Origin of the sequence: Rossellomorea marisflavi, assembly GCF_001274775.1 — a bacterium.
Lineage (GTDB): Bacteria > Bacillota > Bacilli > Bacillales > Bacillaceae_B > Rossellomorea > Rossellomorea marisflavi.
In genome coordinates this window covers 1264239-1321909 of sequence record NZ_LGUE01000001.1, presented here as the reverse complement: position 1 = coordinate 1321909, position 57671 = coordinate 1264239, and the positions used below count along the sequence as shown (strand labels likewise).

Here is a 57671-nt window from a genome sequence, read left to right as displayed (position 1 = left end):
GAAATCTGTATTCTTCATATGTAAAGGTTTTTCACTTAACAAGGAGGGATGACCATGCTGGAGAAAACGACCAGGATGAACTATCTCTACGATTTCTACCAGTCACTACTGACTCCCAAGCAACGGAGTTACATGTCCCTTTACTACCTCGATGATTTCTCCCTTGGAGAGATTGCCGAAGAGTACAGCGTAAGCCGTCAGGCGGTCTATGATAATATCAAGCGTACTGAGGCCATGCTGGAAGAGTATGAAGAGAAACTTTTATTATTCAACAAGTTCCAAGAGCGGAATCTCATCCTTAATCGGTTGAGAAAAAGCCTTGAAGGGTCGGATATCGACTCTGCGGACTGTTTAAAACTGATTGACGACCTTGAAATTTTGGATTAGGAGGCGGCATGAATGGCATTTGAAGGATTAGCCGACCGACTGCAAGGCACAATACAGAAAATCCGCGGCAAGGGGAAGATCTCCGAAGCGGATGTTAAAGAAATGATGCGTGAGGTCCGTCTCGCCCTTTTGGAAGCAGACGTTAACTTTAAAGTGGTCAAGCAATTTGTCAAAAAAGTAAGCGAACGGGCTGTCGGGCAGGAAGTCATGAAGAGTCTGACACCCGGCCAGCAGGTCATCAAGGTGGTCAAGGAAGAACTGACCGAACTGATGGGCGGCGAACAGAGTCAGATTGCTGTCTCCAAACGCCCTCCGACCATCATCATGATGGTGGGACTACAGGGTGCCGGTAAGACGACGACCACCGGGAAGCTTGCGAACCTGCTTCGTAAGAAACACAATCGAAAACCTCTTCTTGTCGCGGCTGATATTTACCGTCCCGCTGCCATAAAGCAGCTTGAAACCGTCGGTAAACAGCTTGACCTGCCGGTATTCTCACTGGGAGATCAGGTCAGCCCTGTCGAAATTGCCAAGCAGGCAATCGAAAAGGCGAAAGAAGAACACCATGATTATGTGCTGATCGATACGGCCGGCCGTCTTCACATCGATGAAAACCTCATGGGGGAGCTCAAGGATATCAAAGAGCTCTCAAACCCGGATGAAATCTTCCTCGTTGTCGATGCCATGACCGGTCAGGATGCCGTCAACGTAGCTGAAAGCTTCAATGAAGCCCTTGGCATCAGCGGGGTGGTCCTGACGAAGCTGGACGGCGATACCCGTGGTGGAGCGGCCCTTTCGATTCGTTCCGTCACGGAAAAGCCGATCAAATTCGTCGGTATGGGTGAGAAGATGGATGCCCTCGAGGCGTTTCATCCCGAGCGCATGGCGTCAAGGATCCTCGGGATGGGTGACGTCCTATCCCTGATCGAGAAGGCACAGGCCAACGTCGATGAAGAGAAGGCGAAGGAACTGGAGCAAAAGATGCGTACCATGTCCTTTACGTTCGATGACTTCCTCGAGCAGCTCGGACAGGTGAAGCAGATGGGGCCATTGGATGAACTCCTGAAGATGATGCCCGGCGCCAACAAGATGAAAGGGCTCGATAAGCTTCAGGTAGATGACAAACAGATCGTCCATGTGGAAGCGATCATCCAGTCCATGAGCAAGAAAGAAAAGACCAATCCTGAAGTCATCAATGCGAGCAGGCGCAAACGGATTGCGAAAGGAAGCGGGACATCCATCCAGGAGGTCAATCGCTTGCTGAAGCAATTTGAAGACATGAAAAAAATGATGAAACAAATGAGCGGTATGCAGGGTAAAGGCAAGAAAAAGGGAATGAAATTCCCGTTCATGTAACCGATCTTAGCACTTTTTTTGAAGAAAAAAAGAACTGTTAAGAAAAAACCCTTTACAAACAAATTAGGTTTTTGATATCATACTATCTTGTGTGAAACTATTCGGAGGTGCTTTAATAATGGCAGTTAAAATCAGATTAAAACGTATGGGAGCAAAAAAATCTCCTTTCTATCGTATCGTAGTTGCAGACTCTCGTTCACCACGTGACGGTCGTCAAATCGAAACAGTTGGAACATACAACCCGGTTGTTCAACCAGCTGAAGTTAAAATCGACGAAGAATTGGCTCTTAAATGGCTTTCAAATGGTGCGAAACCATCTGATACAGTCCGTAACCTATTCTCAAAACAAGGCATCATGGAAAAATTCCACAATGCCAAAAACAGCAAGTAATCGACTGATTTGATGAAAGATCTTATTCTGACGATTGTGAAACCCCTGGTCGACCATCCTGACGCTGTCTCGATCGAGATGGAGGAAGGACCTAATGGAATGACATACAAACTTTCGGTCCATCCGGAGGATATGGGTAAAGTCATCGGCAAGCAAGGGCGCGTAGCAAAATCGATTCGAACTGTGGTATACGCTGCAGCAGGATCTTCACAACAGAAGAAAATCTTCCTGGAGATTGTGGAATGACCCGGTGATGATCGGGTCCCGCTTCCGGGAACAAAGGACTGACCAGCGAAGGAGTGAAAGCTTGCCCCTACTTTGTCAGTCCTTTTTTTATCATTCGCCGATGTTCTTGGTGATGCGGCGGAATCAATGAGGAGGAGTGGCCGATTGGATATCATACATAAGGTGACGGTTAAACAAATCCTGACTGAAACAAGCAAGGGGCGTCTTGTGACGCGCTATCAAGAACAGGCAGCGCAACTAGCGAAAGAATGCGATCAGCTGAGGTTCGAGATGAAAAAGATCGAACGGGCAAAGAAGTATCCGTCAGAAAAGCTCAGACAGCATTTCGATAAAGAGTTGGAAGATCGAGCCGAAAAGATCAAGCTGCTTGATTTCCAGCTCGATCAGCTGGACCTCCTGCCTCTGGGGAGCGAACTGAAAGAGAAGGAAGTTCAGGGTATATCGAGGGTGCAGGTGGGTGACAATTGGAATGACGAGATTCAAAGGACGATCATCATTGAAGATGGGATTATCAAAGAAATACGCTGAATGCAAGAGGTGAATGGATATGGAAAAATGGTTCAATGTCGGCAAGATTGTAAATACTCACGGGATAAAAGGGGAGCTGAAAGTCCTCTCCATGACCGATTTTCCTGAAGAGCGGTACCAAAAAGGAAATGAACTGACCCTCTTCATCGAAGGAAAGGAACCGATACCACTGACGATCGCTTCTTATCGTAAACACAAGAATTTCGACTTGTTGATGTTTGAAGGCTACAGCGATATCAATGAAGTGGAAGGGTTCAAGCAAGGGATCCTGAAAGTCGATGAAAGTCAGCTTCAAGACCTCGATGAAGGAGAGTTCTATTTTCATGAAATCATTGGTTGTGTGGTCAGGACGACGTCGGGCGACGAGCTCGGTGTCGTGAAGGAAATCCTCAGCCCGGGTGCAAACGATGTTTGGGTGGTCAAAGCCCCCCGGGGGAAAGAGCATCTCATCCCTTATATTGAGGATATCGTAAAAAAGGTCGATATTGCTCAAAAGGAGATCATCATTGAACCGATGGAAGGGCTACTGTCATGATGAAGATCGATGTACTGTCCCTTTTCCCTGCCATGTTTGAAGGGGTATTCGGAGAATCAATTCTGAAGAAAGCAGCTGAAAAGGAAGCTGTGAATTATCAGGTCGTCAATTTCCGGGAATTCTCGGACAACAAGCATAAACAGGTGGACGACTATCCTTACGGAGGTGGGGCAGGAATGGTTTTGAAGCCGCAGCCTGTCTTCGATGCCGTCGATTCCCTGAAGGGGGATGCTAAACCCCGTGTGATCCTCATGTGCCCTCAGGGTGAACGATATACCCAGGCTAAGGCCGAGGAGCTTGCAAAGGAAGAGCATCTCATCTTCATCTGCGGCCACTATGAAGGGTACGATGAACGCATCAGGGAGCATGTGGTGACGGATGAGATATCCATCGGCGATTATGTCCTGACCGGGGGCGAATTGGGGGCCATGGTGGTCATCGATTCTGTGGTGCGGCTGATCCCGGGGGTACTCGGGAATGAAGATTCACCTGTCCTCGATTCCTTCTCTTCGGGTCTCCTCGAGCATCCGCATTATACGAGACCGTCTGATTTCAGGGGGATGGAAGTCCCGCAGCCGCTGTTATCCGGCAATCATAAGCTGATTGAAGAATGGCGGGAGAAGGAAAGCTTCCGAAGGACCCTTGAGAGGCGTCCGGATCTACTTGAAAACTATCCTCTCACTGAAAAGCAGGCAGCCTTGGTGGAAGAGTTGAAAAAGTCGAAGTGACCTATTGCAACGCCCATTGGTTTATGCTATTATATTCTTTGTGGCTTGAGCGAAGGCTTGACCACTGATCCCGATGTTCCGCTGCAATACATCGCTTTTGTATGAGCATCTGTTGGAAGGAGTTGAATAAGATGCACAAATTAATCGAAGATATTACGAAAGAACAACTTCGCTCTGATCTACCATCTTTCCGTCCTGGTGATACAGTACGCGTACACGTTAACATCGTGGAGGGTACTCGTGAACGTGTCCAGGTTTATGAAGGTGTCGTAATCAAACGCCGCGGTGGCGGTATCAGCGAAACATTCACAGTTCGTAAAATTTCTTACGGTGTAGGTGTTGAACGTACATTCCCTGTACACACACCAAAAATCGCTAAACTAGAAGTCATTCGTCGCGGTAAAGTCCGTCGTGCGAAACTTTACTACTTGCGTAACCTACGTGGTAAAAAGGCTCGGATTAAAGAAATTCGATAATGAACGAAGAAGAAGGAGCTTGGAGACAAGCTCCTTTTCTTTAGGGTTTTTTTGGTCTTACTGACGTTCAAATGGACCGGTGAGCATGTTCCTGTTGCCGGCTTTCTGTGTATTTCGAACTAAACCTCTCTTTTTTGATGAGAACAGGGTGGTTTTCTAGTAGAATGAACAAAAGATGGTATCCATACATAAGGCGGTGGGAATATGGAAAAGGAGAAAAGTGAATGGCGGGAGTGGACGAAAGCCTTGGGCATTGCATTGATACTGGTCATCGTGATCAGGTATTTCTTGTTCGCGCCCATCGTTGTGGACGGCCTTTCAATGACTCCTACACTCCATAATGGAGATCGTATGATCGTCAGCAAGTTCGGCACGCCCGATCGATTCGACATCGTGGTGTTCCATGCACCGGAGCGTAAAGACTATATCAAGCGCGTGATCGGCTTGCCCGGTGATAAAATCGAATACAAAGATGATACCCTATATATAAACGGGAAAGCATATGAAGAACCTTATTTAAAAGATAGTAAAGTTGCGCTCCAAGAAGGCCTCCTGACAGATGATTTCACGTTGGACGAGATCATCGATCAAGAGACGGTTCCCGATGGAGAGATTTTCGTGATGGGTGATAACCGCAGATACAGTAAAGACAGCCGGCATATCGGCACAGTGCCCCTTGAAGAGGTGGTCGGCATTACAAGCGTGGTAGTATGGCCGATCAAAGACATGGGCATGGTGAAATAAGCAAAGAACGTTTGGAGGTGGTCATATGACCATTCAATGGTTTCCAGGCCATATGGCAAAAGCAAGAAGACAGGTAACGGAAAAGCTGAAACTCGTAGATATCGTCATTGAACTGGTGGACGCGCGCATCCCCCTGTCATCCCGAAATCCCATGATCGAAGAGATCATCGGTGAAAAGCCGAGGCTTGTCCTATTAAACAAAGCCGACATGGCGGATCCGGCTAAAACGAAGCAGTGGATCCACTATTTCGAAGAGCAAGGGATCATGGCCCTGGCAGTCAATGCCCAGGCTGGAAAAGGGCTGCAAGCGATCGTCAGTGGTGCAAAAGAGATCCTGAAGGCGAAATTCGACCGCATGAAGTCAAGAGGCATGCGCCCGAGGGCCATCAGGGCGATGATCGTCGGCATCCCCAATGTAGGGAAGTCGACCCTCATCAACCGTCTCGTCAAGAAGAACATAGCCAAAACCGGAAATACACCGGGAGTGACCAAAGCTCAACAGTGGATCAAAGTCGGCAAGGAACTGGAGCTCCTCGATACGCCGGGGATCCTGTGGCCGAAGTTCGAAGATCAGGAAGTAGGCTACAAGCTGGCCCTCACAGGAGCCATCAAAGATACAATCCTCAATCTGCAGGATATAGCGGTCTATGCCCTCAGGTTCCTGGAAGCAACCTATCCCGACCGATTGGAGTCTCGTTACGGGATCAAGGAAATCCCTGAAGATGTGGTGGAAAGCTTCAATCATATCGGTGCCAGAAGGGGATGCCTCATGGCCGGAGGAGAAATCAACTATGATAAGACGGCCGAAGTGATCGTCAGGGACATCCGGAACGTTCAACTCGGTCCCATTACGTTCGACCGTGTGGAAGTCAAGGTCGAAGATTGATAAACAGGCTGCAAAAGGGATGACCCTGCTGCAGCCTCTTTAATTTGCCGGGATCCAACCGATATAGAGAAGAGAGGTACAACCGATGGAACGAATTGATATGACAGTGTCCGAGATAAAAGAAACACTTAAACAACTGGCAGAAGATGATCCCCTCTGGGACCAACTGAAGCTCGACCCGCGCAAGGGTGTCCGTCAGTTGGTCAGAAGTGCGGAAGCCTCCCGTGAGAAAAAGGCGAAGGAGATTGCCGAGTTTACGCGCATGTCCATCCATGAAAACGAATTATGGAACGCCGGGTATGATCATATTGCCGGAATAGACGAAGTCGGCCGGGGACCACTTGCAGGGCCCGTAGTGGCCGCTGCTGTCATCCTTCCTCACGATTTCCACCTCCCGGGACTCACGGACAGCAAAAAGGTGCCTGAGCGGAAACGCGAAGCATTCTTCAACACGATCATGGAGCAGTCGATCGCGACCGGTATCAGTATCATCGGACCGGAAGTAATCGATGATATCAATATATATGAAGCGACAAAAAAAGCGATGAGTGCAGCGATCGGGGAACTTTCGGTACAGCCCGATCATCTATTGATCGATGCCATGCCGCTTACGACACCATACCCGAGCAGGTCCATCATCAAGGGAGATGCGACCAGCATCTCGATTGCCGCTGCTTCCATCATCGCGAAGGTGACAAGAGACCGTCTGATGAAGGAGTATGCCGTCACCTATCCTGGATATGGTTTTGAAAAAAATGCGGGGTACGGGACAGCGGATCACTTGAGCGGGTTGGATCAGTACGGAGTGACACCCATACATAGAGCCAGTTTTGCACCGGTTAGAGAGAGAATCACGTAAAGGGAGCTGATGTTATGGAACGGATCCACGGAAGGGCAGAACAAATACTGGGGCAAGAACCCAAACCCTTGACCTTTTCACCAGGACGGGTCCTGCTCATCCGCGTCAACCGCATGCTAGGAGACGGAACTGCAGAAGTCTCCGCAGGTGGGCATCGTTTCATCGCCAGCGTCCAGACCGGCTTAAAAGCAGGGGATAGCTACTGGGTGGAGACGAAGCAGACCGGAAATGGAATTGGTCTCTCGGTTCTTACGGACCGCTCCAAAGGAGAGGGAGGACACACCCTGGATTCCCTCCTATCTCACTATTCACTTAAACGAGAAGGGCCAATCAAGGAGCTGATCGGAGAGGCCCTGCGGCTCAATGTACCGATCTCAAGGGCCATGATTGAATTTGCAACGTCAGTCGGAGATCGCCTGAATCCCGACATTATCCTGAAGATGGAGAGACAGCATCTCCCATTTGTAGATCGAGTATATAGATCCCTAGAGGCTGGTGGGAAACAACCAACACTTTTGACCGGCATTGAAGGATTGAAGAATCAACTGATTGCCGTTGGCTCGACTTCAGAGGCAGAGAAGCTCATGAAGAACGTTCAAGCACCCCTTGAAACCCTGGTAGGGGGAAAGGTTGCTGACCGGGCACTGTGGATATTGGCAGACGATGCACAGCCTTTCCCGCAGCGGCTGGCTGCCCTTGACCTTTTAAGGGAGCTTGGTGTCCTGCACGATCACAGCAGGATGGGTCAATGGAAGGAAGAACTGGTGAAAACCATCCTGAAGTCTTTCCCTGATGCGGTAGCTGCTGAAGAAGGGTTGGCCAAACTGCAAGCCGGACTTACCGGAGATCGTGAAGTATCCAAGCAACCGTCAGTCCCCCGTTCGCCTGAGGACCTGAACGTTACTGCCCGCAGGGTGATAGATGCCCTCATCACGGCAAAAAGGGAACTCGTCTCATCTGTGCATTCACCTATAGTGGTTAGGACCGCTGTGGGACAACTTGAAGGGCATGATAGCACGACGAACAAAGATTCGCTCCATTCACAGCTCCGGACCATCGTGCTTGATGAACTGAAAGATGCCATTCATGGCCGGGACATTTCACAGCTGCTTAAAAGGGCAGTCTCATCCCTCGGGTTGAATTATGAAACCGATCCCTTCGTGGATTCAGCCAAGCGGCAGCTGATTCAGCTCAGTCAGGGGCATCCGGTGGCTGCCATTAGGGAAAGTGCCGATGAAATCGTCTTGAAAATGAATCATCCTGCCCTCATGTCACAGGATCAGTCCGGTTTTCTCACCATTGTCCATCAGATCCCCCTCTATCACGCAGCGGGCCAGACCGATGTGACCATCCAGTGGAGCGGGAAGAAAACCGATGATGGCATGATCGACAGCAGCCAATGCAGAGTGATGTTCTACCTTCATCTCGGTCATTTGGACGAGACCATTGTCGACCTGCAGATTCAGCAGGGGGTCCTGCAAATCGTCGTATGGAATGAGCATCCGAATATAAAGGATCTTGCCCGCGAATTCCTGCCTGCCCTTAAAAAAGGAATTGAAGAGAACGGTTATACATTCTCCTCCATACTCTTCAAAGTCCCGGAATCACGTCCGGGACCTGCAAGCGTGACCGATCAGCACCCAGGCGTGCACAAAGGAGTGGATATCCGCATATGAGCAGGGAACAAAAGCGTAAATCGGCAGTAGCGCTTGGATATGACCGTACTATGGATGGGTCTCCCCGTGTCATGGCCAAGGGGAAGGGCCTGATTGCTGAAGAGATCCTCAGGAGGGCTGAAGAGCATGACATCCCTGTCCAGGAGGATGAAACGCTGGTAGGTCTCTTGGGAGAGCTTGATATCAATGAGTCGATACCTGAGGAGCTTTACGGGGCGGTTGCCGAGGTGTTCGCCTTCATTTATCGCGTGGATAAATCATTCCGCGAAGAGAAGTAATTGGTTTTCAAGTATAATATATTCTTGAAGGACACTTCCTCGACAGGCGTCTCTGCCTAGCTTGAAATGTTGGAATTTTTAAATTAATATAATATTTTTAGTATAATGGTAGACATCTAATCTATCATTTTATACAATGAAAGCGCAGTCTATTTTTTGAAGAGTTCGATAGGAGGATGGAAAATGAATATCCATGAATATCAAGGTAAAGAAATCCTCAGAAATAACGGGGTATCCGTGCCAAACGGTAAAGTGGCCTTCACTGCCGATGAAGCGGTTGAAGCTGCAAAGACACTCGAATCAAGTGTGTATGTAGTAAAAGCTCAGATCCATGCAGGCGGCCGCGGAAAAGCGGGCGGAGTCAAAATAGCGAAAAGCTTGGATGATGTTCGTACATATGCCGATGAACTTCTAGGAAAAACGTTGGTGACACACCAAACAGGTCCTGAAGGGAAGGAAGTAAAGCGCTTACTTATCGAAGAAGGCTGCGACATCAAAAAAGAATATTATGTCGGTCTTGTTCTTGATCGTGCAACTTCTCAAGTCGTGCTCATGGCATCTGAAGAAGGCGGTACAGAAATCGAGGAAGTAGCGGAACAAACACCTGAGAAAATCTTCAAAGAGTACATCGATCCGGTAGTGGGTCTTACTGGTTTCCAGGCAAGACGCATTGCATTCAACATCAATATCCCGAAGGAACTGGTCGGTAAAGCAGCCAAGTTCATGCTCGGGCTTTATCAGGTGTACCTGGAAAAAGACGCTTCCATTGTAGAAATCAACCCTCTGGTTGTTACGGGTGATGGCAATGTGATGGCGCTAGATGCAAAATTCAACTTCGATTCCAATGCTCTATATCGTCATAAAGACGTCCTTGCACTTCGTGACCTGGAAGAAGAAGACGCAAAAGAAATCGAAGCATCAAAATATGATTTAAGCTATATCTCCCTTGATGGAAATATCGGCTGCATGGTCAATGGAGCTGGACTTGCCATGGCCACAATGGATATCGTCAAGCACTATGGTGGAGACCCCGCCAACTTCCTTGATGTTGGGGGCGGCGCAACGGCAGAGAAAGTAACCGAAGCCTTCAAAATCATCCTTTCCGATGAGAACGTAAAAGGGATTTTCGTCAATATCTTCGGAGGAATCATGAAGTGTGACGTCATCGCAACGGGTGTCGTGGAAGCGGCGAAACAAATCGGCCTGGACGTTCCACTTGTTGTACGTCTTGAAGGTACGAACGTAGACCTCGGTAAAGAAATCCTGAATCAATCAGGCTTGAATATCATTGCAGCCGAATCAATGGCTGACGGCGCACAAAAAATCGTTGAGCAAGTAGGCTGAGAAAGGCGGGAGAAAAATGAGCGTATTTATTAATAAAGATACAAAAGTAATCGTACAGGGAATTACCGGTTCAACAGCGCTTTTCCACACGAAGCAAATGCTTGAGTACGGTACTCAGATCGTAGCTGGTGTGACTCCTGGTAAAGGCGGAACAGAAGTAGAAGGCGTGCCTGTATTCAATACAGTCGAAGAAGCGAAAAAGGCAACCAACGCCAATGCTTCTGTCATTTATGTTCCTGCCCCGTTCGCGGCGGATGCGATCCTCGAAGCGGTCGATGCTGAACTGGATCTTGCCATCTGTATCACAGAGCATATCCCGGTACTTGATATGGTGAAGGTGAAACGTTATATGGAAGGCAAGAAGACCCGTCTTGTCGGCCCTAACTGTCCTGGTGTCATCACTCCGGATGAATGCAAGATCGGTATCATGCCTGGATATATCCATACAAAAGGTCACGTCGGTGTGGTTTCCCGCTCCGGTACATTGACGTATGAGGCGGTTCATCAGCTGTCACAGGCCGGAATCGGTCAGACGACGGCAGTCGGTATCGGAGGAGACCCCGTCAATGGAACGGACTTCATCGATGTGTTGAAAGCCTTCAATGAAGACGAAGAAACGTATGCTGTCATCATGATCGGTGAGATTGGTGGAACGGCAGAAGAAGAAGCGGCTGAGTGGGTCAAGGCGAATATGACCAAGCCGGTCGTCGGATTCATCGGTGGACGCACTGCACCTCCAGGAAAGCGTATGGGACATGCAGGGGCAATCATTTCAGGTGGTAAAGGGACAGCTGACGAAAAGATCCGCGTCATGAATGAGTGCGGGATTGAAGTGTCGCCGACTCCTTCCGAGATGGGTGAAACCCTCATATCCGTACTGAAGGACAAAGGCATTTACGATAAATGTAAAACTCATTAATCAAGGGAAAGGGCTGATGGACTCAGCCCTTTTTACCTTACCTATCAAAGGAGGTCCTTTCACTGGATATACGTGAAGCAATATTCCGCTTGTCTCATTGCCGAGAGATCGGCACCTCACGAAAATTGAAGCTGATTTCATCCCTGCAAGCCCATTCACCAGTCCTCCCCCACATTTCCGCACTCCAACTTATACTCTCCATCCCCATTGAAAAAGCATCTAAACTCCATAAAGAATTTCATTCCATCCCTTTTACCAGACTAAAACTGTACTATGCAGATAAAGGGATAAAGTGGTGCACGATTGCCGATGAAGGGTATCCTGATCTGCTCAAGGAAGTCTATGATCCGCCCCTGCTCCTATTCTGTAAGGGAAATACCGAACTCCTGCACACTCCTATGAAACTAGCTGTCATCGGGGCTAGAAAGTGCACACCCTACACTGGAAAAGTCCTCTCCCATCTCATCCCATCCCTTACTCAACACCGCGTGACGATCATATCCGGTCTTGCCCGGGGTGCCGATACGATTGCTCATGAAACATCAATCCGAAGCGGTGGAAAAACCATCGGAGTCATTGCAGGGGGGTTCGACCATATTTATCCGAAAGAAAATGTGCCCCTAGCGAATCATATGATGGATCACCATCTCATGATCAGTGAATTTCCTCCCCATACAAGACCTGAAAAATGGCAGTTCCCATTACGAAATCGGATCATCAGCGGCTTGAGCCATGCCGTATTGGTGACGGAGGCACAGCGGAAGAGTGGTACTTATATTACGGCAGACTATGCACTGAACGAAGGGAGAGATGTATTCTGCATCCCCGGTCCCCTATTCGCACCCATGTCGGAAGGGACGAACACCCTCATCCAGGAGGGTGCCAAAATGGTGGTTTCAGCTGAAGATATTCTTGTAGAAATGGCAAGTATGTGATGATGAGGGGACCCTTCGGTGCGATGATTTAACAGGTTTTTGTACAAAATGGTTGCATTTATGATGAAACTGTTATACATTTTGCATCAGGTATCAAAAACAATAGAAGAGAGACATAATGAAGAAATCGGATCCCCGTTCCAGCTTTGCAACAATTGCTGAAAACGTTTCCCTCACTTGTATGATGGAGGGAGATTAAGGGAATTAAGATTGAAAAAGGATCATTTTCCTCTTTAAGGAGGCCCATGAATGGCAGATTATTTGGTAATCGTAGAATCGCCAGCGAAGGCAAAAACAATTGAGCGTTACTTAGGAAAAAAATATAAAGTACGTGCATCCATGGGGCATATCAGGGATTTGCCGAAGTCCCAGATGGGTGTTGACGTTGAAAATGAATTCGAACCGAAATATATTACAATCCGCGGGAAAGGCCCCGTGTTGAAAGAACTGAAAACAGCCGCAAAAAAAGTGAAGAAAATCTATCTCGCGGCTGACCCCGACAGGGAGGGGGAAGCCATAGCTTGGCACCTCGCCCATAGTCTGGACCTTGATGTCGCATCAGATTGCCGGGTAGTATTCAATGAAATCACGAAGGATGCCATCAAGGAATCATTCAAGCACCCGAGAGCCATCAATATGGACCTGGTCGATGCGCAGCAAGCAAGGAGAATCCTCGACCGACTCGTCGGGTACAATATCAGCCCGCTCCTATGGAAAAAAGTGAAGAAGGGGCTGAGCGCAGGGCGCGTACAGTCAGTTGCGGTCCGATTGATCATCGACAGGGAAAATGAGATCAAAGAGTTTACTCCTGAAGAATACTGGTCCATCGATGCTCAGTTCAAAAAAGGGAAAGATATTTTCTCGGCAGCATTCTACGGAATCGATGGTAAGAAAGTGGAACTGAAGAATGAAGACGAAGTGAAAGAAGTCCTTTCACAGATGAAAGGGAAGTCGTTCTCTGTTGATAAGGTGACGAAGAAGGAACGAAAGCGTAATCCCGCTCCTCCATTCACTACTTCTTCCCTCCAACAGGAAGCAGCTCGTAAACTCAACTTCAGGGCAAAGAAGACCATGATGCTCGCCCAGCAGCTCTATGAAGGAATCGAGATGGGTGGCAAAGAAGGAACAGTCGGTTTCATCACCTATATGAGAACCGATTCGACCAGGATCTCTGAAGTTGCTCAAAAAGAGGCCGGTGAGTACATCACGGGTAAATATGGGGAAGAGTTCCTCAAAACCAGCCCTCGTAAGGATAAAAAGCAACAGAAAGCCCAAGATGCCCATGAAGCAATCCGTCCGACCAGCACCCTGAGGGACCCCTCATCGGTGAAGGAATTCCTCTCACGGGATCAGCACCGCCTTTACAAGCTGATCTGGGAGCGATTCATATCAAGCGAGATGGCACCTGCCGTCATGGATACAATGAGTGTAGACCTCGTCAATGGTGGAGTATTCTTCAGGGCGACGGGTTCCAAGGTAAAGTTCCCAGGATTCATGAAGGTTTACGTAGAAGGATCGGATGACCAGAAGGAAGAGAAAGATAATATCCTTCCCGCTCTTAAAGAAGGAGATAAAGTGACTTCTGAAGCCATCGACCCGAATCAGCATTTCACCCAGCCACCTCCAAGATACACAGAAGCAAGGCTCGTCAAGACCCTTGAAGAATTGGGGATCGGTCGTCCTTCCACGTATGCACCGACCTTGGATACCATCCAGAGAAGGGGATATGTATCCCTGGATAATAAGCGGTTCATCCCTACCGAACTTGGGGAGATCGTCCTTGAACTCGTGCGGGAATTCTTCCCCGATATCATCGATGTTGAATTTACCGCGAATATGGAAAAAAGCCTGGATAATATAGAAGAAGGCAATGAAAAATGGGAAAAAATCATCGAGCATTTCTATAAAGATTTTGAGAAGCATCTTGAAATCGCCGAGAATGAAATGGAAAAAGTCGAGATCCGGGATGAACCGGCCGGGGAAGACTGCGAAGAGTGCGGTCACCCGATGGTATTCAAGATGGGACGCTACGGGAAGTTCATGGCGTGCAGCAATTTCCCTGACTGCCGGAACACAAAGCCGATCGTCAAGGAAATCGGCGTGAAATGTCCAAAGTGTGAAAAAGGGAATATCATCGAGAGGAAGAGCAAGAAGAAGCGAATCTTCTACGGATGTGACCAATATCCTGAGTGTGACTTCCTTTCCTGGGATAAGCCGATTGAGCGGAAATGTCCGAAATGTTCCGAAATGCTCGTGGAGAAGAAGCTTAAAAAAGGAAATCAGATCCAATGTGTCAATTGTGATTACAAGGAAGAAGAACAAAAGTAATCAGAGGGTCATTCTTCCTATTGAAGAATGCATTCTAAAAGCATAGAATAAACAAGGGACTGTCCTGAAAGCTCAATGCCATTTCAGGTCAGTTCTTTTGTTGTTTCCACCTTATACATAAATTTACAAAATACTTAAAACTTTTTTATTTTACGCAATTGGTGTACAATTCTTCATGGTAGACGACCAGCCCGTTGACCCTGTTTAAAGGGGTTGGATGTGAAAAGGTGGCCCGTTGGGATAAACAATTCAGAACTTTGTGAAAAAAGGGTGAAATGAATTGCAAGCCCCATGGGGTTGTGTTACTATTTAGTAGCCCTTGTGAGGTGTTTAACGAATGAATGAAGAACATTCACTACAATCCTTTATCGATTATCTGAAAATAGAGAAGCATTATTCTTCTTATACATTTGAACATTATCGTCATGATATTGAAGAGTTTTACGTATTTATGAAAGAGCAGGGTATAGGTTCTTTGAAAGATGTCGAGTATTCTGATGCAAGGCTGTTTTTGACCAAACTCCATGATCAAGGTTTGAAGAGAGCTTCTGTCGCGAGGAAAGTATCGAGCATAAGAAGCTTTTATCGTTTCTTGAACAGGGAGGCCCGTATCCTGGAAAACCCATTTTCTTATGTGAACCTTCCAAAGCGGGAGCAAAGGCTGCCGAAGTTTTTTTATGAAGAAGAAATACAAGCACTCCTTGATGCCTGTGGGGATTCCACTCCCCTCGAGATCAGGAACAGGGCATTATTCGAGCTTCTGTACGCAACGGGCATGAGGGTAAGTGAATGCTCGGGTCTTACGCTGGATGATCTTGATTTCTCCCTGTCGATCCTCTTGGTCCGAGGGAAAGGGGGAAAGGAGAGGTATGTGCCGTTCGGTAGTTTTGCCCATGATGCACTGGAGGAATACATAAACCGTTCGAGGACGACTTTGACCAAACATGCGTCAGAGAAACATCTCTTCCTGAATCATCGGGGCGGTCCGCTGACTCAAAGGGGGATCAGACTGATCCTGACCAAGCTGATCGATAAAGCCTCCCTGACAAGGAAGATTCACCCTCATATGCTCAGGCACACATTCGCCACGCATTTATTGAACAACGGGGCGGACCTGAGGGCCGTGCAGGATCTCCTTGGGCACGCATCTCTTTCTTCCACCCAGGTGTATACGCATGTATCGAAGGACCAATTGAGGAAGTCATACCTCGCGCATCATCCGCGTGCATAATGGAGAAGGGAATGAGTAGGATGGAACAATTTCATGCAACAACGATATTCGCCGTTCAACATAACGGTCAATGTGCCATGAGCGGTGACGGTCAGGTGACATTCGGTAATGCAGTCGTCATGAAACATACGGCCAGGAAAGTAAGGAAGCTTTTCAATGGTAAGGTTCTTGCTGGATTCGCCGGATCGGTTGCCGATGCATTCACCCTTTCTGAAATGTTCGAAGGTAAGCTTCAGGAGTTTAACGGAAATCTCCCCAGGGCTGCCGTGGAACTTGCAAAGCAATGGAGGAGCGACAAAATCCTGAGAAAGCTAGAGGCCATGCTTATCGTGATGGATCAGGAACACCTCTTGTTGATTTCAGGAACGGGGGAAGTCATCGAACCGGATGATGGGATCCTTGCCATCGGCTCAGGGGGCAATTACGCCCTTTCCGCTGGACGCGCACTGAAGCAGTATGCCGGTGAGCACCTGACGGCAAAGGAAATTGCCCGGTCATCTCTGAATATTGCATCTGAAATTTGCGTTTATACGAATAGTCAAATCATTGTTGAAGAGCTTTGATATAGATTCCCGTATGGGGCAAAGGAGTGTGTAGAGAATGAAGAATTCGGAACATTTAACGCCGAGGCAAATCGTTGAGCGTCTCGATCAATTCATCATCGGTCAAAAAGATGCCAAGAGGGCTGTAGCAGTCGCCCTTCGCAACAGATACCGGAGAAGTCTTCTCTCAGATGAACTGAAGGACGAAGTGATCCCGAAGAATATCCTGATGATGGGTCCTACCGGAGTCGGGAAAACCGAGATTGCCAGAAGGATCGCCAAGCTGGTGCGTGCACCTTTTATCAAGGTGGAAGCAACAAAATTCACTGAAGTTGGGTATGTAGGACGAGATGTTGAATCCATGGTCAGGGACCTGGTGGAAACGTCGGTGCGTCTCGTGAAGGAAGAGAAGATGGCAGGTGTACAGGAGGCAGCGAGGAAAAACGCTGATCAACGCCTCGTCGAGCTGGTCGTTCCTTCAAAGAAAAAATCTTCATCCTATAAAAACCCCTTCGAAATGATTTTCGGGGGGAACCAAGCCCAGCCGTCTGATGATGATCAGGAAAAGCAGGAAGAAATGTCCCTCCAGGAAAAACGGAAGGTCATTGAGGAAAAGCTTCGCAACGGTGAACTCGAGGAAGAGTATGTCACTATTGAGGTGGAAGAACAGCAGGCATCCATGTTCGATATGCTGCAAGGTTCCGGAATGGAACAGATGGGGATGAACATGCAGGATGCCTTGAGCAATCTTGTTCCTAAAAAGAAGAAGAAGAGGAAGCTCAAGGTGAAGGAAGCACGTGCCGTATTGACGAGTGAAGAGGCACAGAAACTGATCGATATGGATGAGGTGACGCAGGATGCCGTCCTAAGGGCAGAGCAGTCGGGTATCATCTTCATCGATGAGATCGATAAGATCGCGAGCAAGAGTTCCGGTCAGTCTTCAGCAGATGTATCGAGAGAAGGCGTACAACGTGATATCCTGCCGATTGTCGAGGGCTCCACGATCGTTACCAAGTATGGCTCCGTGAAAACGGACCATGTCCTATTCATCGCAGCCGGTGCTTTCCATATGAGTAAGCCGTCTGATCTCATTCCCGAACTTCAGGGACGTTTCCCGATCAGGGTGGAACTTCAAAAGCTGTCCACGGATGACTTCGTGAAGATCCTGGTTGAACCTGATAATGCAATCATCAAGCAATATATTGCGTTGCTGGAAACAGAAGGTATACAAATCGAATTTTCTGACGATGCTATTCGTAGACTCGCCGAAATCGCCTATGACGTGAATCAGGAAACTGACAATATCGGTGCAAGGAGGCTTCATACCATCATGGAGAAACTTCTCGAAGATCTGTCGTTCGAAGCCCCTGATATTTCGATGGGAACCGTTTCGATCACTCCGGGCTACGTCGACGAAAAACTGAAAGCCATCGCAAAGGATAAAGACCTCAGCCAATTTATACTATAAGTTTTTTTTAGTGTGAATGTGGGTAAAGAAACATGAATTCATTCCATTATATATTGAAGAAGAAACACTTTAGCCGTAGTAGGAGGAAATAGTATGAATTTACTAGCGAAAACAAGAACCATTAATGCCATGTTGCAAAATGCAGCGGGTAAACCAGTTAACTTTAAAGAAATGTCCGAAACATTGAGCCAGGTCATCGAAGCAAATGTCTTCGTTGTAAGCAGAAGAGGGAAACTTCTTGGCTATGCAATCAACCAACAAATCGAAAATGAGCGCATGAAGCAGATGCTTGCAGACAGACAATTCCCTGAGGAGTATACTCAAAACCTCTTCAATGTCCAGGAAACATCTCCAAACTTAGATGTGAACAGTGAATATACTGCGTTCCCAGTAGAGAACAAAGAATTGTTCAATAGCGGTCTTACAACGATCGTCCCAATCATCGGTGGAGGAGAGCGTCTTGGGACACTGATCCTTGCCCGCTTGGAGGCTTCATTCGAAGACGATGACCTCATTCTCGGAGAATATGGTGCGACGGTCGTCGGGATGGAAATCCTTCGTGAGAAAGCAGATGAGATCGAAGTAGAAGCACGAAGCAAAGCGGTTGTTCAAATGGCCATCAGCTCCCTGTCCTACAGTGAGTTGGAAGCAATCGAGCATATCTTCGAAGAACTTGATGGCAACGAAGGATTGCTTGTAGCATCCAAAATTGCCGATCGTGTAGGGATCACCCGCTCAGTCATTGTCAACGCACTCCGTAAGCTTGAAAGTGCCGGTGTGATCGAGTCACGCTCCCTGGGTATGAAGGGAACGTACATCAAAGTGCTGAACAACAAATTCCTTGTGGAATTGGATAAGCTTCGCACCAACTAATATTTCCGCAATCACTAAACCCCCATCATCGTTATCCGGTGATGGGGGTTTTTTGCGTTGTGTACATCTTTTATATGCTTAAAAAACTATTTATGAGATTTATCAGGAATATGACTAATATGACAGCGTTCATTCAGGTTCTTTTTCGTAAAACCATGCGGAGAATCAAAAATCAATTCTCTAAAATAAAGCAAAAGTACTAGATGAGGTGAATCTTTAGCCCTTGTTAAACATTTGTTGAATAGTACAATTAAATTAATTCCATGTACGACGACATTCGACTGAGAAAGCTATGAAATTACAATTAATGGCATGACGTAGAGAGCGTTTACTAACATAAAACCACGTGTAATAAGGAGTGGGGGAACTTTTTTGATCCTGATAGGCTGATTTCCTTAGTGAAAAGGATGGGAACAAAAGGATTTTACATAGTCTATAAGTCATATTTTTTTCAATTATCGACAAAGTTCTATCATTTTTACGGAAATTTCATAGACACTACTCGAGTGAAACATTACAATAAATACTGTTGCATGATAAATATGTCAAACTAAGTAGTAATTTGTAAAATAACTAGTTAGAGGTGGATATAGTGAACATTTTTTCCAATACATTTTCAGTTCTTGAACGGGGCCTTGACTATGCTTCGCTTAATCAGCGGACCATATCGCAAAACATCGCCAACGTGGATACCCCGAATTATAAAGCGAAAAAAGCAGAGTTCAGTCAAGTGCTTCAGGATTCAATGAATGCCTTAGAAGCAACCAGGACGGACTCCAGGCACTTCGCCTTCCACTCACAGCCCTCTAGCAGTCGAATTTCGATCAAACAACCCAATGAATACAATCATAACGGCAACGGAGTCGATCTGGATCGGGAAATGTCAGACCTTGCTTCCAATCAAATCTATTATAATGCCGTGACAGATAGACTGAGCGGTAAATTCAACAGCCTCCAGTCAGTCATTAAAGGAGGGAAATGAGCATGACCATTTTTGCAGGAATGAACACCACGGCCTCGGCCCTTACCGCACAGAGGCTCAGGATGGATACGATCTCGTCCAATATGGCCAATGTTGATACTACGAGAGGGAAGATGGTAGACGGAGTCTGGCAACCCTACACACGAAAGAGCGTCGTGATGGAAAGTAAAGGTGGAGAGTTCACTTCATTCTTGAACCAGGCGATGGGCAAAACGGATTCTCCTGGAAGCGGTGTTCAGGTCTCGAGGATTGAAGAAGACACGCAAACGCCCTATAAGATGCAGTATGACCCGGAAAATCCGGATGCCGATGCTGAAGGATACGTAAGGCTGCCGAATGTCGACCCTTTGCGTGAAATGGTGGATCTCATCTCGGCTACTCGCTCCTATGAAGCGAATGTGACGGTGTTCAATGCCAATAAATCCATGCTGTCAAAAGCACTTGAAATAGGTAAATAAAGGAGGAGAAGCACTTGGCGATCTCAGGAGTCAATTCTGTACAAGGCGGTATGATGATACCGTCTGTCAAGATAAATGAAACGAAAACCGGAGAAGCGGGGTTCGGCAAGGTACTGAAGGATACGATCGATGAAGTGAACAAGAGCCAGCTTCAATCCGATGAAATGACCAAAAAATTGGTGATGGGGGAAAATGTGGATCTGCATTCAGTCATGATTGCATCCCAAAAAGCCAGCATCACCATGCAGACTACCATGGAAGTGAGAAACAAAGTGATTGAAGCCTATCAGGAAATCATGAGAATGCCAATGTAAGTCGATTGGCTATAGTACCGGAGGATTGTAATGAATGAATCGCTTACGAAATATAAAGATCAGATAAAAACGTTTTGGGTCAGTCGTTCCCGAAAACAAAAAGCCGGGATGGGGATCGGTCTACTGCTTATCCTCATCTTGATCGCCATCATCAGTTTCTTTGCCACCAGAACAGATCTGGTGCCTTTATACAGCAATCTCTCTGTGTCCGAAACGGGTACAATCAAGGAAAACCTGGACGGGCGGGGAATCACTTCGGAAATTTCAGACGGTGGAACGACGATCATGGTCCCGAAGGAACAGGTGGATACATTGAAGGTGGAGCTTGCCGCAGAGGGGATACCCAACTCAGGAAGCATCGATTATTCCTTCTTTAGTCAAAACGCCGGTTTCGGAATGACGGATAATGAATTCAATGTATTGAAACTGGATGCCATGCAGACCGAACTGGCGGATCTAATGAAAAGCATCGACGGGGTGAAAGATGCAAAGGTCATGATCAATATGCCGGCCGAGCAGGTATTCGTGAGCGATGAAAATCAGCAGGGCTCTGCATCCATCGTATTGAATACCAACCCGGGATTCACGATGGATCAGAGACAGATCAAATCCCTTTATCATTTGGTTTCAAAAAGCGTACCAAAACTTCCTACGGATAATATCGTGATCATGAATCAAAATTTCGAGTACTTTGATCTTGATTCACAAAATGCAGGTAGCAATGCAGTCGCCGGGCAGATGGAGATCAAAAAGGAAGTGGAGCGTGATCTTCAGCGCCAGGTCCAGAATATGCTTGGCACGATGATCGGCTTCAATAAGGTCGTCGTTTCCGTTACAACTGATATTGACTTTACCCAGGAAAATAGGGAAGAAAACCTCGTAACTCCGGTAGATGAAGAAAATATGGAAGGAATTGCAGTCAGTGCACAGCGGATCAATGAAACATACTCCGGTGAAGGCGCAGCCGACGGGGGCACACCTGGTGCGGGTGACGGCAATGAACCGACCAACAGCGGAGTTACATATGGATCGGGCAGCGAGTCAAATGGTGACTATGAGAAAATGGAAGAAACCATTAATAACGAAGTGAACAGAATCAAGAAAGAAATTACCGAGAGTCCTTATAAGGTAAGGGATATCGGAATCCAAGTCATGGTCGAACCACCCGAGCCCGATAACTTGAACTCACTTCCGCAATCACGGGTGGACGACATTCAGCAGGTTCTCTCAACGATCATCCGCACATCCATCGACAAAGATGAAGTTCCTGATCTGACGGATCAAGAGCTGAGTGACAAGGTCGTCGTTTCTGTCCAGCCCTTCAACGGAAAGGTGGAGATGGACGATGAGAAAAACACTGGCCTGCCTTGGTGGATTTATGCTGTCGGAGGAGTGCTTTTCTTAGTGATCATTCTCCTCGTCATCATGATCATTCGTTCAAGGAAAAAGGAAGAAGAAGTGGAAGATCTGATCGTAGAAGAGAAAGTGGAGCTCGCACCCATCCCTGATATAGAACCTAAACAGGAAACAGAGGCCACCATCAGGAGGAAACAACTTGAAAAGATGGCCAAGGATAAACCTGAAGAATTTGCAAAATTACTGCGCACGTGGCTAGCGGAAGAATAGGGGGATCGGTATGAGAAGAGAAAAAGGACTAACAGGTAAGCAAAAAGCAGCAATTCTCCTGATCTCCCTTGGGCCGGATGTATCGGCATCGGTCTACAAGCATCTGTCAGAAGAAGAAATTGAAAAGCTGACCCTTGAGATCTCCGGTGTGAAAAAGGTGGAGACCGAAGCAAAGGAAGGGATCATGGAAGAGTTCCATCATATCGCCATGGCACAGGATTATATCTCTCAGGGCGGTATAGGCTATGCGAAGACCGTTTTAGAAAAGGCGTTGGGGGCGGATCAAGCGACAGCCATCATCAATCGCCTAACGTCTTCACTACAAGTCAGGCCATTCGATTTTGCACGGAAGGCCGATGCTGCGCAAATACTGAATTTTATCCAGAATGAACATCCTCAGACGATTGCACTCATTCTTTCCTACCTTGATCCGCAGCAGGCAGGTCAGATCCTTTCTGAACTTCCTCAAGAGGTACAAGCGGATATTGCGCGCAGAATCGCCCTGATGGATGGGACCTCTCCTGAAGTGATCAGTGAAGTGGAAGCTATTCTCGAGAAGAAGCTATCGGCTACGGTCACACAGGATTATACGCAGACAGGCGGAGTCGAGGCAGTAGTGGAAGTGCTGAACGGAGTAGATCGTGCCACGGAAAAAACGATCCTCGATTCACTTGAAATACAAGATCCGGAGTTGGCTGAAGAAATCAAGAAGCGGATGTTCGTCTTTGAAGATATCGTCACCCTTGACAGCCGTTCCATCCAACGCGTCATACGGGATTGTGAAAATGAAGACCTTCTTCTTGCCCTTAAAGTCTCGGCTGATGATGTGAAGAATGTGGTGTTCAAGAATATGTCGAGTCGAATGGTCGAAACAATCAAAGAAGAGATGGAATTCATGGGACCGGTTCGCCTGAAAGATGTAGAAGAAGCTCAATCAAGGATCGTATCCATCATCAGACGACTCGAGGACTCGGGAGAAATCATCATCGCCAGAGGCGGGGGAGACGATATCATTGTCTAAGATCATCAAAAATGTCTCTGAGCGTGGCAGTAAGATCATTGAACCGAGAAGAATTCTCCTTTCACGGGTGGCTGATAGTCAAGATCACAGTGCTGATACCGATGCCATCCTGGAGAATGCGAGAATCGAAGCAGACCGTGTCCTTGAAGACGCACGGCGTGAACATCAACGCACCCAAGAATCGATTCAAACGGCTAGAAGCGAATGGGAAAAGGAAAGGGAACGACTGATGGAAGAAGCATACAACGAAGGCTACTTGCTGGGGGAGCAGGAAGGGAAACAGTCTGGTTACAGTGCTTACACTGGAATCATCGAAGAAGCGAACCGCATTGTCGAGGAAAACCGAGAACACTATTACTCTTACATCGAGCGTGCTGAGAAGGTCATCCTCTCCCTCGCTGTCCGTAGTGCAGAGACAATCCTCCATCAGGAACTGGAAGACGAAGAGCGTTTCATCCCTATCCTTCAGAGGGGACTGAAGGAAGTCAGGGATCTTCCAGAAGTGCGAATTCACATCCATCCGTCCAGGCACCACCTTATCATGGAACATAAAAGTGAACTGGAAGCGATGTTTCCGGCAGACGTGCAATTATTCGTTTATTCAAACGATGATCTCGATCCATTGGAGTGTTACATGGAAACCAAGCAGGGTAGAATCATTCTTTCCGTTGATTCCCAGCTTGAAGAGCTGAAAAGGAAGCTTCTAGAGCGGATGGAGGAGGAAGGATGAAAGCAAGTGAACTTCTCGATATCATCCCGAAGACGCCGACATTCAAAAAATACGGAAAAGTCCATCGTGTAGTAGGATTGATGATTGAATCACAAGGACCTGAAAGTTCCGTGGGAGAAGTATGCCATATCCATATGAAAAGCAGGGGGAAAGAGAAGATCATCCCGGCGGAAGTGGTTGGATTCAATGGGGAACTCGTCATCTTGATGCCGTACACGAGTATGCAGGATATTTCCCCGGGTAGCCTAGTGGAAGCCACCGAAAAACCACTTGAAATCAAGGTCGGCCCTTCCTTGATAGGGAAGGTGATCGACTCCCTTGGAAATCCCCTCGATGGCAGTACCCTACCGTATGGACTGAGTTCGGTCCATACGGAAAAAGATTCGCCTAATCCCCTGTCCCGTCCCCCGATCGATGAAGTAATGGAAGTCGGCGTCAAGGCGATCGACAGTATGCTTACGGTTGGGAAAGGACAAAGGATCGGTATATTTGCCGGGAGCGGGGTTGGGAAAAGCACCTTGCTAGGAATGATTGCCCGGAATACGAAAGCTGACCTGAACGTCATCGCCCTCGTCGGGGAGCGAGGCAGAGAGGTGAGGGAATTCATTGAAAGAGACCTTGGCGAGGAAGGTCTGAAGCGGACCATCGTCGTAGCAGCTACTTCGGATCAGCCCGCCCTTAAAAGGATCAAAGGTGCCTTTACGGCTACGGCCATCGCGGAATATTTCCGTGATAAGGGGATGAATGTGATGCTGATGATGGACTCCGTCACAAGGGTGGCGATGGCGCAGCGTGAAATCGGCCTTGCCGTGGGAGAACCACCCACCACGAAAGGATATACCCCTTCTGTATTCGCCATCCTCCCAAAACTTTTGGAACGGACCGGGACCAATACAAACGGAAGCATCACGGCTTTTTACACCGTACTGGTGGACGGAGATGACCTCAACGAGCCGATCTCCGACACGGTGAGGGGGATTTTGGACGGCCATATCGTCCTTGATCGGGACATTGCCAATAGGGGGCAGTACCCGGCCATCAATCTTCTGAAAAGCGTAAGCAGATTGATGAATCATCTTGCGGACCCCTCACACAAACAAGCTGCAACCCGTATTAGGGAACTTCTCAGTACGTATTTGAAATCGGAAGACCTCATTCAAATCGGAGCATACAAAAAAGGCTCGTCCAAAGAAGTGGATGAAGCGATCGACTATTATCCGAACATCATTTCTTATTTGAAACAGGATGTCATGGAGAAGCGCTCTTTCAAGGAAAGTGTGGAAGAGCTAATACAACTGGCGGAAACGGGTGAATGAAAGAATGACCTATGAATATCGATTCGAGCGGATCCTTACCTTAAAGGAGCAGGAAAAAGAAGATATGCAGGAGCAATACAAATCCAGTGTGTCAAAATTCCAAGAAGCTGCGGAACAATTATATGGGGCGTTGAAGAAGAAAGAAACCCTGGAGGCGATGCAGGTAGAGAAGCTTTCAACAGGGTTATCGATCCTCGACATCAGGCATCACCAGCAGTTCATCACGAATCTCGAGAAGACCATTTCTTACTTTCAGAACCTCGTGGTCCAGGCCAGGAACCGGATGAACTGGTATGAAGAAAAAATGATTGAGATGAATATGGAAGTCAAGAAGTATGAAAGATTGAAAGAAAAGGATTTCAAAGCCTTCTTGGTGCGTCTTCAGGCGGAAGAAAATAAACAGCTGGACGAAGTTTCCGTGACCCAGTACATGAAGCAGGAAGTCAGGTGACGAGAAAATGGCAAAATCAAAAGGAATAGACAACCCACAGCCTCACGGACGATTCCAAAAATTTGTATTCATCGTCCTGATCCCGATCCTGTTCATCATCGTCGTGACGCTGGTGGTCTTGACGGCAACGGGAACAAATGTATTCGAAAAAGCACAATCACTGGGAATTCATCTTCCGTTTACCGACGATAAGGAACCAGCATCCGCTGATACTGAGAAAGAAGATACGGATGCCCTCAAGGTGGTCATAGAAGATCAAAAAGCTGAAATCGCTCAGTTGAACTCTTCCCTGGAGCAGAAAACGAAAGAAGCGGACGGGCTGAATGCATCCTTGGAGCAACAAGCTTCTGAAATGGAGGAACTCCGTCAAACGGGAGAAGAAAGCAAGCGTTCCTTCAAAGAGATCATCTCCACCTATGAAGCAATGTCGGCAAAAAATGCGGCACCGGTCATCTTGAATTTAAAAGATGATGATGCCGTCAGGATCCTGTCGAGCGTCAAGCCGGCGACATTGGCATCCATCCTTGAAAAAATGCCCCCGGCTGATGCAGCAAAATATACGGGCTTGATCACTGCGGAAGAAGGAGGAAGCCAATGATGCAGATCACACCATTGATGAATCAGTTAGGTGCCCTATCCGCTTCCTCCGAAGCGCCTGAAGTAGAAGCAGGAGGGGATGCGCTCTTCACTTCTCAGCTTCTGGGCTTCCTGGGACAAGTGCAGGTTGGAGGAACTACGCCCGCCGAAGCTGAACAGCCTTCTCTCCTGCAGAACCTTCATCTTCTCCTTCAAACAGATAGCCTGTCGGGACTCGGAGTACCCGAAGGAGAGTTGGATGCACAGTCAGATGGTGAAGAGGTGACGATGGAAGACATGGCAGAGCTTCTTGGAATCGATGTGGAAGCTCTCCAGGCCTTTCATGCTGCACTGCTGAAAGAGATGCACATCACCTCAGGCAGTGTCGAGCCTCCTGATGATCTTCAAGAGCTTGTAGCAGGAATCCTGCAACTTTCGAAGGAGCTTCCCCCGGCAATCAAGTCTCAGCCACTCGAGGGGGCAGTCAAGCTGATCCGGGCAATGCAGCTTTTGAGCGCTTCGGGTAAATCCGAGTGGAATGACACGTTTGAATCGGCCCAGATCAAAGAGGCGCTCAAGGAGCTTCTGGTCAGGATGGAAGGAACAGGTCAAGCGGTAACACGGAAAGAACCCGACCTGAAGGCCGGGAACCAGGGAGACAAGGTATCACGAGAAGTGCCGGCCGGTGTGAATGCTTTTCAACCTGCCACTTCTTCACAAGGTATATCCACAGCCACAGTGAAAGCGAGTATATTCATAAAACCCGAACAGCCTGAGAGCGTAGTTCAGCAGTTTCAGAGCCTGTTAGGCAAGTCACAGTTTTCTTCGATGGGCTCGATGAGCAAGCTGTTCATCAAACTTTATCCTGAGCATTTGGGTTCCGTCAGGATCGAGCTGCTTCAGCAAAACGGTGTGATGACAGCAAAGATCTTGGCATCTTCGGCATCGGCAAAGGAAATGCTGGATTCCCATCTGCAAGGATTGAAGCAGGCTTTTCACTCTCAAAATATCCAAGTGGATAAAATCGAAGTGTCACAGAGCCTGAGCGATCCTGAAAGGGCGTTCAGGGGTCAATCGCAACAGCAGCCCAAAGAACATGGACAGAAGCAAGGCAGACAGGATATGGAAGCAGAATCAGATGCGGATTTCAAGGAGTTACTTATAAAGAATGAACAGGTGATAACATGACGAAAATCGATCCCGGTCTACTTTACTCAAATCTTCAACCGGAGAAACGTTCCGGAGCGAATGATATCCTCGGCAAAGATGACTTTCTCAAAATCCTGATGACCCAGCTTCAGAATCAGGATCCCATGAATCCTATGCAGGATAAAGATTTCATTGCTCAAATGGCCACATTCTCTTCTTTGGAGCAAATGACCAATCTGAATAAGACGATGGAAGGGTTTGTCGAAGCCGAGGCTCAGAGCCGCTTGATTTCCTATAATTCATTCGTCGGGAAGCAGGTCACCTGGCACAAGCTTTCAGGAGAAGGAGAAGATGCGTCCATCGAGCAGGGGGATGGAATCATCAAGGGAGTGCGTTTTAAGAACCAATCGGTTGAATTCATCATGGAAGACGATAGTATCCTGACACCGGCCAATATCTCACAGGTGAATCAAACTGCACCTGGTGACACCACTTTAGTAAATGCTACGATGCTGATCGGCAAATTGGTATCCTGGCAGGACGGGGAAGAGGTCAAGCAAGGGGTCGTCCAGTCCGTTTCCAAGAAAGACTCGGATATCTGGATCCATTTGAGCTCTGGAGAGAAAATCAAATCAGGTGATTTGACGGCAATCGAGACGCCTAAAGCCTAAAAGAGAAAAAGAGAGGGGAAAAAACATGTTACGTTCAATGTACTCAGGTATCAGCGGAATGAAGAATTTCCAAACGAAACTGGATGTAATCGGTAATAACATCGCCAATGTCAATACGTTCGGCTACAAAAAGGGCAGGGTCACCTTCCAGGATCTTATGAGCCAGACAGTTTCCGGTGCCAGTCGTGCCACAAATGACCGTGGTGGTCAAAATGCCAAGCAGGTGGGCCTTGGAAGTTCACTTGCAACGATTGACTCGATCCAAACCCAAGGGAGCCTTCAAACGACGGCAAGGGATTTGGATGTGGCTGTATCTGGCGACGGATTCTTCGTGGTCAAGACAGGGAACAACACCATGTATACCCGCTCGGGGAATTTCTATCTGGATTCTAATGGAAGCCTGGTCACGGCACAAGGGAACCTTGTGCAAGGCTACCCCGTCAATGCTCAGGGTGTCGTTAACCGAAGTGGAGCAACTAATATCAAGGTGGATACCAATGCAACGATGGCTCCTCAAGCATCCTCACTTGCCACGTATAACGGTAATTTAAAAGCAAGTGCCGCACAAGGAACCGAAGTCGAAGTTGAAACAAAGGTGAAAGATTCGCTCGGCAAGGATGTAAGCCTGAAGATCACGATGACGAAGACCGGTGTCAATAACCAATGGGATGTAGCCATTTCGAGTCTTACACCTGGCGTGACCGTGGCAACGGGTACTACCAGGACGTTTACATTCGATAATCAAGGGAACCTGACGAACCCTACATCTTCCAACATTTCACTCAACAATACGACAGGAGCGAATCCTACCCAGCCTATCGAGCTTGATTTCTCCAAGATCACCCAGTTCGACAGCTCATCTTCCGCCAACACCGATACGGTGGATGGAAATGCAGAAGGGTATCTGGAAAGCTTCAATATCGGGTCATCCGGTGAAGTGAACGGAGTATTTTCGAACGGTGAAGTAAGGGTTCTGAGTCAGCTTGCGGTTGCAACATTCTCGAATCCGGGGGGACTGATGAAAGCAGGAGGCAATCTGTTCCAGGCTTCGAATAACTCCGGCCTTCCGAATACCGGTGTACCGGGGGAAGGTCGCGGAATGCTTCAGGCAGGCGCACTGGAAATGTCCAACGTCGATCTTTCCGAAGAATTTACGGAAATGATCACGGCACAGCGTGGTTTCCAGGCAAATACAAGAATCATCACCACTTCAGATGAAATCCTTCAGGAACTTGTGAACCTGAAACGATAATCGTCTGACATAAGGAGGGAAGGGCTGAGGTTCCCCTCGGTCACATAACATGATTACGTTAACTAGGTTGAACGGCAAAGCGCTCACGATCAATGCATTATACATTGAAACCATTGAATCCTTCCCGGACACGGCCATTCTTCTCACCAATGGTAGACGATATGTGGTCAAGGAATCGGTGGTGGAGGTGCAAGCCCTCTCAACAGAATTTTATCGACGTGTCCAGCTCCTCGGGAATGGACCCAAGGGAGGAATGAACGATGAAGAATAAAGCCGTCACCATCACCATGGTCATTGTCGCCACTTGTGTCCTTTTGGGGGCTGTAGGCTGGGTGGTCGTGAAGCAGATGTCACCGAAAGCAGAAGCCAAGGAGCAGAGCATTGAAGAGGTGCTCTCTTACTCGGTTGATGTACCGGAGTTGACGACCAATCTGTCGAGCGATGATTTCATTCGTATCTCATTCAAGATCCAGACCGATGGAAAGAAGGCAAAAGAGGAATTACAGCAGCGGGACTTCATGGTTAATAATATCATCATTGAGGAGCTATCCGAGCTGAATGCAACCGATCTGAAAGGCAAGAAAGGCAAAGAACTGATCGAAACAACCATTCGTAAAAGAGTCGACTCCCTTATGCAGGAAGGATCCGTCGAAAAAGTTTATATTACATCGATGATGATCCAATAGGGATACCTGTTTTGATTGGTAGGGAGGTGAATGAATTTGGCCAATGAAATCTTATCACAAAGTGAAATCGATGCCCTCCTTTCCGCGATCAATACCGGGGAAATGAGTGCGGATGATTTTAAAAAAGAAGAAGAAGAGCGAAAAGTAAAGGTCTATGATTTTAAACGGGCACTCCGTTTTTCCAAGGATCAAATCAGGAGTTTGACAAGGATCCATGAAAACTTCGCACGAATCCTGACTACTTACTTCTCTGCACAGTTAAGGACTTATGTCCATATCAATGTCGCATCGGCCGATCAGATTCCATATGAGGAGTTCATACGGTCTGTCCCGAAGATGACGATATTGAATGTGTATGAACTGCCTCCACTCGATGGGCGGATCCTCATCGAGATCAATCCCAATATTGCTTACTCGATGATGGACCGCGTCATGGGTGGAAAAGGAGTGTCCATCAACAAGGTGGAGAATCTCACGGAAATCGAGACGAGCATCATGAGCCAGCTCTTCGAAAAAGCCTTCGAAAGCTTGAGGGAAGCCTGGAGTACTGTCGTAGACGTTGAACCTGTCTTCGATGAGTTCGAAGTGAATCCCCAGTTCCTGCAGATGGTCTCCCCGAATGAAACCGTGGTGGTCATTTCGTTGAACACGACGATTGCAGAAACGAGCGGGATGATCAATATCTGCATCCCTCATGTCGTCCTTGAACCGATCTTGCCGAAACTCTCAGGAAGCTACTGGATGGAGAGCAAGCGGAAAGAAAGCAGCTCTACTGAAGTGACCCAACTCCGCGAGGGCATCAAGAAGGCGAAGGTGCCCGTTGTCGCCCAGCTGGGGAAGACGGAAGTCACCATTGAGGACTTCCTATCCATGGGAGTCGGCGATGTCCTCGATCTGGGAACAGGCATAGGAGATCCCTTGACCGTCTGCGTCGGGAATGTGCCTAAATTCATTGCACAACCTGGCCGCTCCAAGAAAAAACTGGCTGTACAAATTTTGGAAACATTGAAAGGAGGAGACGGTGATGAGTGACATGCTATCACAGGATGAAATTGATGCGTTGCTAAGGGGCTCTGCCGAATCCGATGAAACGAATGAAAAACCTGAGATCCGGACCGATGACCACATTTCCACGGTAGAAGTCGATGCATTGGGGGAAATCGGGAACATCTCTTTCGGAAGTTCAGCAACTGCCCTATCCACTCTTTTGAATCAAAAAGTGGAAATCACAACCCCGCAGGTATCAATCGTAGACCGAAACCTGCTTGAAGAAGAATTCCCGCATCCTTATGTTGCGATTCAAGTACAGTACACCGAAGGATTCTCTGGCGCCAATCTGCTCGTCATCAGACAGTCCGATGCTTCGATCATCGCGGATCTGATGCTTGGCGGTGATGGCATTTCCCCGTCACAGGACCTCGGAGAGATTCAATTGAGTGCTGTGCAGGAGGCGATGAACCAGATGATGGGTTCCGCTGCCACGTCCATGTCGACGGTGTTCCGGAAAAAGGTGGACATTTCACCACCTTCCATCAATCTCATGTTTATCCCGAAAGGAGAAGGAAAAGAAAATCTTCCCGAAGAAGATCTGCTCGTAAAGGTATCGTTTGCCCTTAAGATCGGAGAACTGATCGATTCGAGCATCATGCAGCTCCTTCCTTTGAAATTCGCCAAAAGTCTCGTGGATGAGCTTATGGCTCCAGAAGAAGTGGACATACATACTCCCTCTGTACCAATCGAGGAACCGTATCATGCAGAAAGGGAAGTGGCAGCAGCCCATACAGTGGAAGCGCCGAGGGTGGAGGAGCCGAGCGTGAACGTGCAGCCGGCGGCATTTGCAGATTTTGAATCACCGCAGCTTGGAGCCCATGAAGCCCAGAACCTGAATATGCTCTTGGATATCCCGCTGCAGGTGACAGTCGAGCTCGGAAGGACGAACAGATCTGTCAAGGAAATCCTTGAGCTGTCATCGGGTTCCATCATCGAGCTGGACAAGCTTGCAGGAGAACCGGTTGATATCCTCGTCAACAGCCAGCTCATGGCCAAAGGCGAGGTCGTAGTCATCGATGAGAACTTCGGCGTGAGGATCACTGATATCGTCAGCCAAAGCGATCGTCTCAAACGATTAAAGTAAAAAGAATGATGGAGGTAGACCAGAATGGCTAATAAAATTCTTATTGTAGATGATGCAGCATTCATGCGAATGATGATCAAGGATATTTTAACGAAAAATGGTTTTGACGTAGTGGGAGAAGCAGCAGATGGGTCCCAGGCAGTTGACAAGTATAAAGAGTTGAAGCCTGATCTTGTGACGATGGATATCACCATGCCTGAAAAAGACGGTATCGCCGCATTGAAAGAAATCAAAGCGAGCGATCCAGGCGCTAAAATCATCATGTGCTCGGCCATGGGACAACAGGCCATGGTCATTGATGCCATCCAGGCGGGGGCAAAGGACTTCATCGTCAAACCGTTCCAGGCTGACCGTGTAATCGAAGCAATCCAAAAAGCATTGAGCTAAAGGTGATGTAAGAAGGTGTGCATGCAGTGAGAAAACTATTAGTAACCGTATGCATCATGATGGCCCTTGTGGCCATCTGGGGGCATACGGCCCTTGCGGTGGAGGATAGCACGAAATTTTGCATCGAGAATCCGGATAAATGCAATCAAACCGACGAAACACCCGGGAATCTGGCAGGCGATACGTCTGTTACATTCATGGATTACGTCAAAATGGTCGGTGCCTTGCTGTTTGTCATCGCATTGATCTACGGACTTTTGAAGTTCATCAATCAAAAAGGGAAATCGTATCAACAATCAAAATTGATTCATAACCTAGGGGGGACCACCCTCGGGGGGAATCGTTCCGTTCAGCTTATAAAAGTGGGGGATGAGATCCTCGTGGTCGGGGTCGGAGAGAACATCCAGTTGTTAAAAGAGGTAGAGGATCCCTCTCAAAAGGAAAAAATCCTCTCTTTTTATGAAGACAAACCAGTCTCTCCCGCCAACTGGGTATCTAAATTCACAACACCAAAAGGGACAGGATCGTTTCAAGCCCATTTGAAAGAACAGCTGGAAGAAATGAAGCGGGGACGGAAGACGATGCTTGGTGAATGGAAGAAGAAGAGGGATCAGTCAGATGAATGAATTCATGGAGTTCTTCAATACCAGTTCAGCAGATAATGTCTCCACCAGCGTAAAGCTTCTCCTATTGTTTACTGTGCTGTCCCTAGCACCGAGCATTCTGATCCTCATGACGTGTTTTACCAGGATCATCATCGTTCTTTCATTTGTGAGGACGTCCCTTGCGACCCAGCAGATGCCTCCGAATCAGGTGTTGATCGGTCTTTCGCTTTTCTTGACGTTCTTCATCATGGCTCCGACGTTCCAACAGGTGAATAAAGACGCGTTGACACCGTTATTCAATGAAGAGATCAACTTGGAGCAGGCGTATGACCGGGCATCGGTGCCATTCAAGGAATTCATGAGCGGCCACACCCGGCAAAAGGACCTGGAGTTATTTCTAAATTATTCGGGTGCTGAGCAACCCGAGTCGATCGAAGAGATTCCTCTTACGTCCCTGGTGCCGGCTTTCGCACTGAGTGAAATCAAGACCGCCTTTCAGATCGGGTTCATGATCTTCATACCGTTTCTGGTGATCGATATGGTGGTAGCGAGCATCCTTATGTCCATGGGTATGATGATGCTTCCACCGGTGATGATTTCCCTTCCGTTCAAGATCCTCCTCTTCGTACTCGTTGACGGGTGGTATCTGGTCGTGAAATCTCTCCTACAAAGTTTTTAAGAAGGTGAAGCAATTGAGTGTAGAATCCGTAATTTCCTTGGCTGAAAGAGGGATTTATACGACCTTGATCGTCTCTGGACCACTGCTATTGTTGGCGCTGGTCGTGGGGCTGATCGTGAGTATTTTCCAAGCAACGACGCAGATACAGGAGCAGACGCTTGCCTTCATACCGAAGATTGTGGCCGTGCTCATCGGGATCATTTTTTTCGGCCCTTGGATGTTGACGAAGATGTTGACCTATACATCACAGATATTTTCAGATTTAACCAGGTTCGTAGGCTAAGGGCATGGAACAGCTTGTCCCGTTATTATCGGTATATTTATTGATATTTGTCAGGGTTTCATCTTTTTTTATCACCATGCCCCTGTTTTCCTATAGAACCATACCTGCTCAGCATCGAATCGCGTTTTCCGCAGTCATTTCATGGGTGATGTATTATTCCGTGGAAGCTTCGGCGTTTGATATCAACGGTGAATACATCCTTTTGATCATGAAGGAAGCCCTTGTCGGTCTCCTGATTGGTTTTATCGCCTATATGATCCTATCCGCCGTGCAGATTGCCGGGGGATTGATTGATTTTCAGATGGGGTTTGCCATCGCGAATGTGATTGACCCTCAGACGGGTGCTCAAAGTCCGCTCATGGGGCAATACCTTTATACATTCGCCCTGCTGCTGTTGTTGACATTGAACGGTCATCATCTCTTGCTCGATGGGATCTTTTACAGCTATAAGCTCATCCCCATCGACCAGGCGTGGATCCCCTTCGGCAACGAAGATATGGTGGATTACGTTCTAAAGGCATTCAATTCCATGTTCATCGTCGCCTTTCAAATGTCGATTCCCGTCGTTGCCACACTTTTCCTTGTCGATGTGGCGTTGGGGATCGTGGCACGTACCGTCCCACAGCTCAACATTTTTGTAGTCGGATTCCCGATCAAGATTGCGGTTTCGTTTATCATTCTCTTCATTGTCATGGGCGTCATGTTTGCCGTGATGCAAAAGTTGTTCGGGATGATGCTCGTCACCATGAGGGACTTAATGAACATCATTGGAGGCACATAAATTGAAGCTTTTGAAACTGGACCTGCAGTTTTTCAGTGGGGAGAAGACCGAGAAGGCCACACCGAAAAAAAGGGACGATGCACGCAAGAAAGGGCAGACCGCTAAGAGTCAGGATGTGAATACGGCGATCATCCTCCTGTCGGTATTCATGTTTATGCTTTTCGGGGCATCCTTCCTTGGAGATGTTGTATTCGATCTGTTCCATCAGACGTTCCAGGAGTACATGCTCATGGACCTGACCGAGAAAAGCATTCGTGTAATCACCCTCGATATAATGAAAGAGCTCGCTTTGCTTCTCGGCCCCATCATGCTTGTCGCATTGCTTGCCGGACTTGTGGCGAACTATATCCAGGTGGGGGTGATGTTCACGGTTGAGCCGATCCAACCAAAGTTGGAAAAGATCGACCCGATTAAGGGATTTAAGCGGATCTTTTCCCTGAGGGCGATCGTTGAGCTCGTGAAATCGATCCTCAAGATCGGTTTCGTGGGAACCATTACATTCGTGGTCCTTTGGATCAATATCGATAAGGTACTGAGCCTGTCGTTTAAATCAGTCGGTGATTCGTTGCTGACAATGGGAAAGCTCACCGTCCAGATGGGCATCGCAGCCTCGATTGCGCTCCTGTTCCTTTCTCTGTTCGATTTCCTCTATCAGAGGTATGACTTCGAGAAGAATATCAGGATGTCAAAGCAGGATTTGAAGGATGAACATAAAAACATCGAAGGCGATCCGCTGATCAAATCGAAAATCAAGCAGAGACAGCGGGAAATGGCCATGAGAAGGATGATGCAGGAGGTACCCCAGGCGGACGTCATCATCACGAATCCGACGCATTTTGCCATCGCCCTTAAATATGATGAAACGAAAATGGACGCTCCTTTCGTTGTGGCAAAGGGTGTTGACTTCCTGGCGCAAAAAATCAAATTCATCGCAAGTGAGCATGATGTTGTCACGATTGAAAATCGACCGCTGGCAAGAGCCCTCTATGATGCAGCTGATATCGGGGATGCTGTACCGGAAGAATTTTTCAAGGCTGTGGCAGAAATCCTTGCGTACGTATACAAAACCAAAAAAACACATGCCCTACATAAGGAGTGAGAACTATGCCAGCAAGAGATCTATCCGTTTTAGCAAGTGTCATCTTGATCGTCGCCATGCTGATCATCCCATTTCCGGGGTGGCTGCTGAGCGTATTGATCATCATCAATATTTCACTTGCCCTCCTTGTGCTCCTGATCTCCATGAATATGAATGAACCATTGCAATTCTCGATATTCCCGTCGCTTCTGTTGCTTCTGACGCTATTCAGACTAGGTCTAAATGTTTCCACAACGAGGTCGATCCTTAGTAAAGGGGAAGCAGGAGGCGTTGTGGAAACATTTGGAACGTTTGTAGTCGGAGGAAATGTCCTGGTGGGGCTCGTGGTATTCGTCATCTTGATCGTGATTCAGTTCATCGTGATCACGAAGGGGTCAGAGCGTGTGTCCGAAGTGGCTGCCCGTTTCACCCTCGATGCGATGCCGGGGAAACAGATGAGCATCGATGCCGATCTGAATGCCGGTATGATTTCCGAACAAGATGCCCGAATACGGCGTGAAAAAGTCGGAAGAGAGGCAGACTTTTACGGAGCCATGGACGGGGCATCCAAGTTCGTCAAAGGGGATGCCATTGCCGGAATCGTCATCGTCATGATCAATCTGATCATGGGGATCATCATCGGAATGACCCAGCAGGGACTTCCCATTGCTGATGCCGCAACGAAATTTTCGCTGCTGACAGTCGGTGATGGAATTGTAAGTCAGATCCCGGCCCTATTGATTTCAACGGCAACAGGGATCGTTGTCACACGTGCTGCCTCAGAAGGGAACCTCGGGCAGGATATCATGAATCAGCTCCTAGCTTATCCTGTCATGCTATATGTGGCTGCATCAACGATCTTTTTACTCGGTGTGTTTACACCGATCTCATTCCTCGTTACTGTGCCAATCGCAGCCGCCCTTGCACTTGGCGGCTACATGGTCTCGAGAACGCCAAAGGAGGATGAATCCGACCAGATGGAGCTCGAAGAAGAGATGGAACATGAAGAAATGAAGAGTCCCGAAAGTGTCGTGAACCTGTTGAATGTAGATCCAATTGAATTCGAATTCGGGTATGGGCTCATTCCCCTTGCAGACTCCAATCAAGGAGGGGACCTCCTTGACCGCATCGTTATGATCAGGAGGCAGCTTGCCATCGAAATGGGCCTCGTGATCCCGGTTGTGAGGATCAGGGATAATATCCAGCTTCAGCCGAACGAGTACCGTCTGAAGATCAAAGGAAATGAAATGGCGAAGGGTGAACTTCTTCTCGATCACTATCTCGCCATGAGTCCAGGGATCGATGATGGGTCAGTTGAAGGAATCGATACGATTGAACCGTCATTCGGACTCCCGGCCAAATGGATCTCAGAGGAAATGAAGGAACAGGCCGAAATCTTCGGCTATACGGTGGTCGACCCGCCTTCCGTCGTTTCCACGCATTTAACGGAAATCATCAAGACGAACGCACATGATCTTCTTGGACGCCAGGAAACGAAGCAGCTGATCGACCATCTGAAGGAATCATATCCGATTCTTGTGGAGGAAGTAACACCGAATCCACTTTCCATAGGTGAGATACAAAAAGTGCTGGCGAAATTATTGAAGGAACATGTCTCAATCAGGAATCTACCGGTGATCTTCGAGACCCTCGCCGATTACGGGAAAATGAGTTCCGATACCGACCTGTTGGCAGAGTACGTAAGACAAGCCCTTGCAAGACAGATCACAAGCCAGTACGCAGGCGGTGATGCCATGCTTAAGGTTGTGACGGTTTCAGGAAAGGTCGAAAAGAAAATTGCCGACAGTATTCAGCAGACCGAGCATGGAAACTTCCTGTCCCTTGATCCCGGTGATTCACAAGAGATTCTTGAAAGTGTGGCATCGCAGGTCGAACAGGTTTCCCTCATGGAAGAATCACCGGTCATTCTCTGTTCCCCCGCTGTCCGCATGTACGTCAGACAAATGACCGAGCGCTACTTCCCGCACGTTCCGATCCTTTCGTATAATGAACTCGAAGCAAACGTCGAAGTACAAAGTCTAGGGGTGGTGAATATCTCATGATGGTCAAAAAATACAGAGCCGATTCAATGAATGATGCCATGGCGAAGGTTCGAAAGGATCTTGGATCAGATGCAGTGATCCTTCATTCGAAACAGATCCAATCAGGAGGCATCCTCGGCTTATTCAAGAAAAGAGGAGTGGAGGTCATTGCTGCTCTCGACCCCGATCACACGGAGGCGGAGGATCACGTGAAAATGGAACGAGTCCAGGATCTCACGCCCAATCCGGTCATCAATCAGCAGCTCGGTGAACTGAAAGGCATGATCGCAGCATTGTCTTCATCGATGACGGACCATTTCCCTTCTCCCGTATCGGACATCCTGGATTCCTTAAAAAAACAGGGGATGAAGGAAGAATACCTATTGGAACTCGGGAACCGGCTTCAGCGACTTCCTGAAGAAACCTATATCGAAAGCACAGAAGTTTTTCTAATCGAGCGGTTGGAGACTGTTCCAATGGGGGGTATGACCTTCACACATAAATATATCAATCTCATGGGACCGACCGGCGTTGGAAAGACCACGACCATTGCGAAACTGGCTGCAGAAGCCGTGATCGAGAAAAGAAAGAAAGTCGCTTTCCTGACGACGGATACTTACCGGATCGCTGCCATCGAACAGTTGAAAACCTATGCGTCACTGCTGAATGTTCCGGTTGAAGTGATCTATAAGGCAGATGATTACAGGGCTGCCATTGAGAAATTCCGGGACTGCGATCATATCTTCATCGATACAGCCGGCCGGAACTACCGGGAAGAACATTATGTGACGGAACTTCATAACCTGATTGACTACAGTACCGATATGGAATCATACCTCGTTCTCTCCCTCACCAGTAAGGAAGAAGATATGAGGGAGATCGCCACAGCGTTCTCGTCTATGAAGATCGACCGCTTCATATTTACCAAACTGGATGAAACATCGAGTGTGGGGGCGATCTTCAACCTTATCCTTGAGACAGGGATCGGTGCCGCATATGTGACGATAGGTCAGGATGTTCCTGAAGACATTGAGCCACTCTTGGCCAAGGATATTGCCCGGCTGCTGATGAAAGGGATCCGTCCATGAATGATCAGGCACATAAACTCAGACAAAGGATGAATGAGAGTGCGAGGACCTTTGCCGTCGTGAGCGGCAAGGGTGGAGTCGGGAAGTCGAATATCACGACGAACCTGGCCATCCTGATGGCGAAAAGAGGGGATCGGGTCCTTCTATTCGATATGGATATCGGCATGGGAAATGTGCATCTTCTCCTGGGGAGCCACAGGAAGTACTCCGTGATGGATTATATAGACGGTGGACATAAGACGATTCATGATGTGGTATGTAAAGACGTCCACGGTATCTCCTATATCTCCGGGGGCAATGGATTGAAAGACCTGGTGGAATGGCACGGTGAACGGATGGAACGATTCTTCGAAGGGCTGAAAGAGCTCATGCGGCATTATGATTATATTTTATTCGATATGGGTGCAGGGGCTTCGAGTGCGACCATCGAATTCCTGCTGTCTGTCGATGAAATCATTGCCGTGACCACACCTGAGCCAACGGCCATGACCGATGTATATTCCATGATGAAGTATATTTTCCTAAAAGACCGATCGAAGGAGATTTCGATTATATGCAATCGCGCCGCTACGAAAAGAGAAGGAAGGGAAACACTGCTCCGGCTTAAACATACAGTCGGAAAGTTTCTCTTGAAGGAAGTGTCCGTCCTCGGATTCCTACCTGAGGATCCGACTGTACGAAAAGCCGTGGTCAATCAGGTGCCCCTGGTCATCGGATATCCTTCTTCCGCCGTATCGAAAAGTCTCATGGATGTGCTCGATGGCCTGATCCCGGAGGGTGCACAGGTGAAGAAGTCTTCTTTTATAGAAGGAATCCGAAAGTTTTTCAAAGGGGTGGATGCTGTTGATTAATGTGTTGGTGGTGGATGATTCTGCGTTCATGAGGAAGCTCATCAGCGACTATCTCCGGTCCGAAAGTTCGATTGAAGTCATCGGTACCGCCCGCAACGGGGAGGATGCCATCAAGAAAATCAAAAGGCTGCGGCCTGATGTCGTGACATTGGATATCGAGATGCCCGTCATGAACGGGCTGGAAGCACTCAAGGTCATCATGGATGAACACCCTGTCCCCGTCGTGATGCTCTCTTCGACGACGAGAGAAGGCGCGGATGAAACGGTGAAAGCCATGAGCATCGGGGCAGTGGATTTTCTTGCCAAGCCTTCGGGCACGATTTCCCTTGATTTGTATAAAGTGCAATCCGATATAGTCAGTAAGGTCATTGAAGCGAGCAAGGTGAATATGGGGAAATTGGTGCCAGAGAAGAGTCGTGTCAGTCTCGTTGAAGGGTCGAAGATTAAAGGGCTGTCTGCCAAAAACGCCCTGATTGCCATCGGGACCTCTACGGGGGGACCGCGGGCTCTCCAAAAGGTCCTTGGGGAACTGCCGCGTGCCATCCCGGCTCCAATCGTCATCGTGCAGCATATGCCCCCGGGATTCACGAAGTCGCTTGCTACAAGGCTTGACGGCCTGAGTGACATCACCATTAAGGAAGCAGAGCAAGGGGAGAAGCTGAAAAAAGGGACGGCATATATCGCCCCGGGCGGGCAACATCTCAAAATCGTTTCCAAGGGGGACGCCCTTTTTGCTCAGCTTGATGGGGGAGAGCCTGTTAACGGGCACCGGCCTTCCGTTGATGTATTATTTGGATCCATTGGCGCCCTTGGCCATCAGAACACCATTGCGGTCATTATGACGGGCATGGGTTCTGATGGAACGAAAGGACTTGCCTCCTTGAAAAGATTGGGGAGGGCAAGGGTCATCGCCGAAGCGGAAGAAACCTGTATCGTGTATGGAATGCCTAAGGCTGCCGTGGCAGGTGGGTATGTGGATCAATCGGTGGAACTGGGAGAGATTTCTCATTCCATCCTGAATTATTTGAGGTAAGGGAGTGTAAAGCTGATGGAGATGAGTCAATACCTGGAAATATTTATAGAAGAAAGCAAAGAAAATCTTCAAGCATGCAACGAACAATTGCTGGCACTGGAGAAGCATCCGAACGATCTTTCAATTGTCAATGAGATCTTCCGTGCAGCTCATACACTAAAGGGAATGGCGGCAACGATGGGGTACGATGATCTAGCGAATCTCACTCATAAGATGGAAAACGTTCTGGACGGGATCAGAAACGGTGTGCTCGCAGTGACACCCGGGTTATTGGATGTTGTATTTCAGGCCGTGGACGATCTGGAAGCAATGGTGTTTTCCATTGCCGACGGCGGAGATGGCAAGCGGGATGTCTCCAATGTGGTCCGTTTATTGCAGGAGATCGAGAGTGGTGAAACCCCTGTGACTGCAGCAAAACAGGAAGTGGCGGCAACAGCAACAGCCCTTGCCGCACGACTTACATATGAAGCATATGAACAGACAGTGATCGAGGAAGCGATCGAACAAGGTTTTAAATGCTATGAAATCTCGGTGTCCCTTCGGGAGGACTGCCTTCTGAAGGCTGCCCGTGTATATATGGTATTCGAGGTCCTTGAGAAAGACGGGGAAGTGATCAAGTCGGATCCTCCGGTGGATCAGCTTGAAGAAGAGCGGTTCGATCGGGATTTCACGGTCTCGATCCTCACGATGGAAACACCCGAAAGCATTGTCGGGAAAGTTGAAAAGGTGTCCGAAATCGAGCGGGTGAGCATTTCTCCTATCGAATCGGGAAGTTTCCGAAGCGCTGAAGAAAACATCGTGAAACCTGTTACAGAGAAAATCCAGCAGGATCTTTCAGGCGAGCCGGATCCCCATTCAAAGGAAGAGAGTGCAGAAAACGTGAAGAAGGCAGCACCTTCCTCAAAGACGATCAGAGTCAACATCGACAGGCTCGATATCCTCATGAATCTCTTCGAAGAACTGGTCATCGACCGTGGAAGGCTTGAGGAAATCTCCAAACAATTCGATAATCCTGAACTGAATGAAACGGTTGAACGGATGACGAGGATCTCCGGCGACTTGCAATCCATCATCCTGAACATGAGGATGGTTCCGGTGGAGACCGTATTCAACCGGTTCCCCCGAATGGTACGTCAGCTCGCCAAGGACCTTGACAAACAGATCGAACTGGACATCGAAGGAGCAGAGACGGAGCTCGATCGCACGGTGATCGATGAAATCGGCGATCCACTCGTCCACTTGATCCGGAATGCCATTGATCACGGAATCGAGACCCCGGAAGTCAGAACGAAACACGGGAAAGAGCCTTTCGGAACAGTCAAACTGAAAGCCTATCACAGCGGAAACCATGTGTTCATTGAACTGGAAGATGATGGGGCTGGAATCAATAAAGAGAGAGTCCTGCAAAAAGCGATCGATAAAGGCATTGTCTCCTCTGATCAGGCACTGACGCTTTCTGACCGTCAAGTTTATGAGCTGATCCTATCGTCTGGATTCTCAACTGCGGAAAAACTATCGGATATTTCCGGACGTGGAGTGGGCTTGGATGTTGTAAGATCTACGATCGAATCACTTGGAGGTTCCATCACGATTGATTCAACTGATGGAGAGGGATCAAAATTTTCGATCCAGCTGCCTCTTACCCTGTCAATCATCGCCGTTATGCTCGTCGATGTGAAGTCTGAAAAGTATGCCATTCCACTATCATCCATAATCGAAACGGCCATCATCAAAAAAGAAGATGTCCTCCATGCGCACAATCAAAAAGTCATCGACTTCAGGGGCAAGGTCGTTCCGCTCCTATTCCTCGAAGAAGTGTTCGAAGTCCCTTCTGAAGAGGATGAAGCTGATCAATATTCCATCGTTCTCGTGCGCAAGGGAGAGAAGACGGCTGCGTTGGTGGTCGATTCATTCATCGGACAGCAGGAGGTCGTACTGAAATCACTCGGTCATTATCTCAACGATATCTTTGCCATTTCCGGAGCTACGATTCTCGGAGATGGGCAAGTGGCTTTGATTATCGATTGCAACGCATTAATCAATTAAGGAGGTCGGCTCTATGACCGATGTCATGACAGAACAAACCAAACTGATCGTGTTTCAGCTTCATGATAAGGAATATGCATTGGAAGTGGAAAATGTCCGCTCCATTGAAAAATTGGAGCACATCACCCGGGTACCGAAAACACCTGGCTACGTAAAGGGAGTCATCAATCTCAGGGGTGTAGTGACACCCATCGTCGATCTGCGTGTGCGCTTCGGATTGTCGTCCATTCAGGATACGGAACATACGCGCGTCATCATGGTGATTCTCGATGATAAGGAGGTCGGGCTCATTGTCGATGCTGCAAACGATGTCCTTGATGTTCGCACAGAAGATATCGAGGATTCTCCAGATGTGGCAGGTGTCCAGGAAGCAGATTATGTGGCCGGCGTGGTGAAATTGGATAAGAGGCTCTTGATACTACTTCACTTGGATAAGGTCCTTCAGGCGCTCTGAAATGGAATATCACCATATTACAACAGGGCATCTGGATGTATTGAAAGAGATAGGGAACATCGGGGCTGGCCACGCAGCAACATCCCTCTCGTTCCTGCTAGATAAGAAGATTGATATGAAGGTGCCAGCGGTCGACATGGTTTCTTTTGATGAGATGACGGAGCTTGCAGGAGGTGCCGAAACGATTGTAGTCGGAATCTTTCTAAGGATCCAGGGGGAGGTAACGGGTAACATGTTCTTCCTGCTTCCCCTGGAACAGGCCACCCGCTATGTTCAGATCATGCTGAAAGATCCATCCCACACATTCCAGGAACCACCCTACGAAGATATCGCCCTATCTGCCATCCAGGAGCTTGGCAACATCGTATCTGGTGCCTATCTCTCTTCTCTATCCGACTTCACGGGATTATCGATCCAATCTTCCGTACCTGCCGTTTCGGTCGACATGGCAGGGGCGATGGTCGGTTACGGTCTTCTCGAGATATCCAAAGTCGGTGATCACGCCCTTGTCATCGATACCGCCCTCAATGAAGAGGGTACACAGGGCGTCAAAGGAAACTTCTACCTTATTCTTGATCCCGAGTCATTCTCCATCGTGTTCAATTCCTTGGGAGTGGACGAATGATGGGGACGGATTCGGTTGTCAAAGTAGGGATTGCTGACATGAAGCTCGTCAGGGATGAAGGCTCGATCCGGACGACGGGTCTTGGGTCTTGTGTAGGGCTTGTACTCTATGATGGACGGCTTCGATTGGCAGGTATGGCCCACGTCATGCTACCGGACTCATCCTTTACAAAAGAAGCAACGATCAACCCCGGCAAATATGCAGATCTGGCCATACCGGGTCTTGTAGCCCTCTTGAATCGACATGGTGCGGACACGTCGAGGCTCGTATGCAAAATGGCAGGCGGCGCACAGATGTTCCAGGCGGCGTCCGGGAGCGATATCATGCGGATAGGCCCGAGGAATGTTGAAGCGGTCAAGGAGCAGCTGCACAAACTGAATATCAGCATCATCGCTGAAGACCTCGGGGGTAATAAAGGACGAACCATTGAATTTTTCCCTGAAACCGGAATGATGCATGTGAGGACGGTGTATGCAGGAACAAAGGAAATGTGAGGACGAAGACAAGCTCTTGGAAAGGAGGGGTAACATGTCCCGACAACCGGATCGGAACGAAGAACAACCCTACTGGGATAGATGGATCCACAATCGCGATACAGAGGCAGGGGATATGCTCGTGAAGAAGTATATGCCCCTTGTTTCCTATCATGTTCAACGAATTTCAGTCGGCCTCCCGAAAAACGTTTCAAGAGAAGATATCAAAAGCCTCGGTCTCATGGGCCTATTGGATGCACTGCAAAAATTCGATCCCAGCAGAGATCTCAAGTTTGATACATATGCATCCTTCAGGGTCAGGGGAGCCATCCTGGACGGCCTCAGGAAAGAAGACTGGCTTCCACGCTCCACAAGGGATAAGGCGAAAAAGATCGAAGCAAGGACATTGGAGCTCGAACAATCCCTATTACGCCACGTGACACCGGAAGAAGTCGCTGCATCGCTTGAAATGACAACGGATGAAGTCTATCAGGCAGCCAATGAGCATTTCTTTGCCAATGTCCTCTCCATGGATGAACAGCTTTCTGCTGATGAAAGTGAATCTTCCTCCTTTTCTCTTAAGGATGAAAGGGTCTTTTCCCCGGAGGAAGCGACCGTCAAACAAGAGAACATGGAAGAGCTTGAAAAGATGATATTAAAACTTTCAGAGAAAGAGCAGCTCGTGCTAAGCTTGTTTTATAAAGAAGAACTGACTTTGACCGAAATTGGTCATGTTATGAATTTATCCACATCGCGCATTTCGCAGATTCACTCCAAGGCCATTTTCAAGTTGAGGAATTTCCTGAAACCTGAAGCAGGGGGATGATAAGGTGACTCTCAAGGCGATCGAACTCCAGGTGGCATTGCCGAGGACATTCGAAGCGGGTAAAATGACAGAACAAGCACAGCAGCTCGGTCAGTCAGTCAATCATGCCGCATCTCTCGGAATGGAAAAGAAAACGTATAAGGAACGCCACACGGTCAATCGCATGAAAGGGAAGGCTCCCTTGGCGCGCAGCGGGAAAGATCCCCGTTACGAAGAGGGGAAACGTGAAGGACATCATCCGTTTAAAGGAAAGGCAATCGATTACAGTGGATGATAGAACGACTGTTCCGGAGGAAACCGGGACAGTTTTTCCTTGTTGAGCTAACGTTAGAGCTCAAATATGAAAAGATAACAGGGTGATCCATTAATGATGTTCGCAATCGTACTATCCATTTTATTGAATCTCGTCGCTCTATTTGCCATCATCCTGCTATATGTAAGGCAGAACCGCCTCCTGGCCCTTGACAACCAGCAAAAGAGAAGGGTGGCAGAAATGGAGGAGCTGATGTCTGCTTATATGGAAGAATTGAAGGAAGAGAATGATGCTTTTCTCTCATCACTCACAAAGACTGCTGGTGAGGAACGGGTGACAGAACCTCCTTCCAAGGTTCGGATGAAAGCAATGGAAGCCTATCAGTCGGTACCGGCAATCGACCCTTCCATCGATCCGTCCGATCATTCTGATATGGCGGAACTTGATATGGTGAGTATGCACCGTGCGGGCTTTTCGATTGATGAAATCGCAAAAGCTGCTGGTGTTGGGAGGACGGAAGTAGAGCTTTTCCTGAAATTCAACAAGAATATCGAATAATTTTCCTCAAAAATCGCGGCAAGCCCTTGATTGGATAAAAGAGGTATGCTATAGTATTCATGGTGTGATTACACACGTTTCCTGATTGAGGTGGATGGTGCTATTTTTAATAGTTTCTGCCCCAAGATGAAGGAGACGGAGGATAAAAACAAAAACCATTAGGAGGAACCACACATGTCAGTCATTTCAATGAAACAATTGCTTGAAGCTGGTGTACACTTCGGACACCAAACTCGCCGTTGGAACCCTAAGATGAAGAGATACATCTTCACAGAGCGTAACGGCATCTACATCATCGACCTTCAAAAAACCGTTAAAAAGGTTGAAGAAGCTTACAACTTCGTGAAAGAACTAGCTGGTAACGGCGGTAAAGTTCTTTTCGTAGGAACAAAAAAACAAGCGCAAGAATCTGTTAAAGATGAAGCAGAGCGCGCTGGTATGTACTACATCAACCAACGTTGGTTGGGTGGAACACTTACTAACTTCGAAACAATCCAAAAACGTATTTCACGTCTTAAACAAATCGAAAAGATGGAAGAAGACGGTACGTTCGAAGTACTACCTAAGAAAGAAGTAGTACAACTGAAAAAAGAACACGAACGTCTTGTGAAATTCCTAGGCGGAATCAAAGATATGAACACACTGCCTGATGCACTATTCATCATCGACCCTCGTAAAGAGCGTATCGCTGTTGCGGAAGCACGCAAGCTTAACATCCCTATCGTAGGTATCGTTGATACAAACTGTGATCCGGATGAAATCGATGTTGTCATCCCTGCGAATGATGACGCGATCCGTGCGGTTAAGCTTCTTACAGGAAAAATGGCAGATGCCATCCTTGAAGCAAAACAAGGTGAAGAAGCAGCTGTAGCAGCTGAGTAATGACGAAAAGGTGATAAGAGGGCTTACCCTTATCACCTTTTTTTAAAGAGGAATCAGACTATCTTTTCAGGTAGTTCACAGCAGGGGAACCTGCGATAGATAATCTAAGGAGGAAACCTACTATGGCAATCACTGCACAAATGGTTAAAGAACTTCGTGAAAAAACCGGCGCTGGAATGATGGACTGTAAAAAAGCGCTAACAGAAACTGGCGGAGACATGGAGAAAGCAATCGACTTCCTTCGTGAAAAAGGAATCGCGAAAGCAGCTAAAAAAGCTGATCGTATCGCAGCTGAAGGTACAACGTTCATCGCAAGTGAAGGAAACACAGCAATCATCCTTGAAGTGAATGCTGAAACGGATTTCGTTGCGAAAAACGAAAACTTCCAAAACCTTGTTAAAGAACTTTCTTCTCACCTATTGGCTACAAAGCCTGCTACTGTTGAAGAAGCGATGGAACAAAAAATGGAAAACGGTTCAGTTGTTAGTGAATTCATCAATGCGGCAATCGCGAAAATCGGAGAGAAAATCACTCTTCGTCGCTTCGAAATCCGCACTAAAGATGACAATGCAGCGTTCGGTGAGTACCTACACATGGGTGGACGCATCGCTGTTCTTGCTGTAGTTGAAGGCACGACTGATGCTGCTGTAGCAAAAGACGTGGCTATGCATGCTGCAGCCCTTAACCCTAAATACGTTTCACGTGATCAAGTGTCTGCTGAAGAAGTAGCGCATGAGCGTGAAGTGCTTAAACAACAAGCGCTTAACGAAGGCAAACCTGAAAACATCGTTGAAAAAATGGTGGAAGGTCGCCTAAGCAAGTACTTCGAAGATATCTGCATCCTTGACCAGCCATTCGTTAAGAATCCAGATCAAAAAGTACGTCAATTCCTTGAGTCTCACAAAGCTACCCTTACAGACTTCACTCGTTACGAAGTAGGGGAAGGCCTTGAGAAACGTCAAGAAAACTTCGCTGAAGAAGTTATGAGCCAAGTGAAGAAATAATCAACCGATTCGCTGTAGGGAACACATCGTGTGTTCCCTATTTTTCAAGAAAAATCTTATTTACATACGGAGGTTCCCATGAGCGTTCCAAAATATAAACGTGTCGTGCTTAAATTAAGTGGAGAAGCCTTAGCCGGTGAAGACGGCTTCGGCATCAACCCGTCCGTGATCAAAAACGTGGCGGAAGATGTAAAAGAAATTGCCGAACTAGGTGTGGAAGTCGCAGTCGTCGTTGGCGGCGGAAACATCTGGAGAGGGAAAATCGGCAGTGAGATGGGTATGGACCGCGCATCAGCCGACTATATGGGAATGCTGGCGACCGTCATGAACTCATTGGCCCTTCAGGACAGCCTGGAGCAGGTCGGTGTCGAAACGCGGGTGCAGACTTCCATCGATATGCGTCAGGTAGCCGAACCATATATCAGGAGAAGAGCGATCCGCCACCTGGAGAAGAAGAGGGTAGTCATCTTTGCAGCCGGTACCGGAAACCCTTACTTCTCAACAGATACCACAGCGGCTCTTCGTGCGGCAGAAATCGAAGCAGAAGTCATCCTGATGGCGAAAAACAATGTGGATGGCGTCTATTCTGCCGATCCGATGAAGGATGCCAATGCAGTGAAATATGACAAGCTTTCCTATCTTGATGTGTTGAAAGAGGGCTTGGCGGTCATGGATTCAACGGCTTCATCCCTATGTATGGACAATGATATACCGCTTATTGTATTCTCTATTACGGAAGATGGAAACATCAAAAAAGCCGTAACAGGCGAAAATATCGGTACAATCGTAAGGGGGAAAGAATAATGGCAGAAGCAATCATTTCAAACGCAAAGGAAAGAATGTCTAAAGCAATCCAAACGTATTCACGTGAACTGGCGACAATCCGGGCGGGACGCGCGAACGCATCCCTACTAGATAAGATCACCGTCGATTATTACGGTGCGCCTACACCTGTGAACCAACTCGCGGGAATCTCGATTCCTGAAGCCCGTATGCTTGTCATCCAACCTTATGATAAAACAGCGTTGGGTGACATCGAGAAAGCGATCCTCAAATCCGATCTCGGTATCACTCCGAACAGCGACGGGAATATCCTTCGCATCATCATTCCGGCTTTGACTGAAGAGCGTCGTAAAGAACTGGTCAAACGTGTGAAGAAAGAAGCAGAAGATGCGAAAGTTGCCATCCGTAACATTCGCCGTGATGCAAATGAAGAACTGAAGAAACAGGAAAAAGCGGGCGAGATCACGGAAGATGATCTTCGCAGCTATTCAGAAGATGTCCAGAAGGCAACGGATGAGAGCATTGTGAAGATTGACGGAATCGCAAAAGATAAAGAGCAGGAAATGCTAGAAGTATAATGAACGAGTACCGCCGACCTATAAGCGAAACCCGCTTGGTCGGCTTTTTTACACTACATATTGATTGCACACCCACCGGCATCCCTTGGATCTTTTCCCTGAAAAATGTCTGAACAGGACTGGCAGGGAATGGTATAATCGAATTTCATGGAGATATCTTTTGTGATTTTTGTTATGATAGTAGAGGTAAATATTTTTAGGATTGTTGGTGGAGGATTTTTATGCTAAACAAGCTTAAGCAATGGAAGCGGCAGCAAGGTTCAGAAGACTATGATGAACGGTATAGGGAGTTGAGGAATCACCCGATCCCGGAACATATCGCCATCATCATGGATGGTAACGGGAGATGGGCCAAGAAAAGGGCCATGCCCAGGGTTGCCGGCCATCATGAAGGAATGAAATGTGTAAGGAAGGTGACCAGGCTGGCAAATGAGCTCGGCGTGGGCACCTTGACTTTATATGCTTTCTCTACAGAAAACTGGAAGCGCCCGAAAATGGAAGTGGAGTTCCTGATGAAGCTTCCCGAAGAATTCCTTGGAACATTCCTTCCGGAGTTGATCGAGGAAAACGTACAGGTGAAGATGATGGGTGCGACAGACGCCATCCCTGAGCACACCAAGCGGGCAGTACAGAAAGCAATCGAAGAGACTAAAGAGAATGACGGCCTTATCTTGAACTTCGCTTTGAACTATGGAAGCAGATCTGAAATCCTCGACGGTGTGAAGCATGTCTTAAATGATGTAAGAAGTGGAATACTGGATGAAGAACAATTGACAGAAGAAGTGTTTTCCACTTATTTAATGACAAAGAACCTCAAGGATCCCGATCTGCTCATACGGACAAGCGGAGAAATACGTTTGAGTAATTTCATGCTTTGGCAGCTTGCTTATACTGAATTCTGGTTCACAGATGTATTGTGGCCCGACTTCGGCAAGGAAGAGCTTGTGGAAGCCATTGAGGCCTATCAGGGCCGCTCAAGGAGATTCGGCGGGTTACAAAGCGAGGAGTCCTAATGAAACAGCGAATTATTACAGCGGTCGTCGCAGCGGCGATCTTCTTGCCGATCATCTTGGTTGGTAAGATACCATTCATCATCCTGATGTATGCCATTGCATCCATCAGTCTCTATGAAGCACTTAAAATGAGAGGCCATGGGATCATGACGATACCAGGTTTATTATCCCTTGCCCTCCTATGGATCTTTTTGATCCCGAATGAAACCATCGATGTCATTGCGGACTTCGGATACTCCAAAATGGAGTTTGCGTTCATCGCCGTTTTGTTATTGCTGGTCTATACGGTGATCACGAAGAACCGTTTCACCTATGACGACGTCGGTTTTCACTTATTAAGTCTATTATATGTAGGAATCGGATATTTCTATTTCATCGAGATCCGCATGCTGTCGAATGGCGCACAGCTCATCTTCTATGCCCTATTCATCATCTGGGCTACGGATTCAGGAGCCTACTTTATCGGACGGGCCATGGGGAAGAAAAAACTCTGGCCGCATATTTCTCCGAATAAAACAATTGAAGGGTTCATCGGCGGAATCATTTCGGCTGTCATTGTCGGTATCATCATCACATTTTTCACCGACCTCGGCATCTCGATGCCAAAGCTGATCATCACCACAGCGATACTCTCCGTATTCGGTCAAATGGGGGATCTGGTGGAATCTGCCCTTAAAAGGCATTACGGCGTCAAGGATTCCGGGAAGCTCCTTCCGGGACACGGGGGGATGCTCGATCGTTTCGACAGCCTGTTATTCGTACTGCCACTGCTGCATTTTCTATTATAAAGATAAAGAGAGCAACACATCTGTAAGGAGTGGAGTCATTGAAGAGTATTAGTTTAATGGGGGCCACCGGTTCCATCGGGATCCAGACACTCGATGTCATCCGGCAGCATCCCGAAGAGTTCCTACTTTCGGCTGTATCGGCAGGCCGCAATATGGAAAAGACAAGGGACATCATCCGTGAGTTCAGGCCGTCACTCGTCTCAGTCCAACTGAAAGAGGATGCAGAGAAGCTCCGCTCAGAATTCGGTGATATCACCGTTCTCCATGGAGAGGATGGTCTGATCGAGACAGCGTGCTTCCATGAAGCCGACGTCTTGGTCAACGCGGTCCTCGGTAGCGTGGGCCTCCATCCGACTTTGAAGGCCATCGAGGCGGGCAAGACCATCGCCATCGCCAACAAGGAGACCCTCGTAACAGCAGGGCACCTGGTCATGGAAGCGGCTCGGAAGAAGGGTGTACAGCTTCTTCCCGTTGATAGCGAGCACTCCGCGATCTTTCAGGCCCTTCAAGGGGAGAATCCGAAAAATATCGAAAAACTTATCATTACCGCTTCCGGAGGGAGCTTCCGTGATAAATCAAGGGATGAACTCGTCGGCGTGACGGTAGACGATGCCCTGAATCATCCGAACTGGTCCATGGGGGCGAAAATCACCATCGATTCGGCAACCATGATGAACAAAGGACTTGAAGTCATCGAAGCCCACTGGCTCTTTGATTTGCCTTATGATCAGATTGGCGTGGTACTTCACCGTGAAAGCATCATACATTCCATGGTACAGTTCCACGATTCTTCGGTCATGGCTCAGCTGGGAACACCTGATATGAGGGTGCCGATCCAATATGCCCTCACGTATCCAGACAGGATGCCTCACCCTAAAGGGAAAAGACTGGATTTGGTGGAAATCGGGAAGCTTCACTTTGAAGAAATGGATACGGACCGGTTCAAATGCCTCGGATTTGCCTATGCAGCCGGCAGGGAAGGCGGCAGCATGCCGACAGTCCTGAATGCAGCCAATGAAGCAGCCGTTGCACTCTTCCTTAAAGGAGCCATCTCATTCCTACAAATCGACGACCTCGTCGAGCGGGCATTGAACGGGCACGTCACGATACAAAGGCCGGACCTCGGGACGATCCATGAGATCGACCGTAACACGAGGAAGCTGGTCGATTCCTGGGTGTAAAGGGTATGTTTTCCCGCGATGATACGTATGATGATTATGTACAACCCTTCATTTACATTTAAATCTGTGCAGTTTGACAGGTTACAAAGGTGGTTATTTACATGCAGACAGTCATAGCCTTTATCGTGATCTTCGGGGCATTGGTTTTTTTCCATGAACTGGGGCATCTGATTTTTGCCAAGCGGGCAGGGATCCTCTGCCGCGAGTTTGCCATCGGTTTCGGTCCGAAGGTGTTCTCATTCAAGAAGAATGAAACCGTCTATACGATCCGCCTGCTTCCATTGGGAGGTTTCGTCCGAATGGCGGGTGAAGATCCAGAAATGGTCGAACTGAAGGCGGGACATCGCATCGGTCTCCTATTTGATCAGGATGAGAAAGCTTCCAAGATCGTTCTGAACAATAAGGATCGCTATCCGAACATCCGCGTCATCGAGGTGGAAACGGCGGATCTTGAAAGGGAACTCATCATCAAAGGGTATGAAGATGAAGAAGAAGAATTGAAAACATTCCCTATTGCACGAAACGCTGTCATCGTCGAAGACGGTACAGAATCATTGATTGCGCCATGGGATCGCCAATTCGGATCGAAATCCCTGCCGAAGAGGGCGATGGCCATTTTTGCAGGTCCACTGTTCAACTTCATCCTGGCTTTCTTCATTTTCATTCTGGTCGGGTTCCTTCAAGGAGTACCGACCAATGATCCCGTCCTTGGTGATCTGACGGATGATGGTGCAGCCAAGGGATCAGGCCTTCAAAAAGGGGATGTGGTCCTGAGCATCGACGATAGTGAAATCTCCACGTGGGAAGATATTGTCGGTGTGATCCAGAAGCACCCTGGTGATGAACTCGTCTTCACCGTCGAAAGGGGAGGCGCGACACAGGATATCTCTGTAACGCCAGAGCCTCAGAAGGTAGAAGGGCAAGAAGAGATCGGAAAGATCGGCGTCCACAATCCTATGGAAAAATCGCCGCTGAAGGTCGTATCTTCAAGTGCAGAACAAACCTATGAAATGGGCAAACTGATCTTCGTTCTCTTAGGCAAGCTCGTAACGGGTGAATTCTCCATTGATGCCTTAAGTGGACCGGTTGGGATCTATCAATCCACCGATGTCGTTGCACAGTCAGGTATCTATGATCTGATGAGATGGGCAGCAATACTTAGCATCAACCTCGGCATCATGAACCTCCTGCCGATCCCGGCCCTGGACGGAGGAAGACTCCTGTTCTTCGCAGTGGAAGCACTGAGGGGAAAACCGGTGGACCGCAAGATGGAAGGAATGGTTCATTTTGTAGGGTTCGCCCTCCTGATGGTCCTGATGCTCGTCGTCACATGGAATGATATACAACGATTCTTTATACAGAATTAGCATGTTTGGCAGTTTCATCCTAGTGGGTGATACTGCCTCTTGCATTGCTCGGGGAAAAACGGGTACATATAAATAAACAATAAAAATATTATGGTAACTGAGGTGCTCTGAATGAAACAATCACAAACGTTGATCCCAACCTTGAGGGAAGTTCCGGCCGATGCAGAGGTCAAAAGTCATCAGCTTCTCCTTCGCGCGGGATATATGAGGCAAAATGCGAGTGGAATCTATAGCTACCTGCCACTCGGAACGAAAGTACTGAAGAAGGTAGAAGCGATCATCCGTGAGGAGCTTGAAGCAGCGGGTGCAGCAGAACTGTTGATGCCGGCCCTCCAGCCTTCCGAACTATGGAAGGAATCTGGACGCTGGGGGACCTATGGTCCTGAACTGATGAGGATGAACGACCGCCATGACCGTGAGTTCGCGTTGGGAGCAACCCATGAAGAAATGATCACGAGCCTGATCAGGGACGAAATAAAATCGTATAAACGATTGCCGCTGACACTCTATCAGATCCAAACGAAATACCGTGACGAGAAGCGTCCGAGATTCGGCCTTCTGCGTGGAAGGGAATTCATCATGAAAGATGCCTATTCCTTCCACTCTTCACAGGAAAGTCTAGATGAAACCTATGATCGACTCTTCCAAGCCTATTCGAATATCTTCACACGCTGTGGGTTGGATTTCAGGGCCGTTATCGCGGATTCAGGGGCCATGGGGGGCAAGGATACCCATGAGTTCATGGTCCTTTCAGAAATCGGTGAAGACACGATTGCTTATTCTGATACATCGGATTTTGCTGCCAATATCGAAATGGCGGAAGTCGCAGATACGTATGAGCTTTCACATGAAGACGTGCTGGATCTCAAAAAGATTTCAACGCCTGATACGAAGACCATCGAGGACGTTTGCGCGTTGTTTGATAAGCAACCGAAAGAGTGCATCAAAAGCCTTTTGTTCAAAGCAGATGAAGGGTATGTACTCGTCCTGGTGCGCGGTGATCATGAAATCAATGACATCAAACTGAAGAACCTTCTCGGTGCTGATCAGGTCGAGCTTGCCACCGCTGAAGAAACAGTAAGCGTACTTGGTAGCGAAGTAGGTTCCGTAGGTCCGTTCTCTCTTCCTGCCGAAGTGAAGATCATCGCCGATCAGGCCGTGAAATACGTCCGCAATGGTGCGGCGGGTGCCAATGAAACAGGATTCCACTACTTGAATGTGAATGTGGAAAGAGATGTGGATGCCATCACATTTGAAGATCTGCGCTTCATTCAAGAAGGAGACCCTTCACCGGATGGTAAGGGAACGATCCAATTTGCAAGGGGCATCGAAGTAGGACATGTCTTCAAGCTCGGAACAAAGTATTCCGACAGCATGGGAAGCACCTATCTGGATGAAAACGGACGTTCACAGTCCATTATCATGGGTTGTTATGGAATCGGGGTTTCAAGGACGGTTGCGGCGGTAGCTGAACAGTTCAACGATGACAGAGGTCTTGTATGGCCGCTGGACCTAGCTCCATTTGATGCCCATGTAATTCCGGTCAATATGAAAGATGATGCCCAGAGAGAGCTGGCTGAAGAATTATACGGTACGCTAAAATACGCACGATATGATGTCCTGATGGACGACCGTGCGGAGCGGCCGGGCGTTAAATTCGCCGATTCCGATCTGATCGGCCTCCCGTACCGCATCACGGTCGGCAAGAAGGCCGCTGAAGGAATCATTGAATTGAAAGTCAGGAAAACAGGTGATATGCTTGAAGTTCATAAAGATGAATTAGTGAAAACACTTCAAGAACTTTCTGAAACAAATTAAAGGGATGAAGGGCTTGACTCCAGTGGTTGTACCTCTGCCGTCGGCCCTTTTCCTCTGAGGATATAGAAAGGCACTAAAGGGGGAGTGAGAGAAATGGAAGAGAGATCCCTGAGCAAGAAAGAGCGATTTCAAGTATTACTATCCCAGCTAGGGATGACCGGGGATGATGTGGTTCAGTACTTCAACAATGCTGAAATTGAAAAATTATCCGTTTATAGAAAAGAGAAAAAATGGCATTTTCATTTCGCGCTGGATCAGATCATTCCCTGCAAGGTGATGAACCAGTTTTCAAATGCTCTCAGGTCTTCGTTCAAGCATATCGCCCAGGTGGGATTTTCGGTAAAGGTCCTCAATACGGAAGCAACCGAACAGCATATCCTTGATTACTGGACAGAATGCATCAAGGAAGTGCAGGGCATTTCACCGCCATTATTGAAGATCCTCAATACGCAGAAGCCGAAGATACAGGGTAATAAAATCGTCGTGCAGGCTTCCAATGATACAGAAGCGACACAGCTGAAGAAGAAATATAGTGATATCATCTGTTCGGCATTCGAACAGTTCGGATTTCCCCGCCTCATGCTGGATGCAGAGGTAGGACAGGCTGAATCTCAAAACAGTGACTATGAGAAATTTCTTGAAGAAAAGCTCAAGGAAGATCAAGAGCGGGCCAAACAGGCACTCATTGAAATGGAGAAAGCTGAGAAGGAAGAAGCCGCAGGGATTCCGAGCGGGCCCTTCATGCTTGGTTTATCGATCAAGGATGACGCAGAGTTCAGGAAGATTGAAGACATCCTTGATGAGGAGAGGCGCATTGCCGTCGAAGGCTATGTATTCGACTGCGAAACGCGTGAGCTGAGAAGCGGCCGTACCCTCCTCACATTCAAGGTGACGGATTATTCAAGCTCGATCCTTGTGAAGATGTTCTCCCGAGATAAAGATGATGCAGCCATCATGAATACGATGAAGAAGGGGATGTGGGTCCGCTGCAGGGGAAGCATCCAAAATGACACATTCGTTCGCGACCTGGTCATGATCGCCAACGATGTCAATGAAATCAAACCGGTACTGAGACTCGATACGGCACCTGAAGACAAGAAGAGGGTAGAACTCCACATGCATACCCCTATGAGTCAAATGGACGCAGTATCGTCCGTCAGTTCCCTAGTTTCACAAGCAAAGAAATGGGGTCATAAGGCGGTTGCCATTACGGATCATGCCGTGGCACAATCCTTCCCGGAAGCGTTCAGTGCAAGCAAGAAGAATGATATCAAGGTGCTGTACGGCATCGAGGCGAACCTCGTCGATGACGGGGTCCCCATCGCCTATAACGATAGGGACCGCATTCTCGAAGACAGCACGTATATCGTATTCGATGTGGAAACGACAGGTCTTTCCGCTGTGTATGATACGATTATCGAACTCGCTGCCGTAAAGATCAGGGACGGGGAAGTGATCGACAAGTTCGAGCGCTTTGCTAATCCTCATCACCCCCTTTCTGCTACAACCATCGAATTGACTGGCATCACTGATGATATGGTGAGGAATGCCCCTGAAATCAACGATGTGCTGAAGGAATTCCATGCATGGGTGGAAGATGATATCCTGGTTGCCCACAATGCATCGTTCGATATGGGGTTCCTGAATGCAGGATACAAGAAAGCAGACCTTCCCAAAGCGTCAAACCCGGTCATCGATACACTGGAACTGGCAAGGCTCCTTTATCCTCAATTCAAGAATCACCGCTTGAATACACTGGCGAAGAAATTCGATGTCGAGCTCACCCAGCATCACAGGGCGATCTATGATGCGGAAGCCACTGGATATCTCCTTCTCAAAATGCTGAAGGATGCATCGGAGAAGGGGATCATGAATCATAACCAGTTCAATGATTATATGGGGAAAGGGGACGCCTATAAGCGTTCAAGACCTTACCACTGTACCCTGCTTGCCCAGACGGAAGAAGGGCTGAAGAATCTGTTCAAGCTCGTATCGATTTCCCACATGCATTATTTCTTCCGTGTCCCCCGCATCCCACGGTCACAGCTCCAAAAATATCGCGCCGGCATCCTGGTTGGTTCGGGTTGCGATAAAGGGGA

64 protein-coding genes (1 of these 64 only partly in view) are annotated in these 57671 nt (G+C 47.9%); all 64 read left to right on the top strand.

Annotation, left to right across the window (positions count from 1 at the left end; genetic code table 11):
* Positions 1–54 precede the first annotated feature (54 nt).
* Positions 55–387 (top strand): putative DNA-binding protein, encoded by a 333-nt coding sequence (locus tag AF331_RS06635; RefSeq protein ID WP_053427320.1) that lies wholly within the window; start codon positions 55–57, stop codon positions 385–387.
* Between the two features lie 12 nt (positions 388–399).
* Positions 400–1743, top strand: coding sequence for a signal recognition particle protein (gene ffh, locus AF331_RS06630; protein WP_053427319.1), 1344 nt, complete (start codon positions 400–402; stop codon positions 1741–1743).
* 118 nt (positions 1744–1861) lie between these two features.
* Positions 1862–2134, top strand: coding sequence for a 30S ribosomal protein S16 (gene rpsP / locus AF331_RS06625; protein ID WP_048004076.1), 273 nt, complete (start codon positions 1862–1864; stop codon positions 2132–2134).
* Positions 2135–2146: 12 nt separating this feature from the next.
* Complete coding sequence (locus AF331_RS06620) at positions 2147–2380, top strand: KH domain-containing protein (protein WP_048004522.1); 234 nt, start codon at positions 2147–2149, stop codon at positions 2378–2380.
* A 144-nt stretch (positions 2381–2524) separates the two neighbouring features.
* Positions 2525–2908 (top strand): YlqD family protein, encoded by a 384-nt coding sequence (locus tag AF331_RS06615; protein ID WP_053427318.1) that lies wholly within the window; start codon positions 2525–2527, stop codon positions 2906–2908.
* A gap of 19 nt (positions 2909–2927) precedes the next feature.
* Positions 2928–3443 carry a ribosome maturation factor RimM gene (gene rimM, locus AF331_RS06610; RefSeq protein WP_053427317.1) on the top strand — a complete coding sequence of 172 codons (516 nt, stop codon included), beginning with the start codon at positions 2928–2930 and terminating at the stop codon, positions 3441–3443.
* Positions 3443–4171, top strand: coding sequence for a tRNA (guanosine(37)-N1)-methyltransferase TrmD (gene trmD / locus AF331_RS06605; protein ID WP_079516720.1), 729 nt, complete (start codon positions 3443–3445; stop codon positions 4169–4171). Before rimM ends, trmD begins: the two co-directional genes overlap by 1 nt.
* 131 nt (positions 4172–4302) lie before the next feature.
* Positions 4303–4647: a 50S ribosomal protein L19 gene (gene rplS, locus AF331_RS06600; RefSeq protein WP_048004072.1), complete on the top strand. Its 345-nt coding sequence runs from the start codon at positions 4303–4305 to the stop codon at positions 4645–4647.
* A gap of 204 nt (positions 4648–4851) precedes the next feature.
* Positions 4852–5391, top strand: coding sequence for a signal peptidase I (gene lepB, locus AF331_RS06595; RefSeq protein WP_053427315.1), 540 nt, complete (start codon positions 4852–4854; stop codon positions 5389–5391).
* 25 nt (positions 5392–5416) lie between these two features.
* Complete coding sequence (gene ylqF / locus AF331_RS06590; RefSeq protein ID WP_053427314.1) at positions 5417–6277, top strand: ribosome biogenesis GTPase YlqF; 861 nt, start codon at positions 5417–5419, stop codon at positions 6275–6277.
* An 85-nt stretch (positions 6278–6362) separates the two neighbouring features.
* On the top strand, positions 6363–7136 hold the full coding sequence (locus tag AF331_RS06585) for a ribonuclease HII (RefSeq protein WP_053427313.1): 774 nt from the start codon (positions 6363–6365) through the stop codon (positions 7134–7136).
* Between the two features lie 14 nt (positions 7137–7150).
* Positions 7151–8812, top strand: a complete 1662-nt coding sequence (locus tag AF331_RS06580) for a hypothetical protein (RefSeq protein ID WP_053427312.1) — start codon at positions 7151–7153, stop codon at positions 8810–8812.
* Positions 8809–9090 carry an EscU/YscU/HrcU family type III secretion system export apparatus switch protein gene (locus AF331_RS06575; protein ID WP_053427311.1) on the top strand — a complete coding sequence of 94 codons (282 nt, stop codon included), beginning with the start codon at positions 8809–8811 and terminating at the stop codon, positions 9088–9090. The genes AF331_RS06580 and AF331_RS06575 overlap by 4 nt, the downstream gene beginning before the upstream one ends.
* Before the next feature lie 183 nt (positions 9091–9273).
* Positions 9274–10434, top strand: coding sequence for an ADP-forming succinate--CoA ligase subunit beta (gene sucC, locus AF331_RS06570; protein ID WP_053427310.1), 1161 nt, complete (start codon positions 9274–9276; stop codon positions 10432–10434).
* Positions 10435–10450: 16 nt separating this feature from the next.
* Positions 10451–11353, top strand: a complete 903-nt coding sequence (gene sucD, locus AF331_RS06565; RefSeq protein ID WP_053427309.1) for a succinate--CoA ligase subunit alpha — start codon at positions 10451–10453, stop codon at positions 11351–11353.
* 89 nt (positions 11354–11442) lie between these two features.
* Positions 11443–12288: a DNA-processing protein DprA gene (dprA, locus tag AF331_RS06560; protein ID WP_251402518.1), complete on the top strand. Its 846-nt coding sequence runs from the start codon at positions 11443–11445 to the stop codon at positions 12286–12288.
* 249 nt (positions 12289–12537) lie between these two features.
* Complete coding sequence (topA, locus tag AF331_RS06555) at positions 12538–14616, top strand: type I DNA topoisomerase (RefSeq protein ID WP_053427307.1); 2079 nt, start codon at positions 12538–12540, stop codon at positions 14614–14616.
* Positions 14617–14953: 337 nt separating this feature from the next.
* Positions 14954–15847 carry a tyrosine recombinase XerC gene (gene xerC, locus AF331_RS06550; RefSeq protein WP_053427306.1) on the top strand — a complete coding sequence of 298 codons (894 nt, stop codon included), beginning with the start codon at positions 14954–14956 and terminating at the stop codon, positions 15845–15847.
* Between the two features lie 20 nt (positions 15848–15867).
* Entirely contained in the window at positions 15868–16410 is a 543-nt protein-coding gene (gene hslV / locus AF331_RS06545) for an ATP-dependent protease subunit HslV (RefSeq protein WP_053427813.1), read from the top strand.
* Between the two features lie 37 nt (positions 16411–16447).
* A complete protein-coding gene (gene hslU / locus AF331_RS06540) occupies positions 16448–17857 on the top strand; it encodes an HslU--HslV peptidase ATPase subunit (RefSeq protein WP_053427305.1) in 1410 nt (469 codons plus the stop codon).
* A gap of 93 nt (positions 17858–17950) precedes the next feature.
* Positions 17951–18730: a GTP-sensing pleiotropic transcriptional regulator CodY gene (gene codY / locus AF331_RS06535; RefSeq protein WP_048004060.1), complete on the top strand. Its 780-nt coding sequence runs from the start codon at positions 17951–17953 to the stop codon at positions 18728–18730.
* 592 nt (positions 18731–19322) lie between these two features.
* Positions 19323–19712 (top strand): flagellar basal body rod protein FlgB, encoded by a 390-nt coding sequence (gene flgB / locus AF331_RS06530; protein WP_053427304.1) that lies wholly within the window; start codon positions 19323–19325, stop codon positions 19710–19712.
* A gap of 2 nt (positions 19713–19714) precedes the next feature.
* Positions 19715–20170: a flagellar basal body rod protein FlgC gene (gene flgC / locus AF331_RS06525; RefSeq protein ID WP_053427303.1), complete on the top strand. Its 456-nt coding sequence runs from the start codon at positions 19715–19717 to the stop codon at positions 20168–20170.
* A gap of 53 nt (positions 20171–20223) precedes the next feature.
* Complete coding sequence (gene fliE, locus AF331_RS06520; RefSeq protein WP_053427812.1) at positions 20224–20484, top strand: flagellar hook-basal body complex protein FliE; 261 nt, start codon at positions 20224–20226, stop codon at positions 20482–20484.
* A gap of 30 nt (positions 20485–20514) precedes the next feature.
* Positions 20515–22110, top strand: coding sequence for a flagellar basal-body MS-ring/collar protein FliF (gene fliF / locus AF331_RS06515; protein ID WP_053427302.1), 1596 nt, complete (start codon positions 20515–20517; stop codon positions 22108–22110).
* A 10-nt stretch (positions 22111–22120) separates the two neighbouring features.
* Positions 22121–23131: a flagellar motor switch protein FliG gene (gene fliG / locus AF331_RS06510; RefSeq protein WP_053427301.1), complete on the top strand. Its 1011-nt coding sequence runs from the start codon at positions 22121–22123 to the stop codon at positions 23129–23131.
* On the top strand, positions 23124–23861 hold the full coding sequence (gene fliH / locus AF331_RS06505) for a flagellar assembly protein FliH (protein ID WP_053427300.1): 738 nt from the start codon (positions 23124–23126) through the stop codon (positions 23859–23861). Before fliG ends, fliH begins: the two co-directional genes overlap by 8 nt.
* Complete coding sequence (fliI, locus tag AF331_RS06500; RefSeq protein WP_053427299.1) at positions 23858–25177, top strand: flagellar protein export ATPase FliI; 1320 nt, start codon at positions 23858–23860, stop codon at positions 25175–25177. The genes fliH and fliI overlap by 4 nt, the downstream gene beginning before the upstream one ends.
* Complete coding sequence (gene fliJ / locus AF331_RS06495; protein WP_316247373.1) at positions 25170–25628, top strand: flagellar export protein FliJ; 459 nt, start codon at positions 25170–25172, stop codon at positions 25626–25628. The genes fliI and fliJ overlap by 8 nt, the downstream gene beginning before the upstream one ends.
* A gap of 7 nt (positions 25629–25635) precedes the next feature.
* Positions 25636–26226 carry a MotE family protein gene (locus AF331_RS06490; protein WP_053427297.1) on the top strand — a complete coding sequence of 197 codons (591 nt, stop codon included), beginning with the start codon at positions 25636–25638 and terminating at the stop codon, positions 26224–26226.
* Positions 26223–27392: a flagellar hook-length control protein FliK gene (locus AF331_RS06485; RefSeq protein WP_053427296.1), complete on the top strand. Its 1170-nt coding sequence runs from the start codon at positions 26223–26225 to the stop codon at positions 27390–27392. The genes AF331_RS06490 and AF331_RS06485 overlap by 4 nt, the downstream gene beginning before the upstream one ends.
* Entirely contained in the window at positions 27389–28024 is a 636-nt protein-coding gene (gene flgD, locus AF331_RS06480; RefSeq protein WP_053427295.1) for a flagellar hook assembly protein FlgD, read from the top strand. The genes AF331_RS06485 and flgD overlap by 4 nt, the downstream gene beginning before the upstream one ends.
* Positions 28025–28049: 25 nt before the next feature.
* Entirely contained in the window at positions 28050–29276 is a 1227-nt protein-coding gene (locus tag AF331_RS06475; protein WP_053427294.1) for a flagellar hook protein FlgE, read from the top strand.
* Between the two features lie 49 nt (positions 29277–29325).
* Complete coding sequence (locus tag AF331_RS06470; protein WP_053427293.1) at positions 29326–29547, top strand: flagellar FlbD family protein; 222 nt, start codon at positions 29326–29328, stop codon at positions 29545–29547.
* Positions 29537–29962: a flagellar basal body-associated protein FliL gene (gene fliL / locus AF331_RS06465; protein WP_053427292.1), complete on the top strand. Its 426-nt coding sequence runs from the start codon at positions 29537–29539 to the stop codon at positions 29960–29962. Before AF331_RS06470 ends, fliL begins: the two co-directional genes overlap by 11 nt.
* Positions 29963–29998: 36 nt before the next feature.
* Positions 29999–30994, top strand: coding sequence for a flagellar motor switch protein FliM (gene fliM, locus AF331_RS06460; protein WP_053427291.1), 996 nt, complete (start codon positions 29999–30001; stop codon positions 30992–30994).
* Positions 30987–32096 carry a flagellar motor switch phosphatase FliY gene (gene fliY / locus AF331_RS06455; protein ID WP_053427290.1) on the top strand — a complete coding sequence of 370 codons (1110 nt, stop codon included), beginning with the start codon at positions 30987–30989 and terminating at the stop codon, positions 32094–32096. Before fliM ends, fliY begins: the two co-directional genes overlap by 8 nt.
* Before the next feature lie 24 nt (positions 32097–32120).
* Complete coding sequence (locus AF331_RS06450; RefSeq protein ID WP_048004044.1) at positions 32121–32483, top strand: response regulator; 363 nt, start codon at positions 32121–32123, stop codon at positions 32481–32483.
* Between the two features lie 26 nt (positions 32484–32509).
* Positions 32510–33109 (top strand): flagellar biosynthetic protein FliO, encoded by a 600-nt coding sequence (locus tag AF331_RS06445; RefSeq protein ID WP_053427289.1) that lies wholly within the window; start codon positions 32510–32512, stop codon positions 33107–33109.
* On the top strand, positions 33102–33767 hold the full coding sequence (fliP, locus tag AF331_RS06440; protein ID WP_053427288.1) for a flagellar type III secretion system pore protein FliP: 666 nt from the start codon (positions 33102–33104) through the stop codon (positions 33765–33767). Before AF331_RS06445 ends, fliP begins: the two co-directional genes overlap by 8 nt.
* Positions 33768–33780: 13 nt before the next feature.
* Positions 33781–34050 (top strand): flagellar biosynthesis protein FliQ, encoded by a 270-nt coding sequence (gene fliQ, locus AF331_RS06435; protein WP_048004042.1) that lies wholly within the window; start codon positions 33781–33783, stop codon positions 34048–34050.
* Between the two features lie 4 nt (positions 34051–34054).
* On the top strand, positions 34055–34831 hold the full coding sequence (fliR, locus tag AF331_RS06430) for a flagellar biosynthetic protein FliR (RefSeq protein WP_053427287.1): 777 nt from the start codon (positions 34055–34057) through the stop codon (positions 34829–34831).
* Between the two features lies 1 nt (position 34832).
* A complete protein-coding gene (gene flhB, locus AF331_RS06425) occupies positions 34833–35930 on the top strand; it encodes a flagellar biosynthesis protein FlhB (RefSeq protein ID WP_053427286.1) in 1098 nt (365 codons plus the stop codon).
* A 5-nt stretch (positions 35931–35935) separates the two neighbouring features.
* The gene (gene flhA / locus AF331_RS06420; protein ID WP_053427285.1) at positions 35936–37972 is read left to right on the top strand and encodes a flagellar biosynthesis protein FlhA; all 2037 of its coding nucleotides are present in this window, start codon (positions 35936–35938) and stop codon (positions 37970–37972) included.
* The gene (gene flhF / locus AF331_RS06415; protein WP_053427284.1) at positions 37969–39039 is read left to right on the top strand and encodes a flagellar biosynthesis protein FlhF; all 1071 of its coding nucleotides are present in this window, start codon (positions 37969–37971) and stop codon (positions 39037–39039) included. The genes flhA and flhF overlap by 4 nt, the downstream gene beginning before the upstream one ends.
* Positions 39036–39890 (top strand): MinD/ParA family protein, encoded by an 855-nt coding sequence (locus AF331_RS06410; protein ID WP_053427283.1) that lies wholly within the window; start codon positions 39036–39038, stop codon positions 39888–39890. The genes flhF and AF331_RS06410 overlap by 4 nt, the downstream gene beginning before the upstream one ends.
* Positions 39877–40923 carry a protein-glutamate methylesterase/protein-glutamine glutaminase gene (locus AF331_RS06405; RefSeq protein ID WP_053427282.1) on the top strand — a complete coding sequence of 349 codons (1047 nt, stop codon included), beginning with the start codon at positions 39877–39879 and terminating at the stop codon, positions 40921–40923. The genes AF331_RS06410 and AF331_RS06405 overlap by 14 nt, the downstream gene beginning before the upstream one ends.
* A gap of 15 nt (positions 40924–40938) precedes the next feature.
* Positions 40939–42969, top strand: coding sequence for a chemotaxis protein CheA (locus AF331_RS06400; RefSeq protein WP_053427281.1), 2031 nt, complete (start codon positions 40939–40941; stop codon positions 42967–42969).
* Positions 42970–42982: 13 nt separating this feature from the next.
* Complete coding sequence (locus AF331_RS06395) at positions 42983–43423, top strand: chemotaxis protein CheW (protein ID WP_053427280.1); 441 nt, start codon at positions 42983–42985, stop codon at positions 43421–43423.
* Between the two features lies 1 nt (position 43424).
* Entirely contained in the window at positions 43425–44048 is a 624-nt protein-coding gene (locus tag AF331_RS06390) for a chemotaxis protein CheC (RefSeq protein ID WP_053427279.1), read from the top strand.
* Positions 44045–44542 carry a chemotaxis protein CheD gene (locus AF331_RS06385; protein ID WP_053427278.1) on the top strand — a complete coding sequence of 166 codons (498 nt, stop codon included), beginning with the start codon at positions 44045–44047 and terminating at the stop codon, positions 44540–44542. The genes AF331_RS06390 and AF331_RS06385 overlap by 4 nt, the downstream gene beginning before the upstream one ends.
* Before the next feature lie 34 nt (positions 44543–44576).
* A complete protein-coding gene (locus tag AF331_RS06380) occupies positions 44577–45347 on the top strand; it encodes a FliA/WhiG family RNA polymerase sigma factor (protein WP_053427277.1) in 771 nt (256 codons plus the stop codon).
* Positions 45348–45351: 4 nt separating this feature from the next.
* The gene (locus AF331_RS06375; protein WP_053427276.1) at positions 45352–45621 is read left to right on the top strand and encodes a hypothetical protein; all 270 of its coding nucleotides are present in this window, start codon (positions 45352–45354) and stop codon (positions 45619–45621) included.
* 93 nt (positions 45622–45714) lie between these two features.
* On the top strand, positions 45715–46158 hold the full coding sequence (locus AF331_RS06370; RefSeq protein WP_053427275.1) for a hypothetical protein: 444 nt from the start codon (positions 45715–45717) through the stop codon (positions 46156–46158).
* A gap of 174 nt (positions 46159–46332) precedes the next feature.
* Positions 46333–47040 carry a 30S ribosomal protein S2 gene (gene rpsB / locus AF331_RS06365; RefSeq protein WP_048004028.1) on the top strand — a complete coding sequence of 236 codons (708 nt, stop codon included), beginning with the start codon at positions 46333–46335 and terminating at the stop codon, positions 47038–47040.
* 122 nt (positions 47041–47162) lie between these two features.
* Positions 47163–48044: a translation elongation factor Ts gene (tsf, locus tag AF331_RS06360; protein ID WP_053427274.1), complete on the top strand. Its 882-nt coding sequence runs from the start codon at positions 47163–47165 to the stop codon at positions 48042–48044.
* A 78-nt stretch (positions 48045–48122) separates the two neighbouring features.
* Positions 48123–48848 carry a UMP kinase gene (gene pyrH, locus AF331_RS06355; RefSeq protein WP_053427273.1) on the top strand — a complete coding sequence of 242 codons (726 nt, stop codon included), beginning with the start codon at positions 48123–48125 and terminating at the stop codon, positions 48846–48848.
* A complete protein-coding gene (gene frr, locus AF331_RS06350; protein WP_053427272.1) occupies positions 48848–49405 on the top strand; it encodes a ribosome recycling factor in 558 nt (185 codons plus the stop codon). The genes pyrH and frr overlap by 1 nt, the downstream gene beginning before the upstream one ends.
* 221 nt (positions 49406–49626) lie before the next feature.
* Positions 49627–50418, top strand: a complete 792-nt coding sequence (locus AF331_RS06345; RefSeq protein WP_053427271.1) for an isoprenyl transferase — start codon at positions 49627–49629, stop codon at positions 50416–50418.
* Positions 50418–51206, top strand: a complete 789-nt coding sequence (locus AF331_RS06340; RefSeq protein WP_053427270.1) for a phosphatidate cytidylyltransferase — start codon at positions 50418–50420, stop codon at positions 51204–51206. Before AF331_RS06345 ends, AF331_RS06340 begins: the two co-directional genes overlap by 1 nt.
* A gap of 38 nt (positions 51207–51244) precedes the next feature.
* The gene (locus AF331_RS06335) at positions 51245–52387 is read left to right on the top strand and encodes a 1-deoxy-D-xylulose-5-phosphate reductoisomerase (RefSeq protein WP_053427269.1); all 1143 of its coding nucleotides are present in this window, start codon (positions 51245–51247) and stop codon (positions 52385–52387) included.
* Positions 52388–52488: 101 nt separating this feature from the next.
* On the top strand, positions 52489–53754 hold the full coding sequence (gene rseP, locus AF331_RS06330) for an RIP metalloprotease RseP (protein ID WP_053427268.1): 1266 nt from the start codon (positions 52489–52491) through the stop codon (positions 53752–53754).
* A 111-nt stretch (positions 53755–53865) separates the two neighbouring features.
* Positions 53866–55572: a proline--tRNA ligase gene (locus tag AF331_RS06325; RefSeq protein ID WP_053427267.1), complete on the top strand. Its 1707-nt coding sequence runs from the start codon at positions 53866–53868 to the stop codon at positions 55570–55572.
* Positions 55573–55665: 93 nt separating this feature from the next.
* Positions 55666–57671: the 5' end (the start) of a PolC-type DNA polymerase III gene (locus tag AF331_RS06320; RefSeq protein WP_053427266.1), read on the top strand. It continues 2314 nt past the right edge of the window; the window shows 2006 of its 4320 coding nt (coding positions 1–2006); the start codon lies at positions 55666–55668; its stop codon lies off the right edge, out of view.

Bases quoted from the DNA above. Each gene is read 5' to 3' on its own strand.
- AF331_RS06635 (WP_053427320.1), top strand. From the start codon at position 55: ATGCTGGAGAAAACGACCAGGATGAACTATCTCTACGATTTCTACCAG.
- ffh (WP_053427319.1), top strand. From the start codon at position 400: ATGGCATTTGAAGGATTAGCCGACCGACTGCAAGGCACAATACAGAAA.
- rpsP (WP_048004076.1), top strand. From the start codon at position 1,862: ATGGCAGTTAAAATCAGATTAAAACGTATGGGAGCAAAAAAATCTCCT.
- AF331_RS06620 (WP_048004522.1), top strand. From the start codon at position 2,147: ATGAAAGATCTTATTCTGACGATTGTGAAACCCCTGGTCGACCATCCT.
- rimM (WP_053427317.1), top strand. From the start codon at position 2,928: ATGGAAAAATGGTTCAATGTCGGCAAGATTGTAAATACTCACGGGATA.
- trmD (WP_079516720.1), top strand. From the start codon at position 3,443: ATGAAGATCGATGTACTGTCCCTTTTCCCTGCCATGTTTGAAGGGGTA.
- rplS (WP_048004072.1), top strand. From the start codon at position 4,303: ATGCACAAATTAATCGAAGATATTACGAAAGAACAACTTCGCTCTGAT.
- lepB (WP_053427315.1), top strand. From the start codon at position 4,852: ATGGAAAAGGAGAAAAGTGAATGGCGGGAGTGGACGAAAGCCTTGGGC.
- ylqF (WP_053427314.1), top strand. From the start codon at position 5,417: ATGACCATTCAATGGTTTCCAGGCCATATGGCAAAAGCAAGAAGACAG.
- AF331_RS06585 (WP_053427313.1), top strand. From the start codon at position 6,363: ATGGAACGAATTGATATGACAGTGTCCGAGATAAAAGAAACACTTAAA.
- AF331_RS06580 (WP_053427312.1), top strand. From the start codon at position 7,151: ATGGAACGGATCCACGGAAGGGCAGAACAAATACTGGGGCAAGAACCC.
- AF331_RS06575 (WP_053427311.1), top strand. From the start codon at position 8,809: ATGAGCAGGGAACAAAAGCGTAAATCGGCAGTAGCGCTTGGATATGAC.
- sucC (WP_053427310.1), top strand. From the start codon at position 9,274: ATGAATATCCATGAATATCAAGGTAAAGAAATCCTCAGAAATAACGGG.
- sucD (WP_053427309.1), top strand. From the start codon at position 10,451: ATGAGCGTATTTATTAATAAAGATACAAAAGTAATCGTACAGGGAATT.
- topA (WP_053427307.1), top strand. From the start codon at position 12,538: ATGGCAGATTATTTGGTAATCGTAGAATCGCCAGCGAAGGCAAAAACA.
- xerC (WP_053427306.1), top strand. From the start codon at position 14,954: ATGAATGAAGAACATTCACTACAATCCTTTATCGATTATCTGAAAATA.
- hslV (WP_053427813.1), top strand. From the start codon at position 15,868: ATGGAACAATTTCATGCAACAACGATATTCGCCGTTCAACATAACGGT.
- hslU (WP_053427305.1), top strand. From the start codon at position 16,448: ATGAAGAATTCGGAACATTTAACGCCGAGGCAAATCGTTGAGCGTCTC.
- codY (WP_048004060.1), top strand. From the start codon at position 17,951: ATGAATTTACTAGCGAAAACAAGAACCATTAATGCCATGTTGCAAAAT.
- flgC (WP_053427303.1), top strand. From the start codon at position 19,715: ATGACCATTTTTGCAGGAATGAACACCACGGCCTCGGCCCTTACCGCA.
- fliE (WP_053427812.1), top strand. From the start codon at position 20,224: ATGATACCGTCTGTCAAGATAAATGAAACGAAAACCGGAGAAGCGGGG.
- fliF (WP_053427302.1), top strand. From the start codon at position 20,515: ATGAATGAATCGCTTACGAAATATAAAGATCAGATAAAAACGTTTTGG.
- fliG (WP_053427301.1), top strand. From the start codon at position 22,121: ATGAGAAGAGAAAAAGGACTAACAGGTAAGCAAAAAGCAGCAATTCTC.
- fliI (WP_053427299.1), top strand. From the start codon at position 23,858: ATGAAAGCAAGTGAACTTCTCGATATCATCCCGAAGACGCCGACATTC.
- AF331_RS06490 (WP_053427297.1), top strand. From the start codon at position 25,636: ATGGCAAAATCAAAAGGAATAGACAACCCACAGCCTCACGGACGATTC.
- AF331_RS06485 (WP_053427296.1), top strand. From the start codon at position 26,223: ATGATGCAGATCACACCATTGATGAATCAGTTAGGTGCCCTATCCGCT.
- flgD (WP_053427295.1), top strand. From the start codon at position 27,389: ATGACGAAAATCGATCCCGGTCTACTTTACTCAAATCTTCAACCGGAG.
- AF331_RS06475 (WP_053427294.1), top strand. From the start codon at position 28,050: ATGTTACGTTCAATGTACTCAGGTATCAGCGGAATGAAGAATTTCCAA.
- AF331_RS06470 (WP_053427293.1), top strand. From the start codon at position 29,326: ATGATTACGTTAACTAGGTTGAACGGCAAAGCGCTCACGATCAATGCA.
- fliL (WP_053427292.1), top strand. From the start codon at position 29,537: ATGAAGAATAAAGCCGTCACCATCACCATGGTCATTGTCGCCACTTGT.
- fliY (WP_053427290.1), top strand. From the start codon at position 30,987: ATGAGTGACATGCTATCACAGGATGAAATTGATGCGTTGCTAAGGGGC.
- AF331_RS06450 (WP_048004044.1), top strand. From the start codon at position 32,121: ATGGCTAATAAAATTCTTATTGTAGATGATGCAGCATTCATGCGAATG.
- fliP (WP_053427288.1), top strand. From the start codon at position 33,102: ATGAATGAATTCATGGAGTTCTTCAATACCAGTTCAGCAGATAATGTC.
- fliR (WP_053427287.1), top strand. From the start codon at position 34,055: ATGGAACAGCTTGTCCCGTTATTATCGGTATATTTATTGATATTTGTC.
- flhA (WP_053427285.1), top strand. From the start codon at position 35,936: ATGCCAGCAAGAGATCTATCCGTTTTAGCAAGTGTCATCTTGATCGTC.
- flhF (WP_053427284.1), top strand. From the start codon at position 37,969: ATGATGGTCAAAAAATACAGAGCCGATTCAATGAATGATGCCATGGCG.
- AF331_RS06410 (WP_053427283.1), top strand. From the start codon at position 39,036: ATGAATGATCAGGCACATAAACTCAGACAAAGGATGAATGAGAGTGCG.
- AF331_RS06405 (WP_053427282.1), top strand. From the start codon at position 39,877: ATGCTGTTGATTAATGTGTTGGTGGTGGATGATTCTGCGTTCATGAGG.
- AF331_RS06400 (WP_053427281.1), top strand. From the start codon at position 40,939: ATGGAGATGAGTCAATACCTGGAAATATTTATAGAAGAAAGCAAAGAA.
- AF331_RS06395 (WP_053427280.1), top strand. From the start codon at position 42,983: ATGACCGATGTCATGACAGAACAAACCAAACTGATCGTGTTTCAGCTT.
- AF331_RS06390 (WP_053427279.1), top strand. From the start codon at position 43,425: ATGGAATATCACCATATTACAACAGGGCATCTGGATGTATTGAAAGAG.
- AF331_RS06385 (WP_053427278.1), top strand. From the start codon at position 44,045: ATGATGGGGACGGATTCGGTTGTCAAAGTAGGGATTGCTGACATGAAG.
- AF331_RS06380 (WP_053427277.1), top strand. From the start codon at position 44,577: ATGTCCCGACAACCGGATCGGAACGAAGAACAACCCTACTGGGATAGA.
- AF331_RS06370 (WP_053427275.1), top strand. From the start codon at position 45,715: ATGATGTTCGCAATCGTACTATCCATTTTATTGAATCTCGTCGCTCTA.
- rpsB (WP_048004028.1), top strand. From the start codon at position 46,333: ATGTCAGTCATTTCAATGAAACAATTGCTTGAAGCTGGTGTACACTTC.
- tsf (WP_053427274.1), top strand. From the start codon at position 47,163: ATGGCAATCACTGCACAAATGGTTAAAGAACTTCGTGAAAAAACCGGC.
- pyrH (WP_053427273.1), top strand. From the start codon at position 48,123: ATGAGCGTTCCAAAATATAAACGTGTCGTGCTTAAATTAAGTGGAGAA.
- frr (WP_053427272.1), top strand. From the start codon at position 48,848: ATGGCAGAAGCAATCATTTCAAACGCAAAGGAAAGAATGTCTAAAGCA.
- AF331_RS06345 (WP_053427271.1), top strand. From the start codon at position 49,627: ATGCTAAACAAGCTTAAGCAATGGAAGCGGCAGCAAGGTTCAGAAGAC.
- AF331_RS06340 (WP_053427270.1), top strand. From the start codon at position 50,418: ATGAAACAGCGAATTATTACAGCGGTCGTCGCAGCGGCGATCTTCTTG.
- rseP (WP_053427268.1), top strand. From the start codon at position 52,489: ATGCAGACAGTCATAGCCTTTATCGTGATCTTCGGGGCATTGGTTTTT.
- AF331_RS06325 (WP_053427267.1), top strand. From the start codon at position 53,866: ATGAAACAATCACAAACGTTGATCCCAACCTTGAGGGAAGTTCCGGCC.